At 64.6% G+C, this 55712-nt stretch carries 55 protein-coding genes, 1 tRNA gene and 8 pseudogenes (2 of these 64 cut by a window edge); 28 read left to right on the forward strand and 36 right to left on the reverse strand.

The window, feature by feature from the left end; all coding sequences use genetic code 11:
* Positions 1–391, forward strand: the 3' portion of a protein-coding gene (locus tag FQV39_RS24355; RefSeq protein WP_187640045.1) for a DUF3108 domain-containing protein. 422 nt of this gene lie to the left of the window's left edge; the window shows 391 of its 813 coding nt (coding positions 423–813); the start codon falls outside the window, past its left edge; it ends in the stop codon at positions 389–391.
* A gap of 107 nt (positions 392–498) precedes the next feature.
* On the opposite strand, the gene FQV39_RS24360 is transcribed toward FQV39_RS24355, so the two are convergent.
* Together FQV39_RS24360 and FQV39_RS24365 are read right to left on the reverse strand one after the other, a co-directional pair.
* Entirely contained in the window at positions 499–855 is a 357-nt protein-coding gene (locus tag FQV39_RS24360; protein WP_149132643.1) for an NIPSNAP family protein, read from the reverse strand.
* A gap of 2 nt (positions 856–857) precedes the next feature.
* A complete protein-coding gene (locus FQV39_RS24365; protein ID WP_149132644.1) occupies positions 858–2042 on the reverse strand; it encodes a pyridoxal phosphate-dependent aminotransferase in 1185 nt (394 codons plus the stop codon).
* Positions 2043–2328: 286 nt separating this feature from the next.
* On the opposite strand from FQV39_RS24365, the gene FQV39_RS24370 reads away from it, so the two are divergent.
* The 8 genes and pseudogenes from FQV39_RS24370 to denD (FQV39_RS24400) all read left to right on the forward strand — a co-directional run bounded on the left by FQV39_RS24370 (position 2329) and on the right by denD (FQV39_RS24400) (position 9559).
* Positions 2329–4161 carry an IlvD/Edd family dehydratase gene (locus tag FQV39_RS24370; protein WP_149132645.1) on the forward strand — a complete coding sequence of 611 codons (1833 nt, stop codon included), beginning with the start codon at positions 2329–2331 and terminating at the stop codon, positions 4159–4161.
* A gap of 242 nt (positions 4162–4403) precedes the next feature.
* On the forward strand, positions 4404–5243 hold the full coding sequence (locus FQV39_RS24375) for an isocitrate lyase/PEP mutase family protein (protein WP_149132646.1): 840 nt from the start codon (positions 4404–4406) through the stop codon (positions 5241–5243).
* Complete coding sequence (locus FQV39_RS24380; RefSeq protein ID WP_149132647.1) at positions 5240–5566, forward strand: hypothetical protein; 327 nt, start codon at positions 5240–5242, stop codon at positions 5564–5566. The genes FQV39_RS24375 and FQV39_RS24380 overlap by 4 nt, the downstream gene beginning before the upstream one ends.
* Positions 5563–6219 (forward strand): annotated as a pseudogene (locus FQV39_RS34240) (GNAT family N-acetyltransferase); the annotation flags it as partial. The gene FQV39_RS24380 and the pseudogene FQV39_RS34240, both read left to right, overlap by 4 nt.
* A 108-nt stretch (positions 6220–6327) precedes the next feature.
* Positions 6328–6693, forward strand: coding sequence for a GNAT family N-acetyltransferase (locus FQV39_RS34245; protein ID WP_349238595.1), 366 nt, complete (start codon positions 6328–6330; stop codon positions 6691–6693).
* Between the two features lie 15 nt (positions 6694–6708).
* Entirely contained in the window at positions 6709–7455 is a 747-nt protein-coding gene (locus FQV39_RS24390; RefSeq protein WP_149132648.1) for an SDR family oxidoreductase, read from the forward strand.
* Positions 7456–7549: 94 nt separating this feature from the next.
* Positions 7550–8536: a D-erythronate dehydrogenase gene (gene denD, locus FQV39_RS24395; protein ID WP_149132649.1), complete on the forward strand. Its 987-nt coding sequence runs from the start codon at positions 7550–7552 to the stop codon at positions 8534–8536.
* A 39-nt stretch (positions 8537–8575) separates the two neighbouring features.
* Positions 8576–9559 (forward strand): D-erythronate dehydrogenase, encoded by a 984-nt coding sequence (gene denD, locus FQV39_RS24400; RefSeq protein ID WP_149132650.1) that lies wholly within the window; start codon positions 8576–8578, stop codon positions 9557–9559.
* Between the two features lie 127 nt (positions 9560–9686).
* Here denD (FQV39_RS24400) and FQV39_RS24405 read toward each other — a convergent pair.
* The 4 genes and pseudogenes from FQV39_RS24405 to rplU form a co-directional block, all read right to left on the reverse strand.
* Positions 9687–9973: pseudogene (locus FQV39_RS24405) on the reverse strand (GIY-YIG nuclease family protein).
* 192 nt (positions 9974–10165) lie between these two features.
* The gene (locus tag FQV39_RS24410) at positions 10166–10852 is read right to left on the reverse strand and encodes a GNAT family N-acetyltransferase (protein WP_149132651.1); all 687 of its coding nucleotides are present in this window, start codon (positions 10850–10852) and stop codon (positions 10166–10168) included.
* A gap of 155 nt (positions 10853–11007) precedes the next feature.
* The gene (gene rpmA / locus FQV39_RS24415) at positions 11008–11274 is read right to left on the reverse strand and encodes a 50S ribosomal protein L27 (RefSeq protein ID WP_149132652.1); all 267 of its coding nucleotides are present in this window, start codon (positions 11272–11274) and stop codon (positions 11008–11010) included.
* A 169-nt stretch (positions 11275–11443) separates the two neighbouring features.
* Positions 11444–11938 carry a 50S ribosomal protein L21 gene (gene rplU / locus FQV39_RS24420; protein ID WP_149132653.1) on the reverse strand — a complete coding sequence of 165 codons (495 nt, stop codon included), beginning with the start codon at positions 11936–11938 and terminating at the stop codon, positions 11444–11446.
* 296 nt (positions 11939–12234) lie between these two features.
* Between rplU and FQV39_RS24425 the strand changes: the two genes are divergently transcribed.
* The 5 genes and pseudogenes from FQV39_RS24425 to FQV39_RS34450 all read left to right on the forward strand — a co-directional run.
* Positions 12235–12324 (forward strand) — tRNA-Ser (locus tag FQV39_RS24425).
* 251 nt (positions 12325–12575) lie between these two features.
* The gene (locus tag FQV39_RS24430) at positions 12576–12857 is read left to right on the forward strand and encodes a hypothetical protein (protein WP_149132654.1); all 282 of its coding nucleotides are present in this window, start codon (positions 12576–12578) and stop codon (positions 12855–12857) included.
* Positions 12858–12945: 88 nt separating this feature from the next.
* Positions 12946–13191 carry a hypothetical protein gene (locus FQV39_RS24435; RefSeq protein ID WP_149132655.1) on the forward strand — a complete coding sequence of 82 codons (246 nt, stop codon included), beginning with the start codon at positions 12946–12948 and terminating at the stop codon, positions 13189–13191.
* A gap of 23 nt (positions 13192–13214) precedes the next feature.
* Positions 13215–13421, forward strand: coding sequence for a hypothetical protein (locus FQV39_RS24440; RefSeq protein WP_149132656.1), 207 nt, complete (start codon positions 13215–13217; stop codon positions 13419–13421).
* 90 nt (positions 13422–13511) lie between these two features.
* Positions 13512–13670, forward strand: a pseudogene (locus FQV39_RS34450) (DUF7696 family protein); the annotation flags it as partial.
* Between the two features lie 402 nt (positions 13671–14072).
* Here FQV39_RS34450 and FQV39_RS24450 read toward each other — a convergent pair.
* Entirely contained in the window at positions 14073–14387 is a 315-nt protein-coding gene (locus FQV39_RS24450) for a DUF3303 domain-containing protein (protein WP_149132108.1), read from the reverse strand.
* A gap of 602 nt (positions 14388–14989) precedes the next feature.
* On the opposite strand from FQV39_RS24450, the gene FQV39_RS24455 reads away from it, so the two are divergent.
* A complete protein-coding gene (locus FQV39_RS24455) occupies positions 14990–16303 on the forward strand; it encodes an adenylate/guanylate cyclase domain-containing protein (protein ID WP_149132657.1) in 1314 nt (437 codons plus the stop codon).
* A gap of 209 nt (positions 16304–16512) precedes the next feature.
* On the opposite strand, the gene FQV39_RS24460 is transcribed toward FQV39_RS24455, so the two are convergent.
* From FQV39_RS24460 to FQV39_RS24480, 5 genes and pseudogenes are all read right to left on the reverse strand, one after another.
* A complete protein-coding gene (locus FQV39_RS24460; protein WP_149132658.1) occupies positions 16513–16887 on the reverse strand; it encodes a phasin family protein in 375 nt (124 codons plus the stop codon).
* Between the two features lie 273 nt (positions 16888–17160).
* Positions 17161–17418: pseudogene (locus FQV39_RS33865) on the reverse strand (LysR substrate-binding domain-containing protein); the annotation flags it as partial.
* Between the two features lie 5 nt (positions 17419–17423).
* Positions 17424–17654 (reverse strand): amidohydrolase family protein, encoded by a 231-nt coding sequence (locus FQV39_RS24470; RefSeq protein ID WP_149132659.1) that lies wholly within the window; start codon positions 17652–17654, stop codon positions 17424–17426.
* Between the two features lie 17 nt (positions 17655–17671).
* Positions 17672–18403 carry a GntR family transcriptional regulator gene (locus tag FQV39_RS24475; protein ID WP_149132660.1) on the reverse strand — a complete coding sequence of 244 codons (732 nt, stop codon included), beginning with the start codon at positions 18401–18403 and terminating at the stop codon, positions 17672–17674.
* Positions 18404–18411: 8 nt separating this feature from the next.
* On the reverse strand, positions 18412–19236 hold the full coding sequence (locus FQV39_RS24480) for an isocitrate lyase/PEP mutase family protein (protein WP_248313129.1): 825 nt from the start codon (positions 19234–19236) through the stop codon (positions 18412–18414).
* 107 nt (positions 19237–19343) lie between these two features.
* On the opposite strand from FQV39_RS24480, the gene FQV39_RS24485 reads away from it, so the two are divergent.
* The 3 genes from FQV39_RS24485 to FQV39_RS24495 all read left to right on the forward strand — a co-directional run bounded on the left by FQV39_RS24485 (position 19344) and on the right by FQV39_RS24495 (position 23892).
* On the forward strand, positions 19344–20759 hold the full coding sequence (locus FQV39_RS24485; RefSeq protein ID WP_248313130.1) for an FAD-binding oxidoreductase: 1416 nt from the start codon (positions 19344–19346) through the stop codon (positions 20757–20759).
* Between the two features lie 41 nt (positions 20760–20800).
* Entirely contained in the window at positions 20801–21817 is a 1017-nt protein-coding gene (locus FQV39_RS24490) for a TRAP transporter substrate-binding protein (RefSeq protein WP_149132662.1), read from the forward strand.
* Positions 21818–22008: 191 nt separating this feature from the next.
* Entirely contained in the window at positions 22009–23892 is a 1884-nt protein-coding gene (locus FQV39_RS24495) for a TRAP transporter large permease (RefSeq protein WP_149132663.1), read from the forward strand.
* Between the two features lie 134 nt (positions 23893–24026).
* On the opposite strand, the gene FQV39_RS24500 is transcribed toward FQV39_RS24495, so the two are convergent.
* From FQV39_RS24500 to metC, 8 genes are all read right to left on the reverse strand, one after another.
* A complete protein-coding gene (locus FQV39_RS24500) occupies positions 24027–25424 on the reverse strand; it encodes an FAD/NAD(P)-dependent oxidoreductase (RefSeq protein ID WP_248313131.1) in 1398 nt (465 codons plus the stop codon).
* Complete coding sequence (locus tag FQV39_RS24505) at positions 25421–25714, reverse strand: (2Fe-2S)-binding protein (protein ID WP_149132665.1); 294 nt, start codon at positions 25712–25714, stop codon at positions 25421–25423. Before FQV39_RS24505 ends, FQV39_RS24500 begins: the two co-directional genes overlap by 4 nt.
* Positions 25698–26813, reverse strand: coding sequence for an NAD(P)/FAD-dependent oxidoreductase (locus FQV39_RS24510; protein ID WP_187640047.1), 1116 nt, complete (start codon positions 26811–26813; stop codon positions 25698–25700). The genes FQV39_RS24505 and FQV39_RS24510 overlap by 17 nt, the downstream gene beginning before the upstream one ends.
* Before the next feature lie 63 nt (positions 26814–26876).
* Complete coding sequence (locus FQV39_RS24515; RefSeq protein WP_149132667.1) at positions 26877–27599, reverse strand: aspartate/glutamate racemase family protein; 723 nt, start codon at positions 27597–27599, stop codon at positions 26877–26879.
* A 29-nt stretch (positions 27600–27628) separates the two neighbouring features.
* Positions 27629–29380, reverse strand: a complete 1752-nt coding sequence (locus tag FQV39_RS24520; protein WP_210251141.1) for an ABC transporter permease subunit — start codon at positions 29378–29380, stop codon at positions 27629–27631.
* Between the two features lie 76 nt (positions 29381–29456).
* Positions 29457–30533 (reverse strand): ABC transporter ATP-binding protein, encoded by a 1077-nt coding sequence (locus FQV39_RS24525; RefSeq protein ID WP_149132668.1) that lies wholly within the window; start codon positions 30531–30533, stop codon positions 29457–29459.
* Between the two features lie 11 nt (positions 30534–30544).
* On the reverse strand, positions 30545–31609 hold the full coding sequence (locus FQV39_RS24530) for an ABC transporter substrate-binding protein (protein WP_149132669.1): 1065 nt from the start codon (positions 31607–31609) through the stop codon (positions 30545–30547).
* Between the two features lie 28 nt (positions 31610–31637).
* A complete protein-coding gene (metC, locus tag FQV39_RS24535; RefSeq protein WP_149132670.1) occupies positions 31638–32873 on the reverse strand; it encodes a cystathionine beta-lyase in 1236 nt (411 codons plus the stop codon).
* A gap of 110 nt (positions 32874–32983) precedes the next feature.
* Here metC and FQV39_RS24540 point away from each other — a divergent pair, with 110 nt between their 5' ends.
* The 5 genes from FQV39_RS24540 to FQV39_RS34455 all read left to right on the forward strand — a co-directional run bounded on the left by FQV39_RS24540 (position 32984) and on the right by FQV39_RS34455 (position 37724).
* Positions 32984–33730, forward strand: a complete 747-nt coding sequence (locus FQV39_RS24540; RefSeq protein WP_149132671.1) for a GntR family transcriptional regulator — start codon at positions 32984–32986, stop codon at positions 33728–33730.
* A 34-nt stretch (positions 33731–33764) separates the two neighbouring features.
* Positions 33765–36086: a molybdopterin-dependent oxidoreductase gene (locus FQV39_RS24545; RefSeq protein ID WP_149132672.1), complete on the forward strand. Its 2322-nt coding sequence runs from the start codon at positions 33765–33767 to the stop codon at positions 36084–36086.
* A 26-nt stretch (positions 36087–36112) separates the two neighbouring features.
* Entirely contained in the window at positions 36113–36460 is a 348-nt protein-coding gene (locus FQV39_RS24550) for a RidA family protein (protein WP_149132673.1), read from the forward strand.
* Positions 36461–36505: 45 nt separating this feature from the next.
* Positions 36506–36901 (forward strand): carboxymuconolactone decarboxylase family protein, encoded by a 396-nt coding sequence (locus FQV39_RS24555; RefSeq protein ID WP_149132674.1) that lies wholly within the window; start codon positions 36506–36508, stop codon positions 36899–36901.
* Between the two features lie 91 nt (positions 36902–36992).
* Positions 36993–37724, forward strand: a complete 732-nt coding sequence (locus FQV39_RS34455; protein ID WP_149132675.1) for a DUF108 domain-containing protein — start codon at positions 36993–36995, stop codon at positions 37722–37724.
* A 15-nt stretch (positions 37725–37739) separates the two neighbouring features.
* Here FQV39_RS34455 and FQV39_RS33875 read toward each other — a convergent pair.
* Both FQV39_RS33875 and FQV39_RS24570 read right to left on the reverse strand, forming a co-directional pair.
* A pseudogene (locus tag FQV39_RS33875) lies at positions 37740–38123 on the reverse strand (IS110 family transposase); the annotation flags it as partial.
* Between the two features lie 190 nt (positions 38124–38313).
* Positions 38314–38790: a cupin domain-containing protein gene (locus tag FQV39_RS24570; protein ID WP_149132676.1), complete on the reverse strand. Its 477-nt coding sequence runs from the start codon at positions 38788–38790 to the stop codon at positions 38314–38316.
* An 89-nt stretch (positions 38791–38879) separates the two neighbouring features.
* On the opposite strand from FQV39_RS24570, the gene FQV39_RS24575 reads away from it, so the two are divergent.
* Positions 38880–39314, forward strand: a complete 435-nt coding sequence (locus FQV39_RS24575; RefSeq protein ID WP_149132677.1) for a MarR family winged helix-turn-helix transcriptional regulator — start codon at positions 38880–38882, stop codon at positions 39312–39314.
* Between the two features lie 683 nt (positions 39315–39997).
* Here FQV39_RS24575 and groL read toward each other — a convergent pair.
* From groL to FQV39_RS24605, 8 genes and pseudogenes are all read right to left on the reverse strand, one after another.
* Positions 39998–41638, reverse strand: coding sequence for a chaperonin GroEL (groL, locus tag FQV39_RS24580; protein WP_149132678.1), 1641 nt, complete (start codon positions 41636–41638; stop codon positions 39998–40000).
* A gap of 40 nt (positions 41639–41678) precedes the next feature.
* A complete protein-coding gene (groES, locus tag FQV39_RS24585) occupies positions 41679–41996 on the reverse strand; it encodes a co-chaperone GroES (RefSeq protein WP_149132679.1) in 318 nt (105 codons plus the stop codon).
* A gap of 569 nt (positions 41997–42565) precedes the next feature.
* Entirely contained in the window at positions 42566–43663 is a 1098-nt protein-coding gene (locus FQV39_RS24590) for a TRAP transporter substrate-binding protein (RefSeq protein ID WP_149132680.1), read from the reverse strand.
* 149 nt (positions 43664–43812) lie between these two features.
* Entirely contained in the window at positions 43813–44055 is a 243-nt protein-coding gene (locus FQV39_RS34250; RefSeq protein WP_349238560.1) for a ketopantoate reductase family protein, read from the reverse strand.
* Positions 44056–44161: 106 nt separating this feature from the next.
* A pseudogene (locus tag FQV39_RS34255) lies at positions 44162–44257 on the reverse strand (2-dehydropantoate 2-reductase); the annotation flags it as partial.
* Between the two features lie 47 nt (positions 44258–44304).
* Positions 44305–44637, reverse strand: a pseudogene (locus FQV39_RS34460) (ketopantoate reductase family protein); the annotation flags it as partial.
* Positions 44537–45733 carry an alpha-hydroxy acid oxidase gene (locus tag FQV39_RS24600; protein ID WP_187640048.1) on the reverse strand — a complete coding sequence of 399 codons (1197 nt, stop codon included), beginning with the start codon at positions 45731–45733 and terminating at the stop codon, positions 44537–44539. The gene FQV39_RS24600 and the pseudogene FQV39_RS34460, both read right to left, overlap by 101 nt.
* 623 nt (positions 45734–46356) lie before the next feature.
* Positions 46357–46584 (reverse strand): annotated as a pseudogene (locus FQV39_RS24605) (Na/Pi symporter); the annotation flags it as partial.
* A 441-nt stretch (positions 46585–47025) separates the two neighbouring features.
* On the opposite strand from FQV39_RS24605, the gene FQV39_RS24610 reads away from it, so the two are divergent.
* Entirely contained in the window at positions 47026–47943 is a 918-nt protein-coding gene (locus tag FQV39_RS24610; RefSeq protein WP_187640049.1) for an ABC transporter substrate-binding protein, read from the forward strand.
* A gap of 12 nt (positions 47944–47955) precedes the next feature.
* Here FQV39_RS24610 and FQV39_RS24615 read toward each other — a convergent pair whose 3' ends face one another.
* The 6 genes from FQV39_RS24615 to FQV39_RS24640 all read right to left on the reverse strand — a co-directional run bounded on the left by FQV39_RS24615 (position 47956) and on the right by FQV39_RS24640 (position 53578).
* Positions 47956–49332, reverse strand: coding sequence for a dicarboxylate/amino acid:cation symporter (locus FQV39_RS24615; RefSeq protein ID WP_149132683.1), 1377 nt, complete (start codon positions 49330–49332; stop codon positions 47956–47958).
* Between the two features lie 102 nt (positions 49333–49434).
* Positions 49435–49785, reverse strand: a complete 351-nt coding sequence (locus FQV39_RS24620) for a cupin domain-containing protein (RefSeq protein WP_149132684.1) — start codon at positions 49783–49785, stop codon at positions 49435–49437.
* A 3-nt stretch (positions 49786–49788) separates the two neighbouring features.
* On the reverse strand, positions 49789–50844 hold the full coding sequence (locus tag FQV39_RS24625; protein ID WP_149132685.1) for a quinone oxidoreductase family protein: 1056 nt from the start codon (positions 50842–50844) through the stop codon (positions 49789–49791).
* A gap of 24 nt (positions 50845–50868) precedes the next feature.
* Positions 50869–51783, reverse strand: a complete 915-nt coding sequence (locus tag FQV39_RS24630) for a beta-keto acid cleavage family enzyme (protein ID WP_149132686.1) — start codon at positions 51781–51783, stop codon at positions 50869–50871.
* A 13-nt stretch (positions 51784–51796) separates the two neighbouring features.
* Positions 51797–52603, reverse strand: coding sequence for an SDR family NAD(P)-dependent oxidoreductase (locus FQV39_RS24635; protein WP_149132687.1), 807 nt, complete (start codon positions 52601–52603; stop codon positions 51797–51799).
* Between the two features lie 36 nt (positions 52604–52639).
* Positions 52640–53578, reverse strand: coding sequence for a dioxygenase family protein (locus FQV39_RS24640; RefSeq protein ID WP_149132688.1), 939 nt, complete (start codon positions 53576–53578; stop codon positions 52640–52642).
* Between the two features lie 144 nt (positions 53579–53722).
* On the opposite strand from FQV39_RS24640, the gene FQV39_RS24645 reads away from it, so the two are divergent.
* From FQV39_RS24645 to FQV39_RS24655, 3 genes are all read left to right on the forward strand, one after another.
* A complete protein-coding gene (locus FQV39_RS24645) occupies positions 53723–54763 on the forward strand; it encodes a LacI family DNA-binding transcriptional regulator (protein ID WP_248313133.1) in 1041 nt (346 codons plus the stop codon).
* A 150-nt stretch (positions 54764–54913) separates the two neighbouring features.
* The gene (locus FQV39_RS24650; RefSeq protein WP_149132689.1) at positions 54914–55186 is read left to right on the forward strand and encodes a XapX domain-containing protein; all 273 of its coding nucleotides are present in this window, start codon (positions 54914–54916) and stop codon (positions 55184–55186) included.
* Positions 55186–55712: the 5' end (the start) of an amidohydrolase gene (locus FQV39_RS24655; RefSeq protein WP_149132690.1), read on the forward strand. It continues 1453 nt past the right edge of the window; only the first 527 of its 1980 coding nucleotides appear in the window; its start codon is at positions 55186–55188; its stop codon lies beyond the right edge, outside the window. The genes FQV39_RS24650 and FQV39_RS24655 overlap by 1 nt, the downstream gene beginning before the upstream one ends.

Genomic DNA, 55712 nt, shown 5'->3' on the forward strand with positions numbered 1-55712 from the left:
CGATCCGCTGAGCGCCTTCATCATGCCGGTCAACGGCAAGGGCAAGGATGGCGCCTGCAACCGCACGCTGCCGATCTTCGACGGCGCGGCGCGCTACGACATCAAGCTCAGCAGCGCCGGAACCCGCAACGTCAAGCTCGAGGGCTATAGCGGCCCGGTTTCGATCTGCCAGGCGCGCTATGTGCCGATCGCGGGCCACCGTGCCTTGCGGCCGAGCACCAAGTTCATGATTGAAAACCGGGACATCACCACCTGGCTCGCGCCGGTCGCCGGCACCGATGTGATGGTGCCGGTGCGCATCTCGGTGAAGACGATGATCGGCACGGCGGTGATCGAGGCCTCGAGCTTCAAGGTCGATCCTGGCGTGACTGCAACCGCGGCGCGGAACTGAGAGACACGGCGCGCTCGCAAGAGACGCCGTCATTCCGGACAAGCCGCGTCGGCGGCGCCGATCCGGAATCCATCGAAGGATGTCGGCGCTCCAGGATGGATCCCGGGTCAAGCCCGGGATGACGGCGGGTTTCCGGGCACGCGGCGGATGCCCTGGTCGTCCTCGAAAACCGGCCGGAAGAACGAGCGCTCATAGCTGATGATGAAGCGGTCCTTCTCGTTCATCGCAATCGCAGCCTGACATTCCGGGTCCGTGGCTGCGCGCGTGCGATAATCCTCGTAGGCCGCGAACGACGGAGAGCTGAACATCGCCAGCGCAACGTTCGAGGAGCCTTCCGATGGCATGAAATAGCCGTGATGCTTGCCGCCGAACTTTTCGACGAGCCGGATCCAGAGCTTGCCGTAAGCCTCGAAGGCGGGGAGCTGATAGGGGTCGACGATGTAGCGCAGGTAGCAGGTTATCATGCTCAAGCCGCCTGCTGGCTCTTGAGGAAACTGCCCATCCGCTCCAGCGCGCGCTCGATGTTCTCCAGCGAGTTCGCGTAGGAGAGGCGGATATAGCCCTCGCCATGGACGCCGAAATCGGGCCCGCCGATGGTGGCGACGCCGGCCTCCTCCAGCAAGGCGGAGGCGAGCTTCTTCGCTTTCCAGCCAGTGCGCGAGACATTCGGGAAGGCGTAGAAGGCGCCCTTCGGCACGGCGCAGGAGACGTTCGGCAAGCTGTTCAGCCCGGCGACGACCGCCTTACGGCGCCGATCGAACTCGGCGACCATGGCGTGGACCGCGTCCTGTGGACCGGTCAGCGCCGCAAGCCCCGCCCATTGCGCCGGGGCGTTGACGCAGGAATGCGAGTTCACCGCGAGCTTGCGGGCATTGTCGTAGAGCGGCTTCGGCCAGACCGAGTAGCCCAGCCGCCAGCCGGTCATCGCATAGGTCTTGGACCAGCCGTTGAGCAGGATGAGCCGGTCACGGATCTCAGGATAGCTGAGAAGGCAGACGTGCTTCTCGCCGTCATAGACCATCTGGTCGTAGATCTCGTCCGACATCACCGCGACGTCCGGGAAATTGGCCAGGCCGGCGACGAGCTTGTCGATCTCTGCCTTGGGGGTGACGCCGCCGGTCGGGTTGGCGGGCGAGTTGATGATCAGCAGCCGCGTCTTCGGCGTGATCAGCGACAGCGTTTCCTCGGCGGAGAAGGCAAAGCCGTTCTCCTCGCGGATCGGCACCGGGATGGGCGTCGCGCCGGTATACTCGATCATCGAGCGGTAGATCGGGAAGCCGGGGTCCGGATAGAGGATCTCGGCGCCGGGCTCACCGAACATCAGGATCGCCATGAACATGGTGACCTTGCCGCCAGGTACGATCATCACGCTCTCGGGCGAGACCTCGACGGCGAAGCGCTTGTGCAGGTCGGCGGCGACGGCTTCGCGCAGCGGCAGGATGCCGTTGGCTGGGGTGTAGCCGTGATGGCCGTCGCGCAGCGCCTTCACCGCCGCCTCGACGATGTGTTCGGGCGTGGCGAAATCCGGCTGGCCGATGCCGAGATTGATGATGTCCTTGCCCTGGCGCTGCAATTCGGTCGCGCGCGCCAGCACCGCGAAGGCATTCTCCTCGCCGATGCGGGCGAAGGATGGGACGACGTGAAGGGGCATGGCGCGTTTCCTCGGCGGCGCTTTTCGGATGGGCAGATTGGCCGGTTCTGTCAGGGCTGGCCTTCTGACCCACCTTTTCTTGGCGCCAAACGGGCAGGGCTGGCAAGCGTGCGCCGCGCATCGCGCGCTGTTGCATGCTGCATACAGCATGAATAAATAGTATGACTATCAGTCAGAATGGGCCTTGCCGAGCCTTTGGCGATGGGCATGATGGCTTGTCTCAAATCGTTTGAATGAGAGATCGGCAAACGGCCGTCAGCGCCGTGCCGCGCGAGAGGAAACGAGGATGGCCCAGGCACCCGGCAACACCCCCGGCAAGAAGCCGGTTCGGCGTATCAAACCCGAGCAACTGCGCTCCAAGGCGTGGTTCGACAATCCCGCCAATGCCGATATGACCGCGCTCTATATCGAGCGCACCATGAATTTCGGCCTGTCGCGCGAGGAATTGCAATCCGGCCGGCCGATCATCGGCATCGCCCAGACGGGTTCCGACATCGCTCCCTGCAACCGGCACCACCTGGAGCTGGCGCATCGTGTCCGCGACGGCATCCGCGAGATGGGCGGCGTGCCCTTCGAATTCCCGATCCATCCGATCCAGGAAACCTGCAAGCGCCCTACCGCTTCGCTCGACCGCAACCTGCAATATCTCTCGCTGGTCGAGATTCTCTACGGCTACCCGCTTGACGGCGTGGTGCTGACAACGGGCTGCGACAAGACCACCCCGGCGCAGATCATGGCGGCCGCGACGGTCGATATCCCGGCGATCGCGCTGCCGGGCGGGCCGATGCTGAACGGCTCCTTCCGCGGCGAGCGCACCGGTTCCGGCACCATCGTCTGGAAGGCGCGCCAGATGATGGCGGCCGGCGAGATCGACTATAAGGGCTTCGTCGAGCTCGTCGCCTCGTCGGCGCCGTCGGCCGGCCACTGCAACACCATGGGCACGGCCTCGACGATGAACTCGCTGGCCGAGGCGATGGGCATGACGCTGCCCGGCGCTGCCGCGATCCCGGCGCCCTATCGCGACCGCTACGAGATGGCCTATCTGACGGGCAAGCGCATCGTCGAGATGGTCTGGGAGAACCTGATCCCCTCGAAGATCCTGACGCGCGAGGCCTTCGAGAACACCATCGTCATCAATTCGGCGATCGGCGGCTCGACCAATGCCCCGATCCACGTCAACGCCATCGCCAAGCATATCGGCGTCAAGCTCGACAACGAGGACTGGACGAAGATCGGCTACGACATCCCGCTGCTGGTCAACCTGCAGCCGGCCGGCGAGTATCTCGGCGAGGACTACTACCGCGCGGGCGGCCTGCCGGCCGTGATCGCGGAGCTGATCGAGAAGGGCAAGCTCAAGCCCGCGATCACGGCCAACGGCCACACGCTGGAAGAGAACTGCAAGGGCGCCTTCTCCATCGCTCGCGAGGTCATCAAGAGCTATGACGAGCCGATGAAGGCCCAGTCAGGCTTCCTCAACCTCTCCGGCAACCTGTTCGATTCCGCGATCATGAAGACCAGCGTGATCACGCCGGAATTCCGCAAGCGCTATCTGGAGAACCCGAAGGACCCGATGGCTTTCGAGGGCCGCGCCATCGTCTTCGACGGGCCAGAGGACTATCACCACCGCATCGACGATCCGGCGCTTGCCATCGACGAGCACTGCATCCTGTTCATCCGCGGCGTCGGCCCGATCGGGTATCCGGGCGCGGCGGAAGTCGTGAACATGCGGCCGCCGGATTACCTCATCAAGAAGGGCGTCACCGCGCTCGCCTGCGTCGGCGACGGGCGCCAGTCCGGCACCTCCGGCTCGCCCTCGATCCTCAACGCCTCGCCGGAAGCGGCGACCGGCGGCGGCCTCGCGCTGCTGAAGACCGGCGACAAGGTTCGCATCGACCTCAAGAAGCGCAGCGCCAACATCCTGATCTCGGATGAGGAGCTGGCGCAGCGCAAGGCCGCGTTCAAGGCGGCGGGCGGCTACAAATACCCGAAGAGCCAGACGCCCTGGCAGGAGATTCAGCGCAAGATCGTCGACGAGCTCTCCGAGGGCATGGTCCTCAAGCCAGCGGTCAAGTACCAGAAGATCCACAAGAAGTTCGGCGTGCCGCGCGACAACCACTGAGCGCGGCGCCCGCTCGCGTCATGCTCGGGCGAAGACCCGAGCATCTCATGACGAAGAAGGCGCCTCTTTCGGCGAGAGATTCTCGGGTCGGCTCTTCGTGCCGCCCGAGAATGACGGTGCCGGCGGCATTCGCCATGCGCAACGGCGCCCGTCCACCGATGCGCGGCTTCGGGGCTGACAAATGAGGCGGTCCTCGACACTATGACAGCTGTTTGTCCCGCCTCCATTTGAAACGATTTAAAATGGCACACAGCCCGCAAGTCGAAGCCTTCCGCAAGCTGCACGAGGCCGGCTGCTTCGTGATGCCCAATCCCTGGGATCTCGGTTCTGCCCGCTGGCTGCGCGGGCAGGGCTTCAAGGCGCTGGCGACGACGAGCGCCGGCTTCGCTTTCACGCAGGCGCGCGCCGATCAGGACGTGCCGCGCGACATGATGCTCGCCCACATCGCCGAGATGGTGAAGGCGGTGCCCAATCTGCCGGTGAATGCCGATTTCGAGAACGGCTATGCCGATACGCCGGACGGCGTCGCGGCCAACGTCAAGCTATGCGTTGCGACCGGCGTCGCCGGCCTCTCGATCGAGGATGCGACCGGGCGGGAGGAGGATCCGCTCTATGCCTTCGAGCTCGCGGTCGAACGGATCAAGGCCGCGCGCAAGGCGATCGACGAAACCGGTTCCGGCGTCGTGCTGACGGCCCGCGCCGAATGCTTTCTGACCGGGCATTCCGAGCCGCTGAAGGAATCGGCGCGCCGGATCGAGGCCTATGCGGCCGCCGGTGCCGACGTGCTCTACGCGCCGGGGCCGAAGACCGCCGCCGATATCGGCACTATCGTCTCTGCCGCCGGCGGCAAGCCGGTCAATGCGCTGGTCTATGGCGATTTCGGACTCTCCGTTTCGGATATCGCAGCTGCGGGCGCGCGGCGCATCTCGATAGGCGCCGCCTTGGCGCGGGCGGCCTGGGCCGCCTTCATCGAGGCAACGCGCCTGATTGCGGAGGAGGGCAGCTTCAAGGGCTTCGCCGGCAACGGCCCCTCGGCGCCGCTCAATCCGTTCTTCCATAAGGATCTCGAGGAGCGCTCATGAGCGGCACGCTCCTGATCGCGCCGGAGTGGTTGGGTCGCAGCGGACTCTGGCAGATCGATGCCAAGGGCAAGCGCAAGGCGGTTGATGCCGAGGATATCGGCCTGTCCGAGGAGCTGGGCGATCGGCTCGAAGCCTGGATGGATGCCTTCGACGCGATCTATGACGAGGACGATCCGACGGCGTCCGATTTCGCGAATCAGGTCGAGCGTATGGCCTGGGAGGCCGAGGGCCATGCACTCGCCCATGCCATCGCGGACGCGCTTGGCTCGGGCTGGACCGTTCAGCAGGATTTCACGAGCTGGCGCGGAAAAGGACTGCCATGACGCTTGACTGGAAGGCGCCGCCATTCCCGCCGGCCAAGGTACTGGAAGGCCAGTATTGCCGGCTCGAGCCGCTCGACGTTGCCCGCCATCTCGACGACATCTGGGCCGCCACGGCCGGCCATGACAGCGTCTGGGACTGGCTGCCGGCCACGCCGCCCAAGAGCAAGGACGAGTACCGCGCCCTGCTCGACTCGATGGTGGCCAAGGCGGGCATTGTCCCACTTGCCGTGATCGACAAGGCCGACGGCAAGGCCAAGGGCCATCTCTGGATCATGGAGATTCGGCCCGAGCATGGCGTGTTCGAGGTCGGCTGGATCACTTATTCGCCGGCGCTGCAGCGCACGCGCGTCGCGACGGAGGCGATCTATCTCGTCGGCGATTACGGCTTCTCGCTCGGCTACCGCCGCTACGAGTGGAAGTGCAACAATCGCAACGAGCCCTCCAAGCGCGCGGCGCTACGCTTCGGCTTCCAGTATGAGGGACTGTTCCGGCAGCACATGGTGGTAAAGGGCGAAAACCGCGATACCGCCTGGTTCTCGATCCTCGACAGTGAATGGCCGGTGCGCGCCCAGGCCTTCCGCCGCTGGCTGGCGTCGGAGAATTTCGACGCGAAAGGGCTGCAGAAGCGCTCGCTGGGTGCCTTCAACCAGATTGCAGGGCAGGCGGGCTCGGTGCCGCTGCGCCGCGCGGGTTATGCCGACATTCCGGCGATCCTGGCACTCAAGAACGCCGCCTATACGCCGAACGAGAGCATCATCGGCGTGCCCTCCCTGCCGCGCATCGCCGATTACCGGCAGGTCGTCTCCGAACACGAGGTCTGGCTCGCGGAGGGCGAGGGCGGCCTGGAGGCTGCGCTCGTGCTCGAGATCGAGCCGGAGGATTTTACGGTCTGGAGCGTGGCCGTGGCGCCGGAGGCCGGCGGCCGCAAGCTGGGGGCCACGCTGATGGCCTTTGCAGATGAGCGGGCGCGGGCGCTCGGCTACGGCTCCGTCCATCTCTACACCCATGCGAAGCTGACCCAGCGCATCGGCTGGTACGAGCGCCTCGGATTCGCCATCACGCATCATGAGGACATGGCCGACCGGCGGCTGACCCATATGCGCAAGACCTTTGCAAAAGCCGGCTAATAAAAGGAAGCGAGCATGGCAGGACGTTTGAAGGGCAAGGTCGCGGTCGTCACCGCCGCGGGGCAGGGGATCGGCCGGGCCATCGCCGAGGCTTTCGTGGCTGAGGGTGCCACCGTCTGGGCGACCGACAAGGATGTCGGCTTGCTCGAAGGCATTCCGAAGGCGAAGAAGCGCAAGCTCGACGTGCTCTCGACCAAAGCAATCAATGCTTTCGCCGAAAAGGTCGGCCCGATCGACGTTCTCGTGAACGCCGCGGGCTACGTCCATCACGGCACGGTGCTGAACACCGACGACAAGGCCTGGGACTTCTCCTTCGACCTCAACGTCAAGGCGATGCACCGCACGATCCAGGCCTTCCTGCCGGGCATGCTGGAGAAGGGCAACGGCTCGATCATCAACATCGCCTCGGGCGCCGGCTCAGTGCGCGGCATCCCCAATCGCTACGCCTATGGCGCGACCAAGGCGGCGGTGATCGGCCTGACCAAGGCGGTCGCGGCCGACTACATCAAGAAGGGCGTCCGTGCGAATGCGATCTGCCCGGGCACGATCCAGTCGCCCTCGCTCGATCAGCGCATCAAGGACCTTGCCGCCTCGACCGGGACGACCGAGGCCGCCGCCCGCCAGGCCTTCATCGATCGCCAGCCGATGGCCCGTCTCGGCACGGCCGAGGAGATCGCCTGGCTCGCGGTCTATCTCGCTGCGGACGAGTCGAGCTACACCACCGGCCAGATCCATCTGGCGGATGGCGGCTTCGCGCTCTGAGCGCAAGCATGGATGGCGGGCGGTCCTCCGTCCGCCATCGTTCAAGAGGTCGCGCCAAACAGCGACCCGGCACGAAAACGGATAGGGAGAGCCCATGCATGTCCTGATCACGGGGGCGGCCGGCATGGTCGGCCACAAGCTGGCCGAACGCCTGGCGCGCGAGGGGAGCTGTGCGGGCAAAGCGATCAGCAAGCTCACCCTCACCGACGTGGTGCCTTCTTCCCTGCCGGCCGAGCTCGCGAGCCGCGCCACGATCCGCGTCGAGGATTCGGGCGATGCGGCCGTAGCAAAGGAGCTCGCCGCGTTGCGTCCGGACCTGATCTTCCATCTCGCCGCGATCATCTCCGGCGAAGCCGAGCGCGATTTCGACAAGGGCTACCGCGTCAATCTCGACGGCATGCGCAATCTGCTGGACGCGATCCGACACGAGGGCGGCGCAGCCTACGTGCCCAAGCTCGTCTTCACCAGCTCGAGCGGCATCTTCGGTGCGCCGTTCCCGCCCGCGATCTCGGACGAGTTCCACGTCACGCCGCTGACCAGCTACGGCACACAGAAGGCGATCGGCGAATTGCTGCTGGCGGATTATTCGCGGCGCGGCTTCGTCGATGGCGTCGGCATCCGCTTTCCCTCGATCGTGGTTCGGCCGGGCAAGCCGAATGCCTCGGCTGGCGGCTTCTTTTCCGGTATCATCCGCGAGCCGCTGCAGGGGCAGGAGGCATTGCTGCCGGTTGGCGACGAGGTGCTCTTCACCCATGCCAGCCCGCGCTCGGCCGTCGGGTTCCTCATCCATGCCGCGGGGCTCAGGCGCGAGGCGCTGGGGCCGCGCGTCAACCTGACCATGCCGGGCGTCTGCGTCACCGTCGGCGAACAGATCGAGGCGCTCCGGCGCATCGCCGGCGACAAGGCGGTGAAGCTGATCCGGCGCGCGCCGGACGAGGCCTCCTCGGCCATCGTCGCCGGCTGGCCGACCCGCTTCGACGCGAAGCGCGCGCTGGCGTTGGGCTTTACGGCCGAACGCGATTTCGACGAGATCATCCGCGTCCATATCGAGGACGATCTCGGCGGTTATCTTCCGAACTGACGACGCGAAACTTCAGACCAAAACTTCAGGACAGAACCGATGCATATTCTCGTTCTCGGCGGCGCCGGCATGGTCGGGCGCAAGTTCATCGAGCGACTGGCGCGCGACGGCGCGCTCGGCGGCAAGCCGGTGACGCGCGTGACGGCGCAGGACGTCGTCGTCGCCTCACCCCCGCCAGCCGCTCCCTTCGATTTCGAGGCGGTGATCTCCGACCTCTCGATCGAGGGCGAGGCGGAAAGCCTGATCGCGACGCGACCGGAGCTGATCGTCCATCTCGCGGCGATCGTCTCCGGCGAGGCCGAGGCCGATTTCGACAAGGGCTACCGGATCAATCTCGACGGCACGCGCTATCTCTTCGAGGCGATCCGCAAGGCCGGCGACGGCTACAAGCCGCGCGTGGTCTTCACATCCTCGATCGCCGTGTTCGGCGCGCCCTTCCACGACAAGATCGAGGACGAGTTCTTCACCACGCCGCTGACCAGCTACGGCACGCAGAAGGCGATCGGCGAGCTGTTGCTCTGCGACTATTCGCGGCGCGGCTTCTTCGACGGCGTCGGCATCCGCCTACCGACGATCTGCGTGCGCCCCGGCAAGCCCAACAAGGCGGCCTCGGGCTTCTTCTCCAACATCATCCGCGAGCCGCTGAACGGCGAGGAGGCGGTGCTGCCCGTCTCGGATCAGGTGCGCCACTGGCACGCCTCGCCGCGTTCGGCCGTCGGCTTCCTGATCCATGCCGCGACGATGGATACCGCCGTAATCGGTCCGCGCCGGGTGCTGACCATGCCCGGTTACTCCTGCACCGTCGCCGAGCAGATCGAGGCGCTGCGCAAGGTCGCCGGCGACAATGTCGTCGCCCGGATCAAGCGGGTGCCCGATCCGGTGATCGACAAGATCGTCGAAGGCTGGCCGCGCAACTTCAACCCGAAGCGGGCGCTGGCGCTCGGCTTCAAGGCGGAGTCGAGCTTCGAGGAGATCATCCGCGTCCATATCGAGGATGAGCTGCACGGTACGTTCGTGAAGTAACGGGGCTGTAGAAGCGCTCTCGTCATTGCGAGGAGCGAAGCGACGAAGCAATCCAGGCGCCGCAGGGCTGAACGGTTCAACCCAGTCCCCCTGGATTGCTTCGCTACGCTCGCAATGACGTGGAGGATCAGGCGAGGTCTTCGTAGAGGTCTTGCCACAATGGATTGAGCGTCTCGATCAATGCGAGCTTCCTCGCCCGCGAGCCGCCTTGAGCTGCTTTTCCCGAGCGATTGCTTCTTCCATGCGCTCATGGCGCTCGAACCAGACGAGCAGCTTGCAATTGTAACGCTTGGTGAAACCGGGGACGGCGCCCGTTCGGTGTTGCCATGCCCGCTCAGCCAACCCGCTGGTAACGCCGACATACAGCGTCCCATTGCGCCGAGTGGCCATGATGTAGACGGTCGGCTTGCGCATGTCGCTCGTCCCTTGCGAGGTAACGTAGCAGAGCGAGCCGTATCCGTCATTGCGAGCGCAGCGAAGCAATCCAGGGGGACGGGGTTGAACCGTTCCGCCCCGCGGCTCCTGGATTGCTTCGTCGCTTCGCTCCTCGCAATGACGGAGGGGAGAGTGCCTCGGGAAGAGCCACGCTCTCCGGCCATCCTCCGCTCAAGCCGGGCAGGGCTCGCCCTGTGACTGCTGGACGCGAATGGAGGGCTCCAGCGCAGGCGCCTCGGCCTCTCCGTCATCGAGCTCCGGGTGCGGTGTCCAGCCGCTGGCGCTCCAGCTCTTCAACGCCGCCCAGGTCGAGCGGTCGAGCCGGAACTGCTCGCAGGGGAACAGTCCGCCGCGGGCCGGCAGCGACTTCAGGAAAGAGCCCTCGGCCCGGAAGCCGGACTTCTCCAGAACCCGCCGCGAGGCCGGGTTGATGACGCGGGTATCGGCGTCGATCGCCGGCACGTCGACCAGCGAGAACAGGGTATCGATCAGCCCCTGCACCGCCTCGGTCGCGTAGCCCTTGCCCCAGTGCGATGTACCCAGCCAGTAGCCGAGGAAAGGCACGCCCGTAGCCCGCTTATGGGCTCCGATGATGCCGATCAGCTCGTTCGGCTTGGCGCGTGGGGTGATCGCCAGGACGAGATGCTCGCCCAGCGCGTTGCCCTTGCGCATCGCGAAGATGAAGGGCTCCACCGCCTCGGGCGGGTAGGGGTGCGGAATCGATGCCGTCATTTCCGCCACCGACTTCTCGCCGGCCTGGCGAAGGATGGCAGCGGCATCGGCCATGCGCGGCCAGCGCAGCCAGAGACGCCGGGTCTCGAGCCGGAAGACATCGTCGCGGGTCAGTTCGGGGAACATCGGTCTCTCCGTCGGCGCAAACGAAAAAAGGGAGCTGGGACTTTGGTCCCATCTCCCCTCTCGCTGACCTTCGGGAGACCCTCTTCGGGCCTTTTTACCCTTGATCCGTTCGGTTCGATGGAACCGGCGGATCGAGAGATTTCCCTATCCGCCTTTTACTCTGCGGCCTCTTGGGCCGGAATTACGTTCACGAAAGCTCGGCCGAGTTTCGTCGTGAATCGGACGCGGCCATTCGTCGTCGCAAAGAGGGTATGGTCTTTGCCCATGCCGACATTGGCGCCGGCATGCCACTTGGTGCCGCGCTGACGAATAATGATGTTGCCGGCAACGACGGCCTGGTCGCCGAAGCGCTTCACGCCGAGTCGCTTGCTTTCAGAATCGCGGCCGTTACGCGACGAGCCGCCTGCCTTTTTGTGAGCCATAACGCCCTACCTCAAAACTTGTGCTGTCTCTCTAACCCGAATCGAGGGCAAAGGCCACCCGTCTCGGATACGAAATGCCGGAACACCATTCTGTCAGGAGTGACAGGCCAAGGGCGAAGCCTCGGCAAATGGTGATCCGGCGCGAATGTTGACGCCGGGAAACCCGGCCTCAGGCCTCAGACGCCTCGTCCTTCGCCGCCTTCTTGGCCGGCGCCTTCTTGGCGGCAGCCTTCTTCGGCGCTTCGGCTTCCTCGCCAGCCTCGGCCTTGGCGGCCTTCGGAGCGGCCTTGGCCTTGGCGGCGGTCGGCGCAGCGGCGGCGACATCGCCCTTCTTCATCTCCGGCTGCTTGCCGCCGGTGAGGATGTCGGTGATGCGGATGACGGTCAGCTCGGCGCGGAAGCCGCGCTTGCGCTTGGAGTTCTGGCGGCGGCGCTTCTTGAAGGCGATGACCTTCTCGCCACGAGCCTGCTCGACGATCTCACCGGCGACGGTGATCTCGGAGAGGGCCTTGGTGTCGAGCGTGGTCTTCTCACCCTCGGTGAGCATCAGCACGGAACCGAAGGCAACGGTGTCGCCCGGGTTGCCCTCGATCTTGGCAACGGTGATCTTGTCGTTGGCGGCGACGCGGAACTGCTTCCCGCCGGTCTTGATGACTGCGAACATTTTGTCCTCCATGTTCGGCCCCGCCCTGTCATGACCTCCGAAGTGAAGGCACATGCGGGACGGCTTTTTGGCAGTCGATTGCGTGGTCTGGTTTACTCTATCCGGCTTGCGACGCATCACGCAGGCCAAAAGAGATCAGGCGCGGGTTTCCCCACGCCGGACGGTGCTCGATAGTCGGGCTTAGGCGGAAGGTCAAGCAAAAGCGGCGGGGAAGAGTGGATTTCTCATGACCTGGAGGCTTGCTCCTCGGGCGTGGCTTGTGTAGTAAGCGCCTCGCTTCGACCGAAGGCGACCGCGGACAGGTGGCAGAGTGGTTGAATGCACCGCACTCGAAATGCGGCATACCTGCAAGGGTATCGGGGGTTCAAATCCCTCCCTGTCCGCCACTCTCTCGCTTCAACTGATCGATTTTTCATCGGAAAAATTTTGACGGGGAACTGCAACCTCGCCATTTACCCCACCACGTGAAAACCTTCGTTCTCCGTCAATTTAGTGGGCGTTCGTTTCGATCGCTTCCTCGCTTTGCGCGATGCGTGCCAGCGATAAGGCAGCTCCGCGCGAGGCTGGGGGGCGAATGATGCAAGCGAGTGCCATGAGAGCACACTCATAAGGCGCGCGTCGCGGCAAGGAAGTTAGAATGGCTAAGCGGACAAAATCCAAAGCTCTCGACACCGAGTTCACGATGTTCGATGTCGTTTATGAAGACGGATCGAGAACCTCCAACCGGCGCGTTCCCACATCGTTGCTTGGCGGCCTGGACGGCGACGAGCCTGCGCGGACGACAATTCTGGAGCAGGATCGTGTCATATCCGAGAAATCCGGCAATCCTCCCTTGGCAATAGCAACCATCACGCGGTCAGCAAGGGCAGCAGTTGAGCAGGATAAGCGCAAGGACGATCGAAAGAAGCGTTCCGTGTGAAGGCCCGCGCCGTAACCGCTTGCCGCTAGGGAACGAACAGCAAGAGCGCGGGTTGAATTCCTCATCAATGCGTTGTGTGAGGTGTGAAATGGTTGCGTTGAGAAAGCCCAACGGGCCGCTCTCGCGCCGCCGGCCGATGCCGCCCAAGCGCGAGCTTTATCGGGAGCGCTGCCAAGATGAGTATGGCAACCACTATATCGTCATTGTCTGGCGTGACTGGCCTGGGCTGTCGATGACATCCTACACGCTCAAGGACGGCATGCCGGTTCGCTACGAAGACGAGTCCCGCTTCTCGCTTCCGTCGGGAAAAATACTGACCCGTTGCGAGGACTGACGGCCAGCCACCAGGGAGCTCCGGTGAGCAGTAAATTCCTCAAGATTGAAGTCGTCGACATCAGCCGGTTGGAAGTTACAGCGGAGCCCGGAGGACCGGCGCGTCTGACCTGCCGCGGCATCGACGGCCGCCCGATCGAGATTCACCTCGCGCCGGAAGCGATGACGAAGTTGGAAGCTTTCCTCGCCCAAGCGAATCTGGAACAGGCGAAGCTCCACAAGATGCACTGACCGACGCCGATGCCTTACCCGCCCGACAAGCCTCCCATGAAGTTTTCCATCTTCGCCGGGCGCGAGGTCTCGACCTGATCGGAGGAGTGGAAGCATGAGTGCGAGGTGCGATATCTGGCCGGCATGAAGCTCAGCGACCGCAATGAGGCCCTGGACGGCATGAAGGATACCCTGAGGGGCATCAAAAGCATTCGCGGAGGGCCGCCGTGGCGTTCATACCCGCCGAGATCGATCGCTATGCGGCGCTGAAGGCGAAGGCTGAGGTCCTCTACCAACCGATTGCAGACTCCCTCATGGCGCCGGTGGCGTCATCGTAACAATGGTTCCGGCGGAGATGCGCCACGCGTCAAGGATTGGCGGAACTGCGATCTTCGGTGCGCGTTGCCGGGCTAGGGAGGATGCCCCATGAATGCCCTGACGATATCCATGCTAATCACGGCCGCGATCGTCGCGACTGCCTGTAGCACGACCGAGCAACGGGTTGGAGGAGCTGCTGTCGGAGCTGGCACCGGCGCCGCGGTAGGCGGACCAGTTGGCGCGGTTGTCGGCGGAGCGGCAGGTGCCGTTACAGCTCCAACGGTCGTGAAGGAGACTCGGCGCGCGACACGCCGCTGACCGATGTCAGGTCGCCCCCCATCGCGGTCGCGCGCTTCAAGCGCTCGCCAGACCATCGCGCCAAGCAATGACTTCGAGTTCGCCGCGCACGGCGTCCTCGACCGGAATAACGGGTCTCGCCTGAAATTCGAATGCGGGGAGCATGGAACAGAACTTGTGGACGGTGAGCGGATCGTCGCAGTCCGCCAACATGTAACCTCCCCAATCCCCTACTCGCACCACGAAGAGCTCGATCTTGAAGTTTTCAGGCGCCTTCCACTGGCGAAAAACTTCAAGTATCCGCTTCTGCGCGTTCTCATACTCTATGGCTGAACCTTGTGGTCGTTCCCACCAGCTGATCATGTATTTCATGGCGTCATCTCCCGCTTCTGCAGTCGACTCAACCCCCGGTCAGATCTCAGGACGCCTCCAGGATGGATGCGACCGCGCTATCAAGTTCTACCCAGCGACCGCTCTGCACAAGGGCGACGCTTACCTCACGGCGCTGAAGGTGTAGCCTAAGCACCTGAGGACAATAGGCGGCGCCCATGCGGCGAACTAGCGCGCATAGGCAATGACTTGCTCGCCATGACGCCAGAACAGAAGTCCGGTTTAGCCCGTCTGATGCTCCGCTGGCCCGACCGGCGGGATGTACTCATGCGGGCGATCGAGGGCCCTGTGGCTGATCTTTACGAAAGCTACGAGCTAGCATCGGTCGCGGCCGTCCAATGGGCTCAGCAAAGGGGCCGGCGGCAGCCGCTATCGCAGATGAATATCGGCGCATCGTCATCGAGCTTGAGCAGGAAATCGCCATCGCTCTCGCGGGGTAGCTATTACGAAACGACGCCGCCCCCGCATGCCACAGCCAATGAAGATGGGCACAACAACAGACTTCGTTTTTCGATAGGCAAGATTATTTGCTATCGTTCAGCCAGGGTCGGTGCTCAGCCAGGGACCTTACGAGAGGGCCGTCCATGCAGCCAACAACGCAATACGCCAGGAGCGGCGACGTTCACATTGCTTACCAGACGTTTGGCGATGGTCCGATCAACCTGGTTCTGGTTCCAGGGTTCGTGTCGAACGTCGAGAACTATTGGGACGAACCTGACTTCGCTCGCTTTCTGAGGCGATTGGCCAGTTACGCCACGGTAGTGACCTTCGATAAGCGCGGCACCGGCATGTCAGATCGGGTCGCTGAGCTTCCCGGCCTCGATCAGCGCATGGACGACCTCCGAGCGGTCATGGATGCCGTCGGCATGGAGCAGGCTGCGATATTCGGTATTTCCGAAGGCGCCCCGCTGTCCATTTTATTTGCGGCAACCTACCCGCACCGTTGCCGCGCGCTGGTGCTATACGGCAGCTTCTCGCGGTTTTCCTACTGGTTTCCGACCGACGAGGCGCTCGCGGCTTTCTTCGGGTATGTCGAGCAGGCATGGGGCACGGGTGGCAGCGTGCGAAGATTTGCACCCTCGCGCGCAAATGACGCGACCTTCCAGCGCTGGTGGGGGCGGAACGAGCGGCTCGGCGCCAGTCCGGCCGCCGTGGCCGCTCTCATGCGCATGAACAGCCAGATCGAAATCAGCGGGATTCTACCGGCGGTTCGGGTGCCAACTCTCGTGATCCACCGGACCGGAGACAAGACTGTCAACGTCGAAGGGGGGCGGGATGTAGCGGCACATATTCCCGGCGCTCGGCTCATGGAGTTTCCGGGTACCGATCAACTATTCTACGTTGGTGAGAGCGCGGACGAAATCTCCGATGCAGTCGAAGAATTTTTAACTGGATCACGGGCTCCCGTCCCAATCGATCGTGTCCTCGCCACGGTTCTCTTCACTGACATTGTCGCTTCCACCGAGAAAGCTGCCGCATTAGGCGACAAGCGCTGGCGCGACCTCCTTGACAACCATCACGCCACGATCCGGCGCAATCTCGCACGCTTTCGCGGCCGCGAGGTCAAAACGACCGGCGATGGATTTCTGGCCACTTTTGACGGTCCAGCGCGCGGTGTTCGCTGCGCCTATGCCATTGCCGAGGAAGTTAAACCCCTCGGCATTGAAATCCGTGCCGGGCTCCATACAGGCGAATGTGAGATGATCGGCGAGGATGTCGGCGGCATCGCCGTCCACATCGGCGCGCGCGTTGCGGCGCTTGCCGGTGCAAGTGAGGTTTTGGTGTCGGGCACCGTGAAGGATCTGGTAGCTGGCTCTGGGTTGCGATTCGGCGACCGCGGGATCCAATCCCTAAAGGGCATCCCTGGCGAATGGCGTATATTCGTAGCTGAACGGTAAGGAACGCGAGGACGGCATCCAGATAGATGTGGCAGCTTCCATTCCAGCGACCGATATCTAGCGGTCACGGGGCGAGTAGCGCGCCTTGTCGGAGCACAATAATCCCGGGCTGCAGCGAGATTGCGTCAGACCCAAACTTGCACGCCGAAACACAGCCTACGCAACTCTACTCACTGGGAGCGCGGCCGCCTTGCGGCGGCCGGCCGAAATCAGGCGGCCTGCTTGGTCGCGGCAGCGACAGCAGCGGCGGCGGCCGGAGCGGCCTTCGCGACGATGCCCTCGACCGGCTTGTAGGCGTCCTTGGCGAGAGCGGCGTAGAGCTCGCCCATCTTGGTGAGCTGGGCGACCGCGCCCTCGAACGAGGTCTTGACGTAGTCGGCCTGGATCTCGAGGGCCTTGTCGAAGGTCTTCACGCCAGCGAGCTTCTCGATTACGGCGGTGCCGGCCTCGAAGGACTTCTTGGCATAGTTGGTGGTCTCGACGGCGATGGTCTGTACGCCCTTGGAGGTGGCGCCGAAAGCCTTCAGAGCGGCGTCGACGTTTTCCTTGGAAGCCTTCTGGAAGGTCTCGAACTGCTGGATCATGGTCTTCTCCTGTGCACCTGGGTGCCGCCTTTGGTGAAGGGCCGGAAGAACGGCCCGACGTGTCGCCCCAAGATCGCGTGAAAGAGATCACCACCGGGGACTGGTCGCCAAATTGTGCATTGCAGCATTAATGTCAAGGGTATGTTGCACTGCAGCAAGTGCAGACTGTTCCGATCGCGACCGTTCAAGTCTTAACGGCGGCACGTCCTTCGAGGTCGACACAAGCTGATCGGCAACCTGATCGCCGAGCTCGGCGCTCCACCATGCGATTTGCATGGCATCTCGCACAGGATCTCGCGAACCGCGCACCCAGACGGCCACCAGCGGAAGCGTGTTCATCGTGCCTATCGGCGTCGCGAGCCAGAGGTATCGAACCCCGCTAATGGCCATGCGTGATGTCCAACGCGGGACGATGGCGATGCCGATCCCAGCCGCAACCAGACTGACGATGGTTTGTTTCGCTTCGGCAATCTGGGCGATTTTCGCCTGAAGCCCAACTTCAGCGAAGAGCTTGATCGTCAGGTCGTGGCTACGCGCTAACAGCTAGCGGCACTCGTCAGACCGGTGTGGCGCGCCTCCAGGATCAGGCTGTTGTCGAAGCCATAGGCCGTCGGTTGGGAAACGACGACACGCGACAGGTCGAGCGCGGCCTGGACGGCGCGATAGGCTTCGAAAGGTGCGTGTGGCGGGGCTTGCGTCGCCGTCTTCGCTGTAGGGCGCTCGTTCTCGTAGACATGGATCGCGCTGTCGCAGAGCAAGTTAGGCATGGCCCGCGCGCCGGCCGTCATGAGGACTGCGACACGTGTTTCAAGACGTTGGCATAGGCCTTGGCAGCCCGCAGGATGTGATCGCTGAGGATCGTTTCGAGACGTGCCCGATCGCCGCGCGCGAAAGCCTCGACGATTTCACAGTGCTCTGCGAAGGAAGTGTCGCGCTCCCAGGAACGATCGACCGACAGATGCGCACGCAGCGCCGCAACCTGCCAGGAGATCGTCCTGAACGCATTGGCGACGAAGGCGTTGCCGCAGTGCCTGAAGAAGACCTCGTGGAATTCGGTATCGCTTTGCGCGTAGGCCGTACCGTCCTGTCGCCGATGCGCCTCACTCATCCGTGTGAGAACCTCCGACAGCTCAGCAAGCGTGGCCGATGCGGAACCATCCAGGCAGAGCTCCATCGCCTTGGTCTCGAGCATCAGGCGAAAGGCGGCGAGTTGCCGAACATCATCGAGGGACGGATCGAAGATGAAGGCGCCGCGATTGGGCACGATGGTGACAAGGCCGAGCGAGGCGAGCCGCGCCAGTGCGGCTCGTAGGGGCGTACGGCTCACGCCGAGGGCTAGCCCCGTCTCGTCTTCGGGTAGCGCGCGGCCGAAAGGCAGCTCGGCATTGACGATGGCATCGCGCAGCCGCGTCTCGACCATTTCGGCCAGCGACTTAGGGTGTTCGAGCTCCTGAAGCACGGGCTCGAGACCCCTGTCGGAAGTAGCGCGCTTGGTCGGGCGGCGGTTGGGATACATGCTTCGATTCAGGCGTAGCGTTCGAGGCCAAGGATATGTTCGTAGTCGTGGATGCTCGTCATCCTGTCAGTCCAGCCATTCGTTGAACCGCTAGCCTTCAGATCGGCTGCAAACGCCTCCATCAGCCGAGCATAAGCCAGCGTGGCCGAAAGAGGAAAGGCCAGGAGCTTGAACCCGATGGATTCGAACGCGCTGGCGGTGAGCGGAGGCGTGCGGCCGTCGACGGAGTTGAACATCATCGGCGCGTCAATGCTGCGCACGGCCTGACGCATCTCATCCTCGCTCTGCAGCATCTCGATCAGCACGAGATCTGCGCCAGCCTCGGCATAGGCCTTGCCGCGAGCGATTGCCTCATCGAGGCCGAGCACCAGCCGCGCGTCGGTCCGGCCGATGATCAGCATGTCGGGATTGCGCCTCGCCTTCACGGCACAGCGAATCTTCTCGGCGTGCTCGTCCGCCGAAACCAGCGAGAGACCCGACATCGCACCGCATTTTTTCGGCGTAACCTGATCCTCGAGGTGCAGCGCGCCGACACCAGCCATCTCGTATTCCGCGATGGTGCGCGCAACGTTGTTGAGATTGCCGTAACCCGTATCGGCATCGGCGATCAGCGGCACGGCGATGCTCGCCGCGATCGCCCGAGCACGGGCCGCCATTTCGGTCAGCGTGAGCAGCCCGAGATCGGGCGCACCCAGGATGCTCGCCGAAAGGCCGTTCCCCGTCATGTAGATCGCCTCGAATCCGGCCCGCTCGATGATGCGCGCGCCGAGAGCGTCGTGGCAGCCGGGCGCGACCACGATCCCGGGGCGGCGCAGCCTCTCCCTCAGATTCATCTTCATTCCTTCAATTTGTGTCCAGTGTCCTGTATACAATTATTGCCTTGATATGAGGCGCATGCTACAGCGCTGTCAACAAGAGCGCCGGAAGGCGCACGGGAGGAATGATGGACGCGGTTGTAACTTCGAGCAGGGCGCTCGACCGTGGCTTGCCGGCCGAGCTCGGCGAAAGCCTCAAGGCTCTTCTCGACCGCCGCTTCAGCGTCGCCGCAGCTGACCGCGAACATCACGGCCGTGGCGAGTCCTATCACGCCACCCGCGCACCGGATGCGGTCTGCTACGTCGAAAGCACCGAGGAGATCGCAGCGATCGTCCGGCTCTGCGCCGCTTTCCGCATTCCCGTTATCGCCTTCGGGGCCGGAACCTCCCTCGAAGGTCATGTCGGCGCGGTCCACGGCGGCGTCTGCATCGATATGAGCCGAATGAACGCCATCCTCGCGGTCCGACCAGAGGATCTCGACGTGACGGTCCAGGCGGGCGTCACGCGCCAGCAGCTCAACACGCATCTCCGCGACGCGGGCCTGTTCTTCCCAATCGACCCCGGTGGCGAGAGCACGATCGGCGGCATGGCCGCGACCCGCGCCTCCGGCACCAATGCCGTCCGCTACGGCACCATGCGTGAAAACGTCATCTCGCTGACGGCGGTGACGGCCGATGGCGAGATCGTGCGAACCTCACGCCGCGCCCGCAAATCCTCGGCCGGCTACGACCTGACGCGGCTGCTCGTCGGATCTGAAGGCACCCTCGCGATCATCACCGAGGTGACCCTGCGCCTCTACGGCATTCCAGAAGCGGTGAGTGCAGCCGTCTGCGCCTTCTCGACCATCGACGATGCAGTCAGCCTCGTGGTCGCGGTCATCCAGTGCGGCATCCCGGTCGCCCGCGTCGAACTGCTCGATACGACCACCGTGCAGGCCGTCAACCGCTTCAGCAAGCTTGGACTGAAGGAGGCGCCGACGCTGTTCTTCGAGTTCCATGGCACGGAGGCCGGCGTCAGAGAACAGGCGGGGACGGTAAAGGCTCTAGGCGCGGATTTCGGCGCTCTCGACTTCACGGCCGCAAGCGACGCCGACAGCCGCAACCGCCTTTGGAAGGCGCGCCACGACACCCACTACGCCGTGCAGTCGTTACGCCCGAGCGCGAAAATCTGGAGCACCGATGTCTGCGTTCCGATCTCGGCGCTCGCACCCTGCATCCACGAGACGCAGGCCGATATCGCCGGCGCCTCCTTCCCGATCAGCATGGTCGGTCATGTCGGAGACGGAAATTTCCATCTCGGCCTCGTGATCGATCCCGCGAACGAGCGCGAACTGACAGAAGCGGCCGCGATCAACGACCGGCTGGTGCGCCGCGCTCTGGCGCTCGACGGCACCTGCACCGGCGAGCACGGCGTGGGAACCGGCAAGATCAAGTTCATGCGGCTCGAACATGGGCCCGCGGTCGAGATGATGAAAAAGGTCAAGCGCGCGCTCGACCCGCTGAACATCCTGAATCCAGGCAAGGTGCTGCCGGAAGAATAAGCCGGCCCGAACCGGCCAATCCCAGAAAACGGAGGAACATCATGAATCGCTTCCCGAGCCGCCGCAGCGTCCTGGCCGGTGCTGCCGCCACTGGATTGTGCGCCCCTTTCATCGCCAAGGCCGCCGCTCCGATTTCGCTGCGCGTCTCGTCGGCGGCTCCGGCCGACAAATTCGGCGCCCATTATCTCTGGTACAAGCCTTTCGCGGAGCAGATCGCGAAGCTCGCAGGCGACAGGATCAAGCTCGAATATTTCCCGAACGGCCAGCTCGGCAAGGAAGCTGACGTCGTCAACCAGGTGAAGGTCGGCTCCGTCGACATGATGCTGACCGGCGCCTCGATCTGGGCCACCGTCGTGCCGGAGTTCGGCATGCTCGACCTCGGCTTCCTGTTCAGCAGCTACGACCACTGCTCGCGCGCGCTCGATGCCGGCGTCGGCCAGGCCTATGACAAGATGCTGTCCGACCGCACCGGCGTGAACATCCTCGGCTGGGGCTTCCAGGTCGGTGCGCGCAGCATCTACACGAAGAAGCCGATCGCGAGCGTCGCCGAGCTCAAGGGCGTCAAGCTGCGCGTGCTGCCGACCAAAGCCTTTATCGACACCTTCAACATCATCGGCGCGACACCGACCCCGATTCCGATCAACGAGCTCTATACCGCGGTCCAGACCGGCGTCGTCGACGGCTTCGAGCACGATCCGGGGACGGCGATCGCCTACAAGCTCTTCGAGGTGACCAATCGCGGGTTCCTGACCCGCCACATCTACACACCGATGCTGGCCTATATCGGCAAGCGCGGCCTCGCCAAGATCCCAGCCGACCTCATGCCCGCCTTCCGCCAGGCCGCCGATGAGGCGACCCGCATCTCACGGGCAGAGGTCAAGGACGTGGAGGCCGAGGCGGTCACCGAGCTGAAGGGCAAGGGCATGGCCTATACCGAGGTTCCCGAGGCCGAGATCGCGGAGCTGAAGCGCCGCATGGCGAACGAGCTCTACAAGCCCTACCTCACGCAATACCCCGCCACCGCTCCTCTCTTCGAGAAGATCCAGGCCACGGCCTGAAACGCTGCGGCACGCAAAAGCCGTACCGAGAGAACAAGCCGGGCCTAGAGCATTGCGCGAAAAAGTGGGTACCGGTTTTTCGCAGAAGCAATGCTCTAAACTTTTAGAATCGATCACGTTTTTCGCATTTTGACGATTCCGTCAAAATGCGACGTGATCTGGCACAAACCGGCCAGAGGGAGGATACGCGGATGGACGCCGTCGCCGTTTCCGGCAGCACGCTCGAGTCGCGCGCGGTGCAGGACCGCTTTGCGGCGCGGATCCTGCTTTTCATCGAATATCTCGGCGGGGTGATCCTCGCCGTCGATGTCGCGGTGGTCTTCATCTCCGTCATCTTCCGCTACTTTCTCCATGCCCCGTTCGACTGGGCGGAGGAGGTCGCGAGCGGCCTCATGACCACGATGGTGTTCCTCGGGGCTGCCAGCGCGCTCGCGCGCTCGCAGCATATCGGCATAGATGTCCTCGTGCTCATGCTGTCTCCGCGCGGGCAGGCGGTGGCGGCTGCCGCGGCAGCCTGGATCACCCTCTTCGTCTCGGGCACGCTGCTGTGGTCCAGCGTCGAACTCTTTCGGGACACGGCCAGCCAGCTCACGCCGACCGGCCTGCCGCAATGGATCTTCCTGCTGCCCGTTCTGCTCGGCGGCATCATCATGGCCGCCTTCGCGCTCGGCAATGTGCTGAAGATAGCCGCCGGCCCGCGCCGGGCTGCACTCACCCCCCTGCTCGCCGTTTTGGCCGGTATCGCCGGCTGGAACGCACTCGTTCCCGACCACGCCCTCGCGCCGCTTCATCTGCTCGTGCTCGCCGCCGTCGGAGGCCTGCTCATTGGAGTGCCGATCGCCTTCGCACTCGCTTTCGGAGCCATGGCCTATTTTCTCGCGGATCCCTCCCTGCCGATGCTCATTTGGGCTCAGCAGGTTGCGTCCGGCGCCAATCACTTCGTCCTCCTCGCCATCCCCTTCTTCGTGCTGGCGGGGCTGACGATGGAAAGCAACGGCATGTCGTCACGCCTCATCGAGCTGCTGCTGCGGATGATGGGTCGCGTCAAGGGCGGCATGAACCTCATCGTCATCCTCGCCACCGCGCTGTTCTCCGGAGTGTCCGGCTCCAAGCTCGCCGACATCGCGGCGGTCGGCGGCGTGATCATGCCCGCCATCCGCAAGACGGGGCAGGACGAGAACGAGACGGCGGGTCTGCTCGCCTGTACGGCCGTCATGGCCGAGACGATTCCGCCCTGCGTGAACCTGATCATCTTTGCCTTCGTTTCGAATATCTCCATCGGCGGGCTGTTCATGGCCGGGCTCATTCCGGCGGCGCTGATGGCGGCAGCGCTCGCAGCCGTCGCCGTGATCTACGGCCAGCGGGTCGATGTCGAGAAGGTCTTCGTCGGCGGCACGAAGCGACCGATGCTGCCGCTCGTCCTGGGGGCGGGCGTGACGCTCGCCATGATCTTGATGATCGGGCGTGGCGTCACGGCCGGCATCGCGACCTCCACGGAGATTTCGGCCTTCGCCGTGGTCTACGCTTTCCTCGTCGGCGGGCTGGCCTTCCGCGAGCTCAGCTGGCGCCTCATCGTCCAGCTCTTCGTGCGCTCGGCGGCGATGACCGGCAGCATCCTCTTCATCGTCGCGGCCGCATCCAGCCTCTCCTATGCGATCACGATCGAACGCATCCCCGACCAGATCTCCACGCTGATGACCGGCATCGGGCACGAGTTGGGCCCGATCGGATTCATCCTGATCAGCGTGGTGGTCATGGCCTTCTTCGGGATGATTCTGGAAGGCGCTCCGGCGCTGATCCTGTTCGGTCCGCTGCTCACGCCAATCGCGATCAAGCTCGGGATCAATCCGCTCCAGTTCGGCACGGTGATGGTCGTGGCGATGGGGCTCGGTTTCTTCGCGCCGCCTATCGGCGTGGGTCTGTTCGCAACGACCGCGATGACGGGCACCAAGATCGAGAACGTCACGCGCCCGATGATGAAGTACCTTGCCGTGCTGATCATCGCGCTCCTCGCGCTCGTGGTGTTCCCGGTCTTTTCGCTCTGGCTGCCGCGCTACCTCGGCATGGCTGTTTAAGTCGTCGAGCCCAGACACAAAACGATCCTCCATCGGATCGTCACATTGGGCGCCCAGCCGGGCGCGATGAAGGTGGGATCAGCGCCTCGAACATCGCGACATCCGCAGGGGCGGTGACCGCCCCCTGCGGATGTTCACGCTTGCAGCGCATCCGGCGCGGGCGTTCCCGCGATCTCTCCGACCGTGACCGGCTTGATTGGCATGCGCAGCCTGAAATAACCGATCTCCGCCGGGCTGCGCCCGCTCAGCGCGGACATCGTCTCCGTGATCGTATGGCCGCAGAGCCGGCCCTGGCAGGGACCCATGCCGCAACGCAGGAAGCCTTTCGCCTGGTTCGGGCCGGCCGCGCCTTCCTTCACCACCTGGGCGATCTCACCGCGTGTCACTTCCTCGCAGCGGCAGACGACGACATCGTCGGCATGAGGCACGATGAAGGCATCGGCCGGGCGGTAGAGCGTTTCCAGGAACGGCCGGATGGCGCGGTCCCGCCTGAGCGCGGCGCGAACGGGGCTGCTCGCCTTGTCCCGCTCGGTCTCGCCGATCGCTCCGAGGTCGCGGGCGATATCGAGTGCGGCCAGCGTGCCGCTCAGGCGAGCCGAAGCGGCGCCGGCGATGCCGGCCTCGTCGCCTGCGATCCAGAGCCAGGGCTGGCTGGAGCGCCCCCAATCGTCGAGCACGGGGCGCCAGCAGCGCTGGCGCTCCTCCCAGACATGCCGGCAGCGCAGCGCCATGGCGAGGTTCACATTGGGGACGATGCCTTGATGGAGCGCGAGGCGGCTTGCATCAGTGCGCTGCCAGCGTCCGCCGCTGAACCACTTCACGCCGCGCACGGCATCCTCGCCCTCGATCTCGACCTGCTCGACGCCGCGTTCGACCCGGACGCCTGCGGCCCACAATTCGCGGATCAGGCCGAGCCCTTTGGAGAGATAAGCGGCGGCAAGAAGTGCCCGCGGGAGATGGGGGAGGGCCGCCATCAGGTTTTTCCGCGGCGCCGTGTCGACGACCAGCCGTGGTGGGCGACCGGCACGGCAATATTGCGCTGCAACGAGATAGAGCAGCGGGCCGCAACCGATGAAGACGAGATCGTCCTCCACCAGACCGGCGGATTTCAGCAGAATTTGCGCCGCACCTGCGGTCATCACGCCGGGCAGCGTCCAGCCGCGGACAGGAAAGGAACGCTCCATCGCGCCGGTGGCCGCGACGATCCGGCGTGCGAGGGTGACCCCACCTCCCTCGCGCGAGCGCCAACGGATCTCACCCTCCGCGAGGGACCAGACCATCGTCCCGCCCCGATGCTCCGAGCCGGAGCGCTGGTAGGCCTCGGCCAGTTCGCGGCCGGCATAATAGTCCGGCCCCAGAATCTCGCGGCGATCCTGTTCCGGCCGCTCAGTGACGGCCCGGTAGATCTGGCCGCCGGGCTTGCGGGCCTCATCGAACACCACGCAACTCAATCCGTGCTTGCGGGCCGTGACGGCGGCCGCCATGCCCGCCGGCCCCGCGCCGATGATCGCGACGTCGAACGGGGCGCTCACCGGCGGATCTCCGCCGCGCCCGCCTGCGGCTCGACGACCATGCCGGCGCGTACGGTCTCGAGACAGGCCTGCCGGTTGGGCCGGCCGTCCACCGTGACGAGGCATTCGAAGCAGACGCCCATCATGCAATAGGGGCCGCGTGACGCTCCTGACCGCGGCGTGCTGCGGAATGCCTTGATGCCGGCGCGGAGCATGGCAGCCGCCAGGTTCTCGCCTTCGCGAGCGGGGACGGTTGTGTCGCCGAATCTGAACGAGGTGTCGAATTCGGAAAGGTCAAGGCGCTGGAACACTGAAGCGATCCGATGAGAAAGGCTGCCACGCCGGGTCGAGCCGGCCGGCGGAGAGGGCGGTGGCGAGCGGGCCGGCGTGGAAGGGCGCGAGGGTGACGCCACTATGAACCGTCACCAGGAAGGCGCCCGGATGCGCCGCGGATTCGGCATAGACCGGCATGCCGTCCGGCGACATCACGCGCAGAGCCGCCCAACTGCGCACGACCTGCGCATCGGCGAGCAGAGGCAGGGCGGCCACGGCCCGTCGGGCCGTCGTCTGGATGACGTCGGGCGTGGTGCGGTCGTCGAGCCCGGCCTCCTCGGAGGATTCACCGAAGACGATGCCGCCTTCCACGGTCTGGCGGATGAAGCTGATCCCGTAGCGCAGGAAAGGCTTCAACTTCTCCGTGACCATGATCTGCCCTCGGACGGGACGAACGGGAGCGCACAGGCCCAGGCTCGTCGCGAGTTCCTTGTTGCCGAGCCCGGCGGTGAGGATCACCCGGTCGGCGTGCCAGTTTCCCTGCGACGTCGTCACCCGAAACCCGGTGCCGTTCGGTGCGACGCTCGTGACGGCATGATGGGGTCGATAGTCGCCGCGCTGCTGGAAGACCGAGATCAAAGCGCGCAGCAGGTGGAACGGGTTGGTCGTGCCGTCGTCGCTGCAGAACGTCGCTCCGACGACGGCAGGCCCGACCTCGGGCAGCAGCTTGCGGATGCCATCATTGTCCATGATCTCGAAGCGGCTCGGGACCGTGGCCTGAGCTTCCAGATCGGTCATCATCTTGCCGCGGCGTTCCAGCTCCGCCTCGGAGAAGCAGAAGAAGAACGCTCCCGATCGGCGGAAATGCAGGTCGATCCCGCTCTCGGCCTCGAGTTCTCGCGCGAAGGTATCCCAGTCCCGCGCGGCCCGGCGGGTGAGGTCCGCATAGGCCGGACCGCCAGCGCCCTTGCCCTGCACCCAGACATTGCCGAGATTGCCGCGCGCCGCCCGGAAGGCGATGTCGCCCTCGTCGAACAGCGTCACCGCCTCACCGCGGGCTGCGAGACCATGGGCGACGCTCGCGCCGACGATGCCCCCGCCGATGACGGCGATACCGGTCTTGTGCGCGCCGCTCATGCGGTCCTGCCGATTTCGCCGTGGAGCGAGGATGTCCGAACCCATTCCATGGCGGCGCTGGCGTCAATCGGTGCCGAAGCGCCGCGGCTTCAGCGCCGCATGGAAGGTGTTCACCATCGTGACCGCGTCGAAGACCGGCAAGCCATAGCGCTCGGCGATATCGGCGCTGAACGGCGTCAGGTTGGTGCATTCCCCGACTATGGCGCCGACGTCCGGATGCCGGCTGAGGAGATCGCCCGCGGCGGCGAGAACCTCGTCGCGCAGTATCTCATAGGGAACGGTGTCGTCGCCCTCGCGGATGCTGCGGACGAATTCGGAGCTCTGCGGCAGGCCCACGACAGGGGTATCTTCGGCAATGCCGACGGCGTGCAGGTAAGAGCCGTTCAGCGCCTCGGCATTGTAGGTGAGGATGCCGACCTTCCGCCCTGTCGGCAGCATACGCTCGACCATCGGCACCTGCAGCAGCGCGCTGGTCGCGACCGGCACGGAGCAGAAGTCGGCCAGCTCGCGCTGGTAGATCGAGAGGAAACCGCAGGTGGTGGTGATGCCGTCGACGCCGGCATCGATCAACTCCTGCGCAGCGCGCTTGAACGGTTCGAGCAGGCTCGACTGGTGCAGCTCCGTCATGCGCGACGGCACGGCGTCGTGGACGATCTTGTACTGCACCGGAAAGTCCCAGGTGCCGGCATGGCCGATATCTCCGGGCCAGCGCCGGAAGCGGCTATTGACCATGAGGATGCCGACGGTGACGCCGTAATAGGTCTTCTTGCGCAGGTTGTTGCTCATGGAACCCTTCCAGATCGCGCCCGCGGGCGTCAGCTGCGGCCGGCTGAACGCCGGAATCGCTCGTTGAGGAACAGGAGGCCGGTCATCAACACCAGCAGCAAGGTCGCGACGGCTGCCAGGGTCGGATTGATCTGGAGCAGGAGGTCTGACCACATCTGGCGCGGCAGCGTGTTGAAGGAGCCGCCCGTCAGGAACAGCGCGACCGTCAATTCGTCGAAGGAGGTGACGAAGGCGAACAGGAAGGCAGAGAGCAATCCCGGCCGGATGATCGGCAAGGTGATCCGGCGCAAGGTCTGCCACCGCCCCGCACCCATCACCGCCGCCGCCTGGTCGAGCCGCCGGTCATAGGTCGCCAGTACCGCCATGACGGTGATGACGACATAGGGGACCGCGAGCACGGCATGCGCGATGACCAGTCCCGTCACCGTCCCGACCAGCTCCAGCTTCGAATAGAGGAAGAACAGGGCGACTGCGATCACGATACGCGGCACGATCAGCGGCGACAGGATCACTGCGAGCGCGGCGGTCTTGCCGGGAAAGCGATTCCAGGCCATCGCGAACGCGGCCATCGTGCCCAGCACCAACGCGACTGCGCCCGAGGCCAGCCCGACGACGAGCGAATTCCAGGCCGCGCTGGTCCAGTCGGAGGAGGCGAAGACGGCCTCGTACCAGCGCAGCGAGAAGCCGTTTGGATTGGCCCGGACCGCATTGCCCGGCGTGAAGGAGGCGGGGATCACGAAGAGCGTCGGAATCAGCAGGAAAGCGACGACGAGCAGGAAGAGCACGAGGCTGCTTGCCCGGCCGAGGCCGCGGAAGGCACGCGCGGGCAGGAGCTTGGCCAACACCGCGCCGATACTGGCGCAGAGGCTTCCAAGGCCGTTCACGATCGCCCGGCCGAGTAGGTCTAGAATGCGCGACCATCCCGTGACCGATCGGGCGGAGCGGTCCGACGAGCCGCCAGCCAGGCTGGAGAGCCCGACGACGCGGTCATAGGCGACGAAGACCACGATCGAGGCCGCAAGCAAAAGGACCGAGAGCGTGCTCGCCGCCGGCCAGTTCAGCAACTCCTGGATCTGGGTGATGATCACCTGAGTCAGCATGGTCTCGCGCGCACCGCCGAGCAGGGCCGGGGTGATGAAGAAGCCCAGCGAGCTGATGAACACCATCATCGCCGCGGCGCTGATGCCAGGCATGCATTGCGGGATGTAGATGCGCCAGAAGATCTGCGCGCGCCCGGCACCGAGCGTCTCCGCGGCCCGTGACAGGTTGCCGTCGATCGTCTGCATCACCGGTAGCATGGTCATGACCGCGAGCGGCAGCATCGCATGCGACATGCCGATCAGGGTGCCCGTCAGGTTGAAGATGAGCGAGGCCGGCGCGTCGACGATGCCGAGCGCCAGCAGGAGTTGGTTGACCGCTCCGTTCCGCCCCAGAAGGATCATCCAGGCGAAGGTCCGAACCAGGAAGCTCGTCCAGAACGGCAGGAGGACCCAGATGACCAGCGCGTTGCGGCTGTGGGGTGCAGCGTTGGCGAGGTAATAGGCGACCGGAAACCCGCCGACGACTGAGATGACCGTGGTCCAGCCGGCGATCTTGAAGGTGATCAGCAGGACGTCGAAATAGAGCGGGTCAGAGAAGGCTTTGGTGAAATTGGCGGAGGTGAAGGCTCCGCCCTGGTCGAATGCCGACAACGACAGGATCTGCGCGACCGGGAAAAAGAAGAAGATCGCCAGGAACGCGAACAAAGGGGCCAGCGGCAGGAGTCGTCTCGCGCGACGCATACGCGACTGCAGAGGCGGCATCCCGCGGTCGGCAACGGAAGACGACTGGTAGTCCCTCGAAGACATTGCCGTCATGTCACGCGCCCGGGGGTAGGACGATGGCATCGGCGGCGGACCACCCGAGCGCTACCGACTGCCCGCGCTCCGGCAGGGAGCGCCCTGACGTCAATTCCTTCGCGAGCAGGGTCGTGCCGTCGTCCAGCTGCACGTTGATTTTGGTGATACCTCCGACAAAGACGACGTCCAGCAGCTTTCCGCGGCGGATGTTCTCGTACTCTTCGCTTTCGCGGATGAGCTTCAGCCGCTCGGGCCGAACCATCCAGTTGACCTCTTCGTTGGCGCGGCGGCCAGGATCGGCCGCGACCTTGATGGTCGAGCCGTCCGGGGAACCGAGCAGCGTTTCTGGCCCAGTCGACAGCACCTTCGCGCTTCGGATATTGGATTCGCCGAGGAAGGCGGCGGCAAAGACCGAAGCCGGTCTGAAATACAGCTCCGCCGGCGTGCCGATCTGCTCGACCTGGGCATTGTTCATCAGGCAGATCCGGTCGGACATCGACAGCGCCTCCTCCTGGTCGTGCGTGACGTAGAGGATGGTGATGCCGAGCTCGACATGCAGCCGCTTGATCTCGGTCTGCATCTGCTCGCGCAAATTCTTGTCGAGGGCGCCGAGCGGCTCGTCCATCAGGATGATCGAGGGCTCGTAGACGATGCAGCGCGCCAGCGCGATCCGCTGCTGCTGGCCGCCGGAAAGCTCGCGCGGCAGGCGTTCGGCGACATGGGGGAGATGGACGAGTTCGAGCACCCGGCGCACCGCAGCGTCGATCTGAGCGCCCCCCATCCTGCGCATGCGCAGGGGGAAGGCGATGTTCTCGTAGATCGAGAGATGCGGGAAGAGGGCGTAGTTCTGGAAGACCATGCCCAATCCCCGCTTCGCCGAGGATTCATCGGTGACGCGTCGCCCGTCGATCCAGATGTCGCCGTCCGTCGGCTCGGTCAGGCCGGCGATCAGCGACAATAGCGTGGTCTTTCCCGAGCCGGACGGCCCGAGCAGCGTCAGGAACTCCCCGTCGTGCATCGACAGCGTCGTCGGTTTCAGTGCCACCACATTGTGGTAGCGCTTGGTGACTTGCTCGGCTCGCAGCTTCTCCGACATCGGCCTGCGCCTTAACTGCGCAGGAGCCAGGCGTTGAAGCGCTCGAACATCTTGTCCTTGTTGGCGCCCCACCATTCGTCGTTGCTGGCGATCAGCTTCGAGAAATTGGCGGGCTCCGTTGGCAACTGCTTGGCGCGGGCCGGGTCGATGAACTTGAACGCAGTCTGATTGGTCGGACCGTAGGCCAGCGCCTTGGTGTAGAGCGCCTGCCGTTCGCCATTGGCGCAGGAGGCGATGAACTTCTTGGCGATCTCCGCGCGCGGGCAGCCCTTCGGAATGGCCCAGCCCTCCATGCCGTAGAGCCCGCCATCCCAGATGATCTCGACCGGGGCGCCATTGTCGATCGCCGCCTGGATGCGCGCATTGCTCGACGGCAGGAAATCGACCTCGCCGCTCTGCAGGAGCTGCGTCGTCTGCGTGAAGCTTGTCCACCAGACCGCGATATGCGGCTTGATCGTATCGAGCTTCTTGAAGGCGCGGTCGACATCGAGCGGGTAGAGCTTCTTGGGATCGACGCTATCCGCCAGCAGCGCCCCTTCGAGGGTATGGATCGGGCTCTTCGGCAGGGCCCGGCGCCCGGGGAACTTGGCGACGTCGTAGAAATCGGCCCAGCTCGAGGGGCGGGCCTTCATGTTGTCGGTCCGGTAGCCCAGGACGCTGCCGTAGACGTTCGTGCCCATCCAGTCCGGCTGCTTCGCGAGCGGGAGAAGCTGGTCGTAGTCCGATCCCGAGAGCTGCAGCGGTTCGAGCAGCCCGGCATCCGAGAGAAGCTTGCGCGACGACAGGGTGATGGAGACGACGTCCCAGACATAGGCCTTTGCGTCGACCTGCGCCTTCACCTGGCTGGTCGGCTCAGAATCGCGCGAGACGTTGATGAGCTCGAAGCCGGCCTTGCGAAACGGCGCATAGAAGGCGGGCGTGAAGCCGGTGACGTAGACGCCGCCCGGATCTGCCACGGTGATCCGCTCTGCGGCAGAGGCGGGGCGGATGACGAAAGGTGAAGCGATGAGGCCCGCTCCGCCGCCAAGAAGGCTGCGCCGCGAAATTCCGTTACGGTTGAAGATGTGATCCGGCATGACATTCCCCTATTTTTTGAATGAATTGTCAGGTGGACAGGTGAGCTTCGAGACTTTGCTCCACGTCGGAGACGAGGTCGGATAAGTTTTCGAGGCCGGCGTGAAAGCGCACGACGATCCCTTCTTCCCGCCACGGGGTCGCTGTGCGGGAATGGGCCGGATCGCCGATCAGGACGAGGCTTTCGAAGCCACCCCATGAAAAGCCCAGTCCGAAGAGGTTGAGGCCTTCGACGAAGCGCTCCGCATTCGCCTTCTCCGTCGTCCGCAGGACGACGGAGAACAGGCCGCTCGATCCAAAGAAATCGCGTTTCCAAATCGCGTGGCCGGGACAACCGGGCAGGGCCGGGTGCAGAACGCGCGCGATCTCGGGGCGCCCGGCAAGATAGGTGGCTAGGGCAAGCCCGTTCGCTTGATGAGCCGCCATCCGGAGCGCAAGCGTTCGCAGGCCTCTGGCTGCGAGATACACATTGTCAGGCGAAGCGTGGTAGCCGAGCCAATTCGCCGCGCGCTTCAAGGCTTGTGCGTGCTCGTCCCGCGCAGCGACGATGCCCAGCATCGCGTCGGAATGTCCGATGATGTACTTCGTTCCGGCATGGACCACGATATCAACGCCGTGTCGCAAAGGCTGGTAATAGAGCGGCGTTGCCCAGGTGTTGTCGCAGACCGTGATGACGCCCCGCTTCCTTGCGACTTCGCATATGGCGGGAATGTCCATCACTTCGAAGGTGAACGATCCCGGTGACTCAAGATAAATCAGCTTGGTCGAGGGCCGGATGAGCGCGTCGATCTCCTCGCCCACGAGTGGATCGAAGTAGCTGATCTCCACGCCGTTTCCGGCGAAATACTCGGTCAGGCTGGTCCGCGCTGGTTCGTAGACATTGTCGACGACCAATATGTGGTCGCCGGTCCGGGCGAAGGCTGCAACCGGCAGGATGCAGGCTGCCAGGCCCGAGGGAACCGCAACGGCGCTGTCAGCTCCTTCAAGGGCGGCAACCGCGTCCTCGAAGGCGAAAATGTCCGGGCCGCCGAAGCGTCCGTAGAAGACCGTTCCCTTTTCGAAGCGCGCACGCTTGGCGGCTTCGAGCTCACGTACCGTGTCGAATGCAACCGTCGAGGTTCTGTGAGGCGGTATGTTGATTGCTCCGGCATAGCGCGCCGGAGCCCGTCCGAGGTGAACGAGGTCGGTTTCGATTGATGAAGTGAGCGCGTCGCCTCGGCTGTCGGGCGAGGATGCGGCTATCCGCTTCACCAGCTCTTCCCTCATATTGTCGATTTAATATTGTCGACAATACGCAAGACGTGTAGGTTTACAACATCAAAATTGCGCCGCGCCCGATTTCGCAGGGATAGCAGCGGCCCCGTGAGGAGACGCGCATGAACAAGCCGGCGATGCCGGGAGGTGCTGTGACGGCGGTCGGGGGCCGGCGGGCCGCGGTCGTCGTGGCACCCAAATCGCTGACCCAACAGATCTCGGATCACATCCGCTCGGAGATCATTCACGACAATATCAAGCCGGGCGAATGGATCCGGGAGAAGGCGCTCACCGAGCAGTTCGGGATATCACGAACCCCGTTGCGCGAGGCTCTGCAGATCCTGGCGACGCAAAGGCTGATCGAGATTATCCCGAACCGCGGCGCCGTTGTGGTGGCGCTGTCGGACGACGAGATCCGCCACCTGCTGCAGGTCTATGTCCGCCTTGACGTCTTCGCCGCCGAACTCGCTTGCGAGCAGGCGACGCGGCAGGACGACGAGGCAATCCGTCGGCATCTGGAGACCATGGCGGAGGCTTACCGCGTCAGCGACCGCTACGCGTATTTCGATGCCAATCAGGCCTTCCATCTCGCGATCGCTGCGGCCTCCCACAATCCAGTGCTGATCGAGATGCACGCGCAGCTCAACCTTCGCCTCTATCGCACGCGTTATCTCGGTGTCCTGCAGGCCGAGAACTGGGCGAAGGCCTTCAACGAGCATGAGCCCATCGCCCAGGCTTTCCTCAGCCGGAATGCGCCCCTGCTGGCCCGATTGGTCTCGGAGCATCTCGGCTTCGCCTGGCGCATGGTCTCGCCCGACGCGGCCGAGAATGCGGCGGCGAAGCCGGCCGATCTGGCGAGGACCGCCTGATCATCCGCCGACCTCAAAAGCGCGAGCGAGGACGATGCTGAAGACACCCGCACGACCGATCGTCGCCACGCATTGGGGCACCTATCGGGTGAGGATGTCCGAGGGGCGTCCCGTCGAGCTGGAGGGCTTCGAGCACGATCCGGCGCCGTCTCCCATCGCCTCGTCGATGATCGGGGCACTCGACGATCGGACCCGGATCGAGCGCCCGATGATCCGAGCCTCATTCCTGGAAAAGGGCTATCGGGCGACGGGGGCAGGACGCGGAGCCGAGCCCTTCGTCGCCGTGGACTGGCCCGAGGCTATCGCGATTGCGGCTGGCGAGCTCGACCGGGTTCGCAGGGAGCATGGGAACCGCTCCATCTTCGGCGGCTCCTATGGCTGGGCGAGCGCGGGACGCTTCCATCATGCGCAGAGTCAGATCCACCGATTCCTGAACGCCATCGGCGGCTATACGCGCTCCGTCGGCAACTACAGCTACGCCGCCGCCGATGCGATCGTGCCGCATGTCGTCGGCGACCGCCGTGGGCTCGTCACCGACCATACTTCGTGGCCGGTTATTGTCCGCCACGCTCGGATGCTGGTAATGTTCGGCGGCCTGCCGCTGAAGAACTCGCAGGTGAGCTCGGGCGGGATCGGGCGCCATATCCTGGCGGAAAGCCTCGAGGCTTTCGCTGCGAATGGGGGCGAGTTCGTCACGGTCACGCCGATCCGGGACGATGTGGACGAGCGCTTCGGCGCCACCTGGCTCCCGATCGCCCCCAATACCGATACCGCGCTGATGCTGGGTCTGGCCCATACGCTATGGAGCGAGGGGCTGCACGACAGGGCGTTTCTCGCGCGTTGCACCACCGGCTTCGACAGGTTCCTGCCCTATCTCTCCGGCGAGAGCGACGGTGTCGCGAAAGCGGCGGAATGGGCGGCAGCCATCTGCGGGATCGAGGCGGAGGCGATCAGGGGTCTCGCACGCAGGATGGCGGCGCAGCGGACGATGATCATGCTGGCCTGGGCGGTGCAACGGGCGGACCATGGCGAGCAGCCCTGCTGGATGGCGATCACGCTCGCCGCGATGCTGGGCCAGATCGGCCTGCCAGGCGGCGGTTTCGGCATCGGCTACGGCTCGGTCAACGGCATCGGCAACCCGACCCTCGACCTGTCCTGGCCGTCATTCGGGCAGGGGACCAACAGCGTCGACGATTACATCCCGGTGGCGCGGATCTCGGACCTGCTGCTGAAGCCGGGTGAAAGCTATCAGTTCAACGGGCAGGACCGGCGCTACGCCGATATTCGGCTCGTCTACTGGGCTGGCGGCAACCCGTTCCATCACCATCAGAACCTCAACCGGTTCCTTGAAGCGTGGAAGCGGCCTGAGGCGGTGATCGTCCATGAGAGCTGGTGGAATCCGCTCGCCCGCCATGCGGATATCGTGCTGCCGGTGACCACCCAGCTGGAGCGCAATGACATCGTCTGCTCCAGCCGCGATCGGCTCCTTGCCGCCTCGCATCGGGTCAGTGCGCCCTTCGGGCAAGCGCGGAACGACTACGACATCTTTGGCGCTTTGGCGGCTGCGCTCGGCGCGGAAGTGGTCTTCACCGAGGGCCGGGGCGAGGAGGACTGGCTGCGCTCCCTCTACGAGAAAGCACAGGAGCGCCTCTCTGCTCTTGGGTTCAATCCGCCGGATTTCGAGACTTTTTGGGAGGAGGGGGCGCTGCTGTTTCCTGAGCCGGAACAACAGCCGTCGCTGCTCGAAGCATTCCGGAGCGATCCGGTCGGAGACGCATTGCCGACGCCCTCCGGTAAGATCGAGATTTGGTCCGATCGGATCTCTTCCTTTGGCTATGACGATTGCCTCGGCCATCCCGCTTGGCTGGAGCCACGTGAGTGGCTCGGCGCCGGCAAGGCGACCCGGTTCCCGCTGCACCTGATCTCGAACCAGCCCAAGACAAGGCTCCACAGCCAGTACGATCAGGGGAGACATTCCCGCGCCGCCAAGATCCGAGGCCGCGAGCCCGTCCGCATCCATCCTGCCGATGCCGCAGCACGCCGGATTGGCGACGGCGACATCGTGCGCCTGTTCAACGAGCGAGGCGCCTGTCTTGCGGCGGCAGTTCTGAGCGAGGCGGTTCGTCCCGGCGTCCTGCAGCTTGCCACGGGCGCCTGGTATGATCCGGCGATGCCCGGCGTGGCCGGAAGTCTTGAAAAGCACGGCAATCCCAACGTGCTGACCCATGATCTGGGTACCTCGCGCCTGGGTCAGGGGCCGAGCGCACAATCCTGCCTCGTCGAGATCGAGCGCTATGAAGGCGAGTTGCCGCCCGTGACCGCGTTCGATCCTCCCTCGATCGTCAACCGCTCATAATGACACAAACCTGCGCGGAGATATCCATGCTGATCACGAGAGCCGATTCGAACGGGCGCCGCAGTCGCGCCGTCGTGCATAACGGCACGATCTATCTGGCGGGACAGGTCGCGGATGACCGCTCAATCTCTGTGGCGGAGCAGACCGCGCAGGCGCTGGCGAAAGTAGACGACATGCTCGCCCGTTGCGGCAGCGACCGGACCAAGATCCTGTCGAGCATCATCTGGCTGAAGTCGATGGACGACTACAAGGCGATGAACGAGATCTGGGATGCCTGGGTCGATCCCGACCACGCGCCTGCGCGCGCCTGCGTCACAGGCGACATGGCCTATGCCGACATCCTCGTCGAGATCATGGTCGTTGCCGCCGCCTGATGCGCGCTGATGCGTTCTTGTTGGATGAACCCGAGGAGACAGCCGATGCCTCGCCCGAAAGCGATCGAATACAGTGAAGCCAGCAATGCGGTGAAAGCCGTCTACGACGAGATCAAATCCGCCAGGAAGCTCGACGACGTCAACAACTTCTGGAAGTACCTCGCCAATGATGAAAAGACCTTGCGCCGGACATGGGACAGCGTCCGGGAGGTCATGGCACCGGGAGCGCTGGATCCCCTCGTCAAGGAAATGATCTACGTCGCTGTCAGTGTGACCAACAATTGCGGCTATTGCATCGCCAGCCACAGCGCCGCCGCCGCCAAGGCGGGCATGACGCCCGAGCAGTTCGGCGAGCTTCTCGCTGTGGTCGGCATGGCGAACGAGACAAACCGCCTGGTGAATGGTTATCGCGTGCCGATCGACCCAGCGTTCGAAAGATAGTCACAGCGATTGTTGGTGGCTCGCCAATCAAAGCTACCCGGTAGCGTCCCGCGCTCCCGGGGAATTCTCCTCGTAGGACGAGGTTGGAGCGATGCTTCGTGTAGGTCTTGTCGGACTAGGCCGTATCGCACAGACATTTCTGAGTCTTCGAAACGAAGAGGACAGCGCGCACTGGAAAGTTGTTGGAGCCATCAAGCGGAACATTGCTGCCGACGACAAGGCGGATTTTCCCATAGTCGACAGCCTCGACAGTATGGGGGCATTAGAACCAGATCTGCTGATCGACTTTTCCGGGCCGAATGCGCTCAATAGCTATGGGGCAAATCTGCTTCGCCTGGCCGATGTTTGGACTGTCGGGGCTGCGGCGCTTGTCTCCGAAATGCTCGAAAGCGACCTGCGCGACGTTGCGCGGGAAACGGGACATCGTCTGCGTCTTCTGCCAGGCGCGATTGGCGGATTGGACGCACTCTCTGCAATGACAATTGACCCCAGCTCGACAGTTTCGATTTTCGCCTACACCGCATCGAAACCGGTTGCGTCGGGAATTGTCGACAACGCACGATCAGTCGTCAGCTCAAGTCGTGGTGTCAACGTCATTGCTGCCGCGGCACTCGCCTCGCAAGGGCTGGACCGTACTCCGGTCGACCATGTTGCGGTTGGCGACGGAGAACAGCGCAGATTCGTGATCGAGGCCAACGGTGGCTTTGGAGCGCTGCGCGTAAGCATCGATCCTGTGGTCGATGCAAAGTGTGGCACGATGCTCGTGGCGGCGAGCGCCATCGTTGCGCTGCGCAACAGCTACCGCTCGATTTGGGTCGGTTGAGAACATCGCTAAACACAGCAGCATCCGCTTCTCCTGGCTCGCCAGCATCTTGACGTGCACCGGCTTGAACAGGCCGACGCGCATCATCTGCGCGATGCCACGAGCGTCCTGACGGTCCGACTTGTTGACCTGTTGCACCTTCAGGAGCGGCTTCAGGTGCCGCGTCTCAATGCAGATCACCGGCAGGCCTGCTGCCGCCAAGCCGTTCACCAGCCACTGCGAGAGCGGACCGGCCTCAATCCCGATCCGACCATAGTCGCCACTGATGGACGTGAGCAGCACGACGAGATCGTCCGGCTCGGTCGCAACCTTCTGCTCGAACACAACCTTGCCGGCTTCGTCGACGACGCACACCGCCGTCTCCTTCACCAACACGTCAAGACCTACGAAATGCGCCATCGCCGTCGCTCGCTGCGAGGTCAGGCCCTACCTCTCCGGCGCCGTATGTGATGAGGCTGCGCACTCCCGCTCCCAGATCGCGCACAGCCACTGCGATACGCTATCTTTCGGGCGCCCAGCCAAACTTGGTCATGAACGTGCCGGCTCGTGATCCTAATTGGCCCCTCAAGGCCTATCGGCTCACCGGCCTCTATGTTTGGGGCGCTGCTGGCGTAAGACCGTGACGGCGCATGATATCCGCCATCCTGGCCCGGTCCGGCGGACCACCGGCTGCGGCGTTGACCACCTCAAACGCCTCGCGGAAATACTCCGGACCGATCTCGGCCGGCGTAATCACGCAGAGCATCTTCGCGTCCTTGCTTCCGTTGTTATCGAACCGATGAACGGCGCCTCGCGGAATGCACAACGCCTGTCCCGGCCCGACATCGATGTGTTTTCCGTTGACGGTCCAGGTCAGCACACCGTCTACGCCGTAGATCGTCTCTTCGTAATGGTCGTGGCTGTGCGCTGGAGCTGGCAGACGCTGCGCGGCCGGGACCATCAGCTCAAAGGCCGCAATGCTGCCGTTCGAGTTATCTCCGGCCAACAAGAAGCGAACCGCGAGCCCTTTGGTGGCGATGGTCTCGTCGGACGGATTGACGTGAGGGCCTATGACTGGCTGGGGCATTGTCCGAGCTCCCTTGGTAAATTACATTTACTAGCTCACGGTAAACGCCGTTTACCGAAAGTCAATGCTCTCTCCCTGAAAGTTCGTCGATGAAAACCGAGGACATGCTGATCGGCGCCTTGCTGCGCGTTCCGGCCCAAGCGATCCAGCGCCGGCTTATCAAGGAGCTCAACGCTGCCGGTTTTGACGAGCTGCGCCTGCCGCATATGGCGGTCCTACAGTTTCCCGGGCCGGACAAGGTTCGTCCGGGTACGCTCGCCGAGCGCGCCGGCGTGAGTAAACAGGCCATCAACCAGCTGCTGAGGAGCCTCGAGGGTTTCGGCTATATCGTCCGGTCCGACGTTCAAGGTGAGGGCGGCGCGCGGCTGATCCATTTTACCGAACGCGGGCACGCCGCATTCTCCAAGATGGTCGACGTATTGCGCGACATCGAGCGCGAGTGGAGCACCGAACTCGGGCCCGAGCGTTTCGCCCAGCTCAAAGCGCTGCTGTTTCTCGTCTGGGATAGTCCGCTGGCTCGCTAGCCGAAGGCATTTTGCGGATTCCTCGGCTTATGCGAGGCGACAGATCATACGGCCCGTCGCATCCAAATCTCGGAATGCTCGCTTTTCTGCAGCTTGTGGTGGCTTAGGCGACCTTTGCAGGGTCTGCTTTTCGGAGGCAGTCGCAACCACGCGGTGAGGGCCGGACATGACCCCTTCTCGGACGTTCCCAACGTCAGATTCCAAGCCGTGGTTCGAAGCGAAGTTGTGAAGGCAGGAACTGGCGCGATGCTGAAGTGGTGTGCCGAACGCGAGGGGGCGGTTCCTTCCCGAACATGTCAAGGGCACTATTGTTCAGGCGCTTGTGTCCGACTATGCGACCTTGTCCGTGCCTGTTGAACGGGCATAGTTGGCCCAAAGCTGGCATTCAGAAGGTCCGCTTGCGGGCGGCGCGATGAGGGCCGGTCCTGACACTGGCTGTGTCAAAACGCTGCTCTGGATCGCGAAGCGCGAGTTCGCGGCTGAGAGGCTGTACTGGCACGCTGCGATCGTTGGCCGGTACGAGCGGGAATAACGTGAAAATGCTCCGGCTCGGGCGAATCCCCCAATCGCACGCAATTCATTCTCGACAAGGACAGCTTCCGGTCGGACCTGCGCCAAAGTAGAATGGGCCGCCGAAGGCGGCCCATGGCGTTATCAGTATCGCTAATGCGATCGTGTGTTGGCTAGTAGTCCATTCCACCCATGCCAGCCATGCCGCCGCCCGGCATTGCCGGCGCGTCTTTCTTCGGCGCTTCAGCAATCATGGCTTCGGTCGTGATCAGGAGCCCAGCGATCGAAGCTGCATCCTGCAGGGCAACCCGGACGACCTTGGCCGGGTCGACGATGCCGGCCTTGAGCATGTCCACATACTCTTCCGTCTGCGCGTTGAAGCCGTAGCTCTGGGACTTGTTGTCCGTGATCCGGCCGATAACGGTCGAGCCCTCAACACCCGCGTTTTCCGCGATCTGGCGGATTGGAGCTTCCAGCGCCCTGAGCACGATGCTGATGCCGGCTTGAACATCGGGGTTACGATTGCTGAGCTTTCCGATGGCGCCTCTCGCGCGCAGCAATGTTACGCCGCCGCCCGGCACGATGCCTTCTTCGACCGCCGCTTTCGTGGCGTGCATGGCATCCTCGATGCGGTCCTTCTTCTCCTTGACCTCGACCTCGGTCGCGCCGCCGACCCGGATCACCGCGACGCCGCCGGCGAGCTTGGCCAGACGCTCCTGGAGCTTCTCGCGGTCGTAGTCCGAACTGGTCTCCTCGATCTGCGCCTTGATCTGGGTGATGCGGGCCTCGATCGCGATCTTGTCGCCCGCGCCGTCGATGATCGTGGTGTTCTCCTTCTCGATGTGCACCCGCTTGGCGCGGCCCAGCATGTCGAGCGTCACGTTTTCGAGCTTGATGCCGAGGTCTTCCGAGATCGTCTGGCCTGCGGTCAAGACGGTGATGTCCTCGAGCATGGCCTTGCGGCGATCGCCGAAGCCCGGAGCCTTGACGGCCGCCACCTTCAGGCCGCCACGGAGCTTGTTGACGACAAGCGTGGCCAGAGCCTCGCCTTCGATATCCTCGGCGATGATGACCAGCGGCTTGCCGGACTGCACGACGGCCTCGAGGATGGGCAGCAGCGCCTGCAAGGACGACAGCTTCTTCTCATGGACGAGGATGTAGGGGTCTTCCATCTCGGCGACCATCTTCTCGGCATTGGTGATGAAGTAGGGCGAGAGATAACCACGGTCGAACTGCATGCCCTCGACGACGTCGAGCTCGGTCTCGGCGGTCTTGGCCTCCTCGACGGTGATGACGCCCTCGTTGCCGACCTTCTGCATGGCCCGGGCGATCATGTCGCCAATGGCCTTGTCGCCGTTCGACGCAATTGTGCCGATCTGACTGATTTCCTCGGAGGAGCCCACCTTCTTCGCCCGGGCCGCGATGTCTTTCACGACCGCGGCTACGGCGATATCGATGCCGCGTTTCAGGTCCATCGGGTTCATGCCGGCCGCGACCAGCTTGAGACCTTCTTTTATGATCGCGGCGGCAAGCACTGTCGCGGTCGTGGTGCCGTCTCCCGCGAGATCATTGGTCTTCGAGGCGACTTCGCGCACCATCTGGGCGCCCATGTTCTCGAACTTGTCGGCGAGCTCGATCTCCTTGGCGACAGCGACGCCGTCCTTGGTGACGCGCGGCGCCCCGTAGGACCTGTCGATGACCACGTTGCGACCCTTGGGACCGAGCGTGACCTTGACCGCGTTGTTGAGGATTTCGACGCCCCGCAGCATCCTGTCGCGTGCATCCGTGGAGAATCTCACGTCTTTGGCAGCCATGACTTGGAACTCCGGTGGGTCGCGACGAGCGGGGCGTGGCTCAGGCCGCCTTCTTTTTGAGCGTGGCGGTGCCCTCGATCACCCCCATGATGTCGGATTCCTTCATGATCAGGAGATCCTGGCCGTCGATCTTGACCTCGGTGCCCGACCACTTGCCGAACAGGACGCGATCGCCCTTCTTGACATCGAGCGGGGTCAGCTTGCCGGCTTCGTCGCGGGCGCCAGGGCCGACGGCGACGACTTCACCCTCCTGGGGCTTTTCCTTGGCGGTATCGGGGATGATGATGCCACCCTTGGTCTTCTCTTCGCCTTCAAGGCGCCGGACCACGACGCGATCATGCAGCGGACGGAATTTCATGAATTCCTCCATATCGACAATTTGCACGAACTGGCGGGCTCTCGACCGGAGCCTCTGCGGCCGACGATCCGGCGCTCCATCCGCTTCACGTCGGACGGCTCAGTACCGAACACAGAACAACTGTTAGCACTCTTGCTAATTGCGTGCCATTGGATTTGATGGGCGCCTTGGGCCTCCGTTTAATGTCACAGACCGGCTGCGCGAGGCCCGGCACACGGTGCTGGACCTACTCGCGGCTAACGTGCTGCGGCTGGAGGCGTGGAAACCGGATGACTGATTAAGCCGGTGGGGCAACGTCGGCTTCCGGGCGACATGCGATAGTCAGCTACTGGCGCCGCTCACCCTTTCGAGCGCGGTCCGAGAATACAAACTCATCTCGCCGCGGGCAGCAATGGCGTAGCCTGCTGAAGGTGTAACCCGCACAGATCCAGAAACGCGGCCGCAGGCTTTCGCCAGACTCTGGCTGCCCGGCAAAGATGTTGACCGCAACACCATCAACCGATGAGCTACGACCGGATCGTGGCGGTCAAGGCTTCCTTAGTCGCCTGCGGCGTATCCGCAACCGTTGTTCAGCCATCGGCCCAACGCTGCTGCAGGGCCGAGACCGACATGTAATCGTAGGAGAAGTCGGAAATCGCCCAATAGCGCAGGCTGTCCTGCTGGAATGCCCAGAGGTGATCGTAGATCTTCTTGAAGTTCGGGTTGGCGGCTGACATCTCCGCATAGAGGTCTCGGGTAATCTTGTAGCTCGCCTTGAGGATGTCGTTCGGCAGAGGCCTTAGCTGGGCGCCGCCGGCGAGCAGCCGTTTGAGAGCCACCGGGTTGAGCATGTCGTATTTTGCCTGCATGTCGTGGCCGGCAGCCATCGCGCAGGTCTTCAACGCCCTCTGGTAGGCGGGCGGCAGGCTGTTCCACTTCTCGAGATTGATGAAGAAGCTCAGCTCGGCGGAGCCGTCCCAGAAGCCCGGGTAGTAGTAATAGGGCGCGACCTTGGCGAAGCCGAGCTTCTCATCGTCATAAGGGCCGACGAACTCGACCGCATCGAGCACGCCGCGCTCCAGGGCCGGATAGATGTCGCCCGCCCCGAGCTGCTGCGGGACGACCCCCATCTTCTGCAGCACATTGCCGCCGAGCCCGCCGATGCGCATCTTGAGGCCCTGCAGATCGGCGGCCGACTTGATCTCCTTGCGGAACCAGCCGCCCATCTGGGATCCCGTATTGCCGCCGGGCAGATTGTAGAGATTGAACTTCGCGTAGAACTCGTTGAGCAGTTCGAGGCCGCCGGCCTGGAAGAGCCAGGCCTGCATCTGCCGGCTGTTCGGGCCCCAGGGGATCACCGTGCCGAAGGCGAAGGCGGTGTCCTTGCCGATGTAGAAATAGGAGCCGGAATGGCCCATCTCGACGGTGCCGTTCGAGACCGCATCGGCGACCTGAAGGGCCGGCACGATCTCGCCCGCCGCGAAGACCTGGAGCTTGAACCGGCCGTCGGTGACCGCCGACAGGGCCTCGGACAGATAGGTGCAGGCTCCGTACAGCGTATCCAGCGATTTCGGATAGCTCGACGCCAGGCGCCATGTGATGGACGGCATGCTCTGCGCGATGGCGGGCGATGCGATCCCGGCGGCGGCGCCGGCGCCGGCACCCTTCAGAAATAATCTGCGCTGCATTGAGGTCGTTTCCTGCCTGATGTTCTGGTTAGCCGAAGCCGGCGCTCGGCAGCATGGCATGCGCCGATCGCGGGCCACAATCGACGCAGCCGGCATCGACGCCCTGCGGGAACAGCGGGTCGGGACGGCAGGGCGGTCTCGCGCTCCCTTCAGTCCGAAGTGCTCGCTTCCATCAGCTTGACGACCACCGTCAGCAGGCGATTTGCCGGCGTCGCGACGCCGAGCCTTTCGCCGGCCCGGACGATGTAGCCGTTGAGATGGTCGATCTCGGTCGGCTTGCCCCTGGCCAGATCCCGGGCGGTCGAGGAGAGCTGATCGGGCATCGTGGCGGCGAGGCCGAGCACCTTTGCAAGCAGGCCGTCCTCGATCCGCACGCCGCAGGCGCGCGCCACGGCGAGGCCCCAGCCTGAACATCTCGGCGAGCGCCGGGCTCGCCGGCCCTGAGCCGATGACGAGCTCGCCGCGGCCATGATGACGGACATGCCCCGACCGGGACATCTCTGCCGCGACATAGACGGCCGTCGGGATCACCGGCCTTCCCAGGACCTGCTGCAGGCGCTCGGCATTGTCGACGCCGTTCTGCAGGCTGAGGATCGTAGCGCCGGCCTCGAGATGAGGCCCATTTCATGGCCCGCCGCGACGGTATCGCCCGATTTGACGCAGAACAGGACGAGTTCCGCATCGCTCACGCCCGACGGCTCGGCGGTTGCCGTGACCGCAAGGGATTCGGTGAAGGCTGCGGTCTCCAGGGTGAGGCCGTGATCCCGGATCGCCTTCACATGCTGCGGCCGCGCGACCAGCGTGACCGCATGACCGGCCCGCGCCAGCATGGCACCGTAGTAGCAGCCGACGGCGCCCCCATCACAGCGATCTTCATCGATTCCCCTCCTGCCGGGGCGACAGTATTCCTGCGCCGGTCCGTCTCGGCCACAGGAAGCTGTCGTCCAGCTCGGCGGGATCCGGGCAGCCGAGATGGATGAGCGTGTTCATGAACTCGTCGCGCAGGATGTCGATGATCGCCTTCGGCCCGTCCGACAGGCCCAGGGCCGCGACGGCGAACAGAAAAGGGCGCCCCATCAGGACGAAGTCGGCGCCGCGCGCCAGGCTGCGGGCGATGTCGTCGCCGGTCCTGACGCCGCTGTCCAGAATGATGGTCAGAGCGTCGCCGCAGGCTTCGCGGATGGCGGGCAGGACCTCGATCGGCGCGGGGGCCGCATCGAGCTGACGCCCGCCATGGTTGGAGACGACGATGCCGTTCGCGCCCAGCCGTGCGGCCGTTCGGGCGTCCTCGGGGTTCAGGATGCCCTTGATGACCAGGTGATGCGGCCAGGCCTTGCGAATGCCTTCGATCCGGCTCCAGTCGAGGGCAGGGCAGGAGAGCTGGCGGGAGACGAATTCGGCATGTTTCAGCCCGCTCATCGCTCCCCTGTTGTCAATGAAGTTCGCCATGCCCAGGCGCGTGCCGAACAAGGCTCTCATCAGCCAGGCCGGGTGTCGCCCGACATCGAGGATCGTGCGCAGCGAGGGGCGCAGGGGAATGGCCAGGCCATTGGCCAGGTCCCTGACGCGCTTGGCCGGAACGGGAATGTCGACCGTTACCACCAGCGTGGTGACGCCCGCCTTCAGCGCCCGGTCGATCAGGGCAGCCGCGGTGGCTTCGTCGGAGCCGGGATAGAGCTGGAACCAGAGATTGTCCTGCGCGATATCGCGGATGGTTTCGATCGACGTCGTCGCCGCCGTCGACAGGACATAGGGGATGTTCCGCTCCCTGGCGGCGCGGGCGAGGGCGCGGTCGGTCCCGGGGCGGATCAGATCTGCAAATCCCATCGGCGCGACGCCGAAGGGCGCGGCGTAGCGGCGGCCGAAGATCGTCACCACCGACGTCGCAGCCGAGCAGTCGCGCAAGGCCTGCGGCAGCAGGGCGATCTCCTCGAAGCGTGCGCGATTGCGCGCAAGCGCGATCTCCGACCCTGCGCCGCCCTCGACGAAATCGAAGATGGCCCGCGGCAGGTGCCTGCGCGCGATCTCGGCCATCTGACGTGTGGTGAAGACGCCCTTGGTCGGCACCACCTCGTTCCTCCTTCGCAGCCTGGCGTCCTGCGCTGGCGACATGCCCATGACGGACGGATGCGCAAGTCCAGAAACATCACGAATGCAAGGCAGCCGGAAGGTGCCAGAGCGCGACCGGGGCCGGACTTCCGGTCATGGGCCGATGGTGCCACGGGGCTTCAGCCGGCAGCGAAGGCCCTCGAAAGTGTCGCCACGCCGCCTTCGTCTTCGTTTGCGGCCAATTTTCGCCTGAGCGTAACGAAGACACTGAATTGCAACGCACTCGATGCTGGAGGATCGGAGGTTGAGTTTAGGGTTTGATATTTACGACGGCGCGGGTCGATGAGATTCCCCGGACGAGAACGGACGTTTTTTGTGCTAGTTGTCAGAGTCTGCTTTCCGGCAACCGCCGAATGTCGGCAAATGGCGCATTCCCCAGATCGCATGTTGAGGCTCTGCTTATCCCTCAGCTCCACGGATTGACAGTATCGTATAGGTATATTATCCTATAATCGCCGGCCCGATCCTGTGCCGCCGAACGCCAGGCATGATGTGCGACCCCGTCGAGCCGCCGGGCGGCTTCGATCCGCGCGAGGGCTTCCGTGGCGGTCAGCTTTCCCGGCACGATGGAGGCAAGCGTCGCGAAGCCCGGCGCTGACGAGGCCGATCGTCGTCATCGTCACCGCGCTCGACGACTGCACGAGCAGCGTGACGATGGAGCCCCAGAAGGCGCCGGAGAGCGGCGTGGCCGCCGCCTTGCCGAGGACGGTGCGCAGGGCGGATCCCGCCAGCGCCTTCAGGCCGTCGGTCATGACGGTCATGCCGAGCAGGAACAGCCCGACGCCGCCGAGAATGGCAATTGCTGTCGACATGCACGTCTCAGCCCCCTGTGCTTCGCGCACCGAGCTCGTCGGAGTCATAACGTCTGCCGAACCGATGCCATAGCCTCCCCATTGCGCCGACGCCCCGCAGCGGTGGCGAGCGATAGCGTCATCGACGTGCGGGAGCCCGACGACTTCCGTCCATGGTGCTTCCCCGAAGGTTGTTTCCAGGCCTAAACTGCGCCATGACGCTGCGTTCAGCTCCAAATAATCTAAAGGTTTCCGCAAAATCGGGTGGCTCGAATTCGCTGTTTTACCTAGCCGGTATTGTTTCATCCGGGAGGTCATGTTTCTATGCGGTGTTGAAGCGACACAGTTGGGATGCCAGCCGTGGACCGCAGGCATTTCTTGCAAGCAGGCCTATGCGGGGCGGCTGGGGTGGTTTCAGCCCAGTCTGGTTGGGCCCAACCGTCTGCGCCACGCCGCATCGGCATGTTGGTCAATGGTGGTCCCGGAGCGTTCCATGAGGCGTGGCGCCGTACCTTCGCGCAGGATTGCGCACAGCTCGGCCTGATCGAGGGGCGAGACTTCACCGTTGAGCCTCGCTTTGCGGAAGGCCAGCTCGGCCGTCTGCCGGAGCTTGCCACGGAGCACGTTCGTCAGGGCGTGGATGTCATCGTGGCGCTCGGAGGACCAGCCGCCAACGCAGCGCGGCGGGCAACGCCGACGATCCCGGTGATCTTTGCCATTGTGACCGACCCGGTTGCTCTCGGGCTGGCCGAAACCGCGCAGAGGCCGGGGCGCAACGCGACGGGCATCACTAGCCTCGACCCGCGGCAGGCCGAGGCGCAAATGCGGCTGCTGAAGGACGTCTTTCCGGGGATGGAGCGGGTCGCGGCCTTGAGCGACCAGACGATCCCCGGAGCCGATGCTTCCGGTCTTGCGCCGATCGATCGTGCGAACAAGGCGGCAGCCGAAGCGCTTGGATTGCGCCCACAGATCGTGAAGCTGCCGGCGCCCACCGCCGCTGCGCCTGATCCAGATTTCGATGCCGCTTTCGCAGCCATGGTACGGGACAGTGCCCAGGCCGTGGTGGTCTTCGATACGCCACTCAACTTCAGCCACGGCAAGCGCCTCGCTGATCTCGCGGTGACACATCGGCTGCCGACCATGTTCGCTGGCGGCATGAGCGCTGTGGGTGGCTTGATCACCTATGGCACATCGGTCGCCGACACTTGGCGCCGTCTCCCGGCCTTCATCGACAGAATCTTCAAGGGCACGCCTCCGGGAGAGATCCCGGTCGAGTTCATCACGCGGCGCGAGCTCATCTTCAATCTCAAGGTTGCCCAGAGCATCGGCGTCACGATTCCGCCCGAGCTCTTGGCGCGGGCGGACCAGGTGATCCGATGAGTCCGCAATTGCTCAGCCGCCAGCGCTGCTGAACGCCTCGCTGCGGGGATTGATGCCAAGCGTCTGTTGGTCCATCGGCGCCGGGTATTCCTCGTCCAGCGCGGACAAGGCTTCTCCGGACAGTGCCGCTTTGAGCTTCGCCTGGTCCAGCTCGCCCTCCCAGCGGGCCATGACCAGCGTCGCAACGCCGTTGCCGATCATGTTCACCAAGGCTCGGGCCTCGCTCATGAAGCGATCGATGCCGAGGATCAGCGCCATGCCGGCGACCGGGATCGCCGGGACGACGGAGAGCGTGCCGACCAGCGCGATGAAGGAGGCGCCGGTGACGCCGGATGCGCCCTTCGAGGTCAGCATGGCAACGGCGAAGATCGCGAGCTGCTGATGCAGGCTTAGATCGGTGTTGGTCGCCTGCGCCACGAAGAGCGCCGCGAGCGTCATATAGATCGAGGTGCCGTCGGTGTTGAAGACATAGCCCGTCGGCACGACGAGGCCGACCACCGGCTTGGAGCAGCCGGCGCGCTCCAGCTTCTCCATCAGGCTCGGCAGGGCCGAGTCGGAGGAGGAGGTGCCGAGCACGATCAGGATCTCTTCCTTGATGTAGGCCAGGAACTTCAGGATGCTGAAGCCGGCCCAGCGGGCGATCAGCCCGAGCACGCCGAGGACGAAGATCAGGCTGGTCAGGTAGAAGGTCGCGATCAGCAGGAAGAGCGGGCCGAGCGAGGAGACGCCGTAGCGGCCGATGGTGAAGGCCATGGCGCCGAAGGCGCCGATGGGCGCGAGCCGCATGATGACATTGATCGCCCCGAAGACGAGCTTCGAGCCGGCATCGATGACGTCGCGCACGGGTCTCGCACGCTCGCCGAGATGCGAGAGCACATAGCCGAACAGGATCGAGATCAGCACCACCGGCAGGATGTCGCCCTTGGCGAAGGCATCGACCACGGTGTTCGGGATGATATTGAGCAGGAACTCGGTGATCGTCTGCTCGCCAGCCTTGCCGGCGTAGACTTGGACGGCCTTGGCGTCGAGTGCGGAAGGGTGGGCGTTGAAGCCGGCGCCCGGCTTGACGACATTCGCGACGACGAGGCCGATGACCAGCGCCAGCGTCGAGACCGCCTCGAAATAGAGCAGGGCCTTGCCGCCGACACGGCCGACTTTCTTCATGTCGCTCATGCCGGCGATGCCGGAGACGACGGTGCAGAAGATCACCAGCGCGATCACCATCTTGATCAGCTTGATGAAGCCGTCGCCGAGGGGTTTCATCTCGACGCCGATCGATGGCCAGAAGTGGCCGAGCACGATGGCGAAGGCGATGGCGATCAGAACCTGGACGTAGAGGATGTTGTACCAGCGCTTGGCCGGCCGTGGTGAAGGATGATCTGCAGCCATTTTTTTCCTCCCTGGGCGCATGGCGTCGCCGCCGCGGACGGGTGCGTCCGCGCTTGGTGTGGTTCTTGGCTAGGCGTCTGGCAGTCTCTTCATGTCGCCGGCTCAGGCCGGCGATGGGGCCTGGAGAGGCATGACGAGCAGGATGGAGGCCGGCTCGCCGGTATCATTGCTGAGCTGGCGCCCTTCGCCGGGCGCGATCCGGCAGGAATCCCAGCGTTGCAGGCTGACCTTGTCCTGTCCGTTCGAAACAGTGACCGTGCCGTCGAGCACGACATAGAGCTTCTCGACTGCGGAGGCGTCGAGTGTGGTGCCGCCGCCGGGGGCAATGGTCGAGACGCCGAGCCAGGCGGTGTCGGCCGGGCCGGCTTCGCGGCCCTGCAGCCGCACCATGCGCATCAGCGCATGGCCAGGGGCGTCATAGGGCGGGGCCTCAGTGAAACGAACGACATGCATGGTTCACGCTCCCGGCACGAGCACGACGCGGTCGCGCGAGGAGCCCATCACCGCCTGATAGGCGGCATGGGCGTCAGCGAGCGGGTAGATCGCGCTCTGCTTGATCGGAAAGGGCTTCAGGAAGCCGTCGGTGAAGCCGGGAGCGAGATCGCGCAGGATCGCGCCGGTCTCGACGGAGCTCAGCGCGATGGTGTCGATGCCGACATAGGTATGGCGGCCCTTGTAGAAGGCCAGGATGTCGAAGGTGACGAAGCGGTCGATCACGGCGATGAAGATCGCCCGGCCGCCGACAGCCATCGATTTCTGGCCGATCTCGTAGAAGGGGTCGCCGACCGTGTTGAAGACGATGTCGGCGCCCTTGCCCGCGGTCAGCTCGCGCACCCGCGCCGGGACATCCGTGCCGCTGGCGGAAATGATCTCGACCGGGGTGCTGGCATGGCCGGCATAGGGCTCCTCGCGACGCACGACGCCGATCACCTTGGCGCCGCGCCAGCTCGCGATCTGCGCCGCCGCCTGGCCGACCTTGCCGTTGACGCCGAGGATCAGCACGGTCTCGCCCGCCTTCGGCAGGCCGGCGCGCCGCAGGCCCTCCCAGGCGGTGACGAAGGGGACGCCGATGCCGGCGGCTTCCTGCATCGTGACGCCCGCCGGGACCGCGACGACCGCCTCGGCCTCGACGATCAGATGACTCGCATGGGAGCCGTCCTGGCGGATGCCGAGATCGCCGGAGGAGCCGAAGACCGACTTGCCGATCAGCGCTTCCGGCCCGGCCACGATCTTGCCGGCGAAATCGCGGCCGGGCGTGCGCGGGAACACCGCATAGGGCATCAACCCGGTCGCCGCCTTGGCGTCCGACGGGTTGACCGCCGCAGCCTGGATCTCGACCACGACCTCGTGGTCGGCGAGCGGGCGCAGCGGCCGCTCCTCGATCGGGAGCGCGATCTCCTCATAGCTCGCCGCCTTGGCGTGGAGCCGCAAGCCCCGCACGGTCAGCAGGTGGTCGAGCGGAGCCTGTCGGGCGACGGTTTCCTGGACGATGGCTTTCTGGGCGAAGGACATGGTGGTTCGATCCTGATGGAGGGGTCAGGCGACCCGTTTCGCGCCGGTGGCGCGGTCGGGCAGGCCGATGAGGGCGCGGGCTTCCTGCGGCGTGGCGATCCCACCGCCGAGGTCCTCGACGATGCGGCGGGCCTTCTCGACCAGCGCCGCGTTCGAGGGGGCGAGCACGCCGTGGTCGAGATAGACGCCATCCTCCAGCCCGACGCGGACATGGCCGCCAGCGAGATAGGAGAGCGCCACGGTCTGGAAGGCCGAGCGGCCGATGCCGATCGCGGTGAACAGCGCGCCTTCGGGCAGGAGGTTGCGGGCGTAGAGCACGGTCTCGGGCGAGGGTTGAAAGCCGTAGCGCACGCCCATGACGAAGGAGGTCAGCGGCTGCGGCTGCAGCGTGTCGTCCTTGATCAGGTCGTTCAGCAGCGCGATGTCGCCGGAGTCGAACAGCTCGATCTCCGGGCGCACGCCGGCCTCGGCGATCACCCTGGCCATGCGGCGGACATTGCTGGGCGTGTTGATCACGACCTCGCCGCCGGAATTCATGGTGTTGAGGTCGAGCGTGCAGATATCGGGCTTGAGCGCGGCGACATGGGCGACGCGCTGCTCCGGCACCATCAGTGTCGTGCCGGGGCCGGCGACCTTGGGATCCTGCTCGGAGGGCACGAAACGCCCGCCCGGGCCCGTGGTCAGGTTGATGATCAGCTCCGGGTTGCGGGCGCGGATGCGCTCGACGACTCCGCGGTAGAGCGCGAGTTCCATCGAGGGGCGGCCGGTCTGCGGATCGCGCACATGGATGTGAACAATCGCGGCGCCGGCTTCAGCCGCGGCCAGAGCGGATTCGGCGATTTGCTCCGGGGTGATCGGCAGATGCGGGCTCTGTTCCGGCTTGGTCAGGTTGCCGGTGATCGCGCAGGTGATGAAGACCTTTGGCAGCGGGGCGCGCATGGGGTTTCCTCCGCTAGAGCGCGCGGCCGCCATCGACCTGGATGATGTGTCCGGTCGAGTAGCCGAGCATGGTGGCGCAGGCGGTGATGGCGGCGGCGATGTCCTCGGCCTCGCCGATGCGCTTCAGCGGCGTCGAGGCCTTGACCTTGTCGTTGAAGTCGGAGCCGCGACCGGGGACGAACTCGGTATCGACGACGCCCGGCGAGACCGCGAGAACCCGGACTTCCGGTGCCAGCACCCGCGCCAGCGCCTTGGTCATCACGTCGATGCCGGCCTTGGCGGCGCAATAGGCGATCGAGGAGCCGATGGCGGTGAAGGAGGCGATCGAGGAGATCGAGACCACGAGCCCATCGCCCGAGGCCTTCAGCATCGGGGCGAAGGTGCGGATGGTGGCGAACTGTCCGCGCCAGTTGACCTGCAGCATCCGGTCGATCAGCTCGTCGGTCAGCGCGTCGAGATCGGCATGCGGAACCGGCTTGGTGTAGCCGGCCGCATTGATCAGGATATCGAGCCGGCCGAAACGGGCTTGGATGGCGTCGCGCAGGGCGATCAGCGAGGCCGTATTGGCGACGTCCGCGACATAGGCCGCATGTCCGTCGCCGAGTTCGGCAAGGAGAACCTTCGCTGCCAGCGTGTCGCGCTCGCTGTCGAGATGGGTGACGACGATGGTCGCACCGGCGGCGGCAAGCATGCGGCTGGTGGCGGCGCCGATGGCGCCGGCGCCACCGACGACGAGCGCGACCTTGCCGTTGAGCGAGCGCGGATAGAGCCTCCGGGGCGGCGCGGCGACGATGGTGTCCGACTGGGCGAGAGAAGACATGGCTGTCCCTGCTTCTGAATGGGTGGGGCCGGGTGGCTAGCGGATCGGAGGGACCGGCAGCTTCGCTTCGCCGGGCTCCATTACGAAGGCATAGTCGAAGAGGTACCAGGGCCCCTCGACATCGGGGTCGGGGGCGGGGCCGCTGCCGAGCCGGAAGTCGCCGATGAGATGGCGGGTCACGCCGAAGACGACATCGGTTTCGAGATGCTGGTCGTCATCGACGAAGACCTGGGTGATCAGCGTCCGGAAGCCCGGCTTGTAGGCGAGGAAGTGCAGATGGGCCGGGCGGTAGGGGTGACGCTCCTGAGCCCGCAGCAACTCGCCGACGGGGCCGTCGGTCGGGACCGGGTAGCCGGCCGGCTTCACCGAGCGAAACGAAATGCAGCCGCCGGCATCGGTGGTGAACTTGCCGCGCAGGTTCATTTCGGCCTGGTCGGGATCCTGGTTCTCGTAGAGTCCGACCGGCGAGGCCTGCCAGATATCGACCTCGACACCGGCAAGCGGGCGGCCTTGCGGGTCGGTGATCCGGCAATTGGCGAAGAGGGCGGGGCCGGGCGTCTCCGAGCGGATGATCGAGCCGCCATTGGGCGTCGTCGGCGAATGCATCCGCCAGAACGGCCCAAGCAGGGCTGCGGCGGTTTCTGTGGCGCCATTCTGGCCGTTGTTCAGCAGGCAGACCAGCGTCGAGAAGCCGATCACATCGGAGAACAGAACAGCTTCGTTGTGGCTGTCATTGGTCGCCTGGCCGATGCGGTTGAGGAAGTCGAGGCCGAACTCGAACTCGTCCTCGGTCAGTCGGACCTCCCGGGCGAAGGCATGCATGTGCCGAACAAAGGAGGCCATCACCTCCCTAAGCCGAGCATCCGGCGCCCGCGACATGGCGTCGAGCACCACTGGCGTAACGGCATCCTGGGTTTCGATGATGTGGGAGCGGAGCGCCGGCTCCGCTCCCACCGGGGTTGCCCTCTCATTCATTGGTGCTTCCTCCGTCGCTTGTTCGGCCTGTTGGCGCATTAGCTGTGCGATCGATTGCATTGGTAATTATGCGATCGATTGCACGTTGTCAAGCCGGCCGAAAAATGCTCTGTTGCCGACGATGATTCAGCCGGCGGAAAACCGATGAAATCCATGACCTTGGCGGCTGGCACGCCACGCACGGCGACGCTGCAGTCGATCGCCGAGGCAGCGGGCGTGCATCGTTCGACGGCGGCGCGCGCGCTCGATCCCGCCCAGGCGCATCGGATCTCGCCTGAGGTGGTGGACAAAGTGCGGGCGGAGGCGTTGCGCCAGGGCTATCGCCGGGACGCCATTGCGGCCTCGCTGCGGACCGGCCGCTCGCGCCTTGTCGGCGTCGTGCTGCCCGATCTCGCCAACCCGGTCTTCGCGCCGATCCTCGATGGCGTCGGCGCCGGGCTGGCCGAGGAGGGCTATTCGATGCTGGTGGCAGAAGGCGGGGCCGACGAAAAGCGCCAGATCGCGATCGTCGAGGAACTGATCGCGCGGCGCGTCGATGGGCTGGTGCTTGCCACGGTGCGACGCGCCGACCCGGTCCTGACCGTCTGCCTTGGCGCGGGCATTCCGACCGTGCTGGTCAATCGGGCGGAGGATGATCTGCGCGCGGCGAGTGTGGTTTCCGACGATATCGGCGGCATGCGGCTGGCGGTCGAACATCTGGTCGCGCTGGGCCATCGCCGGATCGGGCATCTGGCCGGTTCCGAGGCACTCTCCACCGGCGTTCTGCGCCGGCGGGGTTTCGAGGTGGCGATGGCGGCAGCGGGGCTCGACGCTTCGGCCGTCAGCGTCGCTGCCGCCTACAGCCGGGGCGAGGGGCAGGCGGCGACGGCGGCACTGCTGGACAAGGCGCCCGGCCTGACCGCGATCGCAGCGAGCAACGACCTGCTCGCGCTCGGCGCCTATCAGGAGCTGAAGCGGCGGGGACTTTCTTGCCCGGGCGACATTTCGGTCGTCGGCTACAACGACATGCCGCTGGTCGACATGGTCGCTCCGCCGCTGACGACGGTGCGGATCGCCCATGCCGAGATGGGGCAGGCCGCTGCGCGGCAGCTGCTGGAGCGTCTCGCTGATCCGGATATGACCGCCTGCGTGAAGCTGATGCCGGTCGAGCTGATCGTGCGCGCTTCCACGCGCGTGTTGGCGTAAGCTGCGCCGTCGCCGTCGCGATCGCTAAATCAGACAAAGGATCGTTCAAACCGACAAGACTTGAATGCGCCAGCGCCCCAGCCTGTCCGCGCATGGCGGTTCTCCCGAGCGTTGGATGGGCGGCCTTCATTTCCGGGCACGGGTGCGCGCATGAAGATCTATCTGCTTTCGTTGGGCGCCGGCCTTTTGGTCGGGGTGATCTACAGCCTGATCAATGTGCGTTCTCCGGCGCCGCCGGTGGTGGCGCTGGTCGGATTGCTCGGCATCCTGATCGGCGAGCAGCTGCCGCCGCTGCTGCGGGGCTTCTGGGCCAAGGCGCCGGCGGCGCAGTCCTGGGAGCATCAGGTCAAGCCGCATGTCTTCGGCCATCTGCCCGGTGGTGCGAAGCCCCCGCAAGAGATGTCGCAAAAGGAGCGCAGCTGATGCCGACGCGACGTCAAACCACCTTTGGTGCTGCAGCCGGAGCTCTGACCGGCCTTTTCGGCAGCGCCGTCGCCCAAACTCCCGGCCAAGGATCTCGCCCCATGACCGCCGATCTCATCCTCCGCAATGGCCGCTTCACCACGCTCGACCGCAGCAACCCGACCGCGGGCGCAGTCGCGGTCAGGGACGGCGTGTTCCTCGCCGTCGGCAGCGAGGCCGAGGCGATGGCGCATGCCGGGCCGAATACGAAGCTCATCGACCTGAAGGGCCGTAGCGCATTGCCCGGCCTGATCGACAACCACCTGCACATCATTCGCGGCGGGTTGAACTTCAACATGGAGCTGCGCTGGGACGGGGTGCGCTCGCTGACTGATGCGATGAACATGCTCAAACGCCAGGTCGCGGTGACGCCGCCGCCGCAATGGGTGCGCGTCGTCGGCGGCTTCACCGAGCATCAGTTCGCCGAGAAGCGCCTGCCGACGATCGCGGAGCTCAACGCGGTCGCGCCGGAGACGCCGGTCTTCAT

Origin of the sequence: Bosea sp. F3-2 (genome assembly GCF_008253865.1) — a bacterium.
Lineage (GTDB): Bacteria > Pseudomonadota > Alphaproteobacteria > Rhizobiales > Beijerinckiaceae > Allobosea.

Excerpts from the sequence above, each read along its gene's own strand:
- FQV39_RS24360 (WP_149132643.1), bottom strand. The coding sequence starts at position 855 with ATGATAACCTGCTACCTGCGCTACATCGTCGACCCCTATCAGCTCCCC.
- FQV39_RS24365 (WP_149132644.1), bottom strand. The coding sequence starts at position 2,042 with ATGCCCCTTCACGTCGTCCCATCCTTCGCCCGCATCGGCGAGGAGAAT.
- FQV39_RS24370 (WP_149132645.1), top strand. The coding sequence starts at position 2,329 with ATGGCCCAGGCACCCGGCAACACCCCCGGCAAGAAGCCGGTTCGGCGT.
- FQV39_RS24375 (WP_149132646.1), top strand. The coding sequence starts at position 4,404 with ATGGCACACAGCCCGCAAGTCGAAGCCTTCCGCAAGCTGCACGAGGCC.
- FQV39_RS24380 (WP_149132647.1), top strand. The coding sequence starts at position 5,240 with ATGAGCGGCACGCTCCTGATCGCGCCGGAGTGGTTGGGTCGCAGCGGA.
- FQV39_RS24390 (WP_149132648.1), top strand. The coding sequence starts at position 6,709 with ATGGCAGGACGTTTGAAGGGCAAGGTCGCGGTCGTCACCGCCGCGGGG.
- denD (WP_149132649.1), top strand. The coding sequence starts at position 7,550 with ATGCATGTCCTGATCACGGGGGCGGCCGGCATGGTCGGCCACAAGCTG.
- denD (WP_149132650.1), top strand. The coding sequence starts at position 8,576 with ATGCATATTCTCGTTCTCGGCGGCGCCGGCATGGTCGGGCGCAAGTTC.
- FQV39_RS24410 (WP_149132651.1), bottom strand. The coding sequence starts at position 10,852 with ATGTTCCCCGAACTGACCCGCGACGATGTCTTCCGGCTCGAGACCCGG.
- rpmA (WP_149132652.1), bottom strand. The coding sequence starts at position 11,274 with ATGGCTCACAAAAAGGCAGGCGGCTCGTCGCGTAACGGCCGCGATTCT.
- rplU (WP_149132653.1), bottom strand. The coding sequence starts at position 11,938 with ATGTTCGCAGTCATCAAGACCGGCGGGAAGCAGTTCCGCGTCGCCGCC.
- FQV39_RS24430 (WP_149132654.1), top strand. The coding sequence starts at position 12,576 with ATGGCTAAGCGGACAAAATCCAAAGCTCTCGACACCGAGTTCACGATG.
- FQV39_RS24435 (WP_149132655.1), top strand. The coding sequence starts at position 12,946 with ATGGTTGCGTTGAGAAAGCCCAACGGGCCGCTCTCGCGCCGCCGGCCG.
- FQV39_RS24450 (WP_149132108.1), bottom strand. The coding sequence starts at position 14,387 with ATGAAATACATGATCAGCTGGTGGGAACGACCACAAGGTTCAGCCATA.
- FQV39_RS24455 (WP_149132657.1), top strand. The coding sequence starts at position 14,990 with ATGCAGCCAACAACGCAATACGCCAGGAGCGGCGACGTTCACATTGCT.
- FQV39_RS24460 (WP_149132658.1), bottom strand. The coding sequence starts at position 16,887 with ATGATCCAGCAGTTCGAGACCTTCCAGAAGGCTTCCAAGGAAAACGTC.
- FQV39_RS24470 (WP_149132659.1), bottom strand. The coding sequence starts at position 17,654 with ATGCCTAACTTGCTCTGCGACAGCGCGATCCATGTCTACGAGAACGAG.
- FQV39_RS24475 (WP_149132660.1), bottom strand. The coding sequence starts at position 18,403 with ATGTATCCCAACCGCCGCCCGACCAAGCGCGCTACTTCCGACAGGGGT.
- FQV39_RS24480 (WP_248313129.1), bottom strand. The coding sequence starts at position 19,236 with ATGAATCTGAGGGAGAGGCTGCGCCGCCCCGGGATCGTGGTCGCGCCC.
- FQV39_RS24485 (WP_248313130.1), top strand. The coding sequence starts at position 19,344 with ATGATGGACGCGGTTGTAACTTCGAGCAGGGCGCTCGACCGTGGCTTG.
- FQV39_RS24490 (WP_149132662.1), top strand. The coding sequence starts at position 20,801 with ATGAATCGCTTCCCGAGCCGCCGCAGCGTCCTGGCCGGTGCTGCCGCC.
- FQV39_RS24495 (WP_149132663.1), top strand. The coding sequence starts at position 22,009 with ATGGACGCCGTCGCCGTTTCCGGCAGCACGCTCGAGTCGCGCGCGGTG.
- FQV39_RS24510 (WP_187640047.1), bottom strand. The coding sequence starts at position 26,813 with ATGAGCGGCGCGCACAAGACCGGTATCGCCGTCATCGGCGGGGGCATC.
- FQV39_RS24515 (WP_149132667.1), bottom strand. The coding sequence starts at position 27,599 with ATGAGCAACAACCTGCGCAAGAAGACCTATTACGGCGTCACCGTCGGC.
- FQV39_RS24520 (WP_210251141.1), bottom strand. The coding sequence starts at position 29,380 with ATGCGTCGCGCGAGACGACTCCTGCCGCTGGCCCCTTTGTTCGCGTTC.
- FQV39_RS24525 (WP_149132668.1), bottom strand. The coding sequence starts at position 30,533 with ATGTCGGAGAAGCTGCGAGCCGAGCAAGTCACCAAGCGCTACCACAAT.
- FQV39_RS24530 (WP_149132669.1), bottom strand. The coding sequence starts at position 31,609 with ATGCCGGATCACATCTTCAACCGTAACGGAATTTCGCGGCGCAGCCTT.
- metC (WP_149132670.1), bottom strand. The coding sequence starts at position 32,873 with ATGAGGGAAGAGCTGGTGAAGCGGATAGCCGCATCCTCGCCCGACAGC.
- FQV39_RS24540 (WP_149132671.1), top strand. The coding sequence starts at position 32,984 with ATGAACAAGCCGGCGATGCCGGGAGGTGCTGTGACGGCGGTCGGGGGC.
- FQV39_RS24545 (WP_149132672.1), top strand. The coding sequence starts at position 33,765 with ATGCTGAAGACACCCGCACGACCGATCGTCGCCACGCATTGGGGCACC.
- FQV39_RS24550 (WP_149132673.1), top strand. The coding sequence starts at position 36,113 with ATGCTGATCACGAGAGCCGATTCGAACGGGCGCCGCAGTCGCGCCGTC.
- FQV39_RS24555 (WP_149132674.1), top strand. The coding sequence starts at position 36,506 with ATGCCTCGCCCGAAAGCGATCGAATACAGTGAAGCCAGCAATGCGGTG.
- FQV39_RS34455 (WP_149132675.1), top strand. The coding sequence starts at position 36,993 with ATGCTTCGTGTAGGTCTTGTCGGACTAGGCCGTATCGCACAGACATTT.
- FQV39_RS24570 (WP_149132676.1), bottom strand. The coding sequence starts at position 38,790 with ATGCCCCAGCCAGTCATAGGCCCTCACGTCAATCCGTCCGACGAGACC.
- FQV39_RS24575 (WP_149132677.1), top strand. The coding sequence starts at position 38,880 with ATGAAAACCGAGGACATGCTGATCGGCGCCTTGCTGCGCGTTCCGGCC.
- groL (WP_149132678.1), bottom strand. The coding sequence starts at position 41,638 with ATGGCTGCCAAAGACGTGAGATTCTCCACGGATGCACGCGACAGGATG.
- groES (WP_149132679.1), bottom strand. The coding sequence starts at position 41,996 with ATGAAATTCCGTCCGCTGCATGATCGCGTCGTGGTCCGGCGCCTTGAA.
- FQV39_RS24590 (WP_149132680.1), bottom strand. The coding sequence starts at position 43,663 with ATGCAGCGCAGATTATTTCTGAAGGGTGCCGGCGCCGGCGCCGCCGCC.
- FQV39_RS24610 (WP_187640049.1), top strand. The coding sequence starts at position 47,026 with ATGTTGGTCAATGGTGGTCCCGGAGCGTTCCATGAGGCGTGGCGCCGT.
- FQV39_RS24615 (WP_149132683.1), bottom strand. The coding sequence starts at position 49,332 with ATGGCTGCAGATCATCCTTCACCACGGCCGGCCAAGCGCTGGTACAAC.
- FQV39_RS24620 (WP_149132684.1), bottom strand. The coding sequence starts at position 49,785 with ATGCATGTCGTTCGTTTCACTGAGGCCCCGCCCTATGACGCCCCTGGC.
- FQV39_RS24625 (WP_149132685.1), bottom strand. The coding sequence starts at position 50,844 with ATGTCCTTCGCCCAGAAAGCCATCGTCCAGGAAACCGTCGCCCGACAG.
- FQV39_RS24630 (WP_149132686.1), bottom strand. The coding sequence starts at position 51,783 with ATGCGCGCCCCGCTGCCAAAGGTCTTCATCACCTGCGCGATCACCGGC.
- FQV39_RS24635 (WP_149132687.1), bottom strand. The coding sequence starts at position 52,603 with ATGTCTTCTCTCGCCCAGTCGGACACCATCGTCGCCGCGCCGCCCCGG.
- FQV39_RS24640 (WP_149132688.1), bottom strand. The coding sequence starts at position 53,578 with ATGAATGAGAGGGCAACCCCGGTGGGAGCGGAGCCGGCGCTCCGCTCC.
- FQV39_RS24645 (WP_248313133.1), top strand. The coding sequence starts at position 53,723 with ATGAAATCCATGACCTTGGCGGCTGGCACGCCACGCACGGCGACGCTG.
- FQV39_RS24650 (WP_149132689.1), top strand. The coding sequence starts at position 54,914 with ATGAAGATCTATCTGCTTTCGTTGGGCGCCGGCCTTTTGGTCGGGGTG.